This window comes from Streptomyces sp. NPDC006134 (assembly GCF_040628835.1).
Classification (GTDB): domain Bacteria; phylum Actinomycetota; class Actinomycetes; order Streptomycetales; family Streptomycetaceae; genus Streptomyces.
This window is the reverse complement of the sequence record NZ_JBEXTV010000006.1, coordinates 113788-171458: the sequence shown is the minus strand read 5'-3', so window position 1 is coordinate 171458 and position 57671 is coordinate 113788. Positions and strand designations below refer to the sequence as shown.

33 protein-coding genes and 7 pseudogenes (1 of these 40 running past the window's edge) are annotated in these 57671 nt (G+C 72.2%); 15 read left to right on the top strand and 25 right to left on the bottom strand.

Features of this window, described 5'->3' with window-relative positions; all coding sequences use genetic code 11:
- The 3 genes and pseudogenes from ABZ340_RS06195 to ABZ340_RS06185 all read left to right on the top strand — a co-directional run.
- Nucleotides 1–1038: the 3' portion of a restriction endonuclease gene (locus ABZ340_RS06195; RefSeq protein WP_358780550.1), read on the top strand. 84 nt of this gene lie to the left of the window's left edge; 1038 of the gene's 1122 nt are visible here — the last part of the coding sequence; the start codon falls outside the window, past its left edge; the stop codon is at nt 1036–1038.
- A 267-nt stretch (nt 1039–1305) separates the two neighbouring features.
- Nucleotides 1306–2463: pseudogene (locus tag ABZ340_RS06190) on the top strand (family 43 glycosylhydrolase); the annotation flags it as partial.
- A 515-nt stretch (nt 2464–2978) separates the two neighbouring features.
- Nucleotides 2979–4214: an epoxide hydrolase gene (locus tag ABZ340_RS06185; RefSeq protein ID WP_358780549.1), complete on the top strand. Its 1236-nt coding sequence runs from the start codon at nt 2979–2981 to the stop codon at nt 4212–4214.
- A gap of 192 nt (nt 4215–4406) precedes the next feature.
- On the opposite strand, the gene ABZ340_RS06180 is transcribed toward ABZ340_RS06185, so the two are convergent.
- From ABZ340_RS06180 to ABZ340_RS06170, 3 genes are all read right to left on the bottom strand, one after another.
- Nucleotides 4407–6041, bottom strand: a complete 1635-nt coding sequence (locus ABZ340_RS06180) for a hypothetical protein (protein WP_358780548.1) — start codon at nt 6039–6041, stop codon at nt 4407–4409.
- Nucleotides 6042–6052: 11 nt separating this feature from the next.
- Nucleotides 6053–8086 carry a hypothetical protein gene (locus ABZ340_RS06175; RefSeq protein WP_358780547.1) on the bottom strand — a complete coding sequence of 678 codons (2034 nt, stop codon included), beginning with the start codon at nt 8084–8086 and terminating at the stop codon, nt 6053–6055.
- Nucleotides 8087–8323: 237 nt separating this feature from the next.
- Entirely contained in the window at nt 8324–8644 is a 321-nt protein-coding gene (locus ABZ340_RS06170) for an antibiotic biosynthesis monooxygenase (protein WP_358780546.1), read from the bottom strand.
- A 309-nt stretch (nt 8645–8953) separates the two neighbouring features.
- Here ABZ340_RS06170 and ABZ340_RS06165 point away from each other — a divergent pair, with 309 nt between their 5' ends.
- From ABZ340_RS06165 to ABZ340_RS06150, 4 genes and pseudogenes are all read left to right on the top strand, one after another.
- Nucleotides 8954–10114: an SDR family oxidoreductase gene (locus tag ABZ340_RS06165; protein WP_358780545.1), complete on the top strand. Its 1161-nt coding sequence runs from the start codon at nt 8954–8956 to the stop codon at nt 10112–10114.
- Between the two features lie 153 nt (nt 10115–10267).
- The gene (locus ABZ340_RS06160) at nt 10268–17707 is read left to right on the top strand and encodes an SDR family NAD(P)-dependent oxidoreductase (protein ID WP_358780544.1); all 7440 of its coding nucleotides are present in this window, start codon (nt 10268–10270) and stop codon (nt 17705–17707) included.
- A gap of 230 nt (nt 17708–17937) precedes the next feature.
- Nucleotides 17938–19527, top strand: a complete 1590-nt coding sequence (locus ABZ340_RS06155) for a pectate lyase (RefSeq protein WP_358780543.1) — start codon at nt 17938–17940, stop codon at nt 19525–19527.
- A gap of 151 nt (nt 19528–19678) precedes the next feature.
- Nucleotides 19679–19981, top strand: a pseudogene (locus ABZ340_RS06150) (transposase); the annotation flags it as partial.
- Nucleotides 19982–20054: 73 nt separating this feature from the next.
- On the opposite strand, the pseudogene ABZ340_RS06145 reads toward ABZ340_RS06150, so the two are convergent.
- The 11 genes and pseudogenes from ABZ340_RS06145 to ABZ340_RS06095 form a co-directional block, all read right to left on the bottom strand.
- Nucleotides 20055–20876: pseudogene (locus ABZ340_RS06145) on the bottom strand (APH(3'') family aminoglycoside O-phosphotransferase).
- Nucleotides 20877–21040: 164 nt separating this feature from the next.
- Nucleotides 21041–21241: pseudogene (locus tag ABZ340_RS06140) on the bottom strand (IS701 family transposase); the annotation flags it as partial.
- A 281-nt stretch (nt 21242–21522) separates the two neighbouring features.
- Nucleotides 21523–22095, bottom strand: a complete 573-nt coding sequence (locus ABZ340_RS06135) for a TetR family transcriptional regulator (protein WP_358780542.1) — start codon at nt 22093–22095, stop codon at nt 21523–21525.
- Nucleotides 22096–22104: 9 nt separating this feature from the next.
- A complete protein-coding gene (locus ABZ340_RS06130) occupies nt 22105–22686 on the bottom strand; it encodes a sugar O-acetyltransferase (protein ID WP_358780541.1) in 582 nt (193 codons plus the stop codon).
- 100 nt (nt 22687–22786) lie between these two features.
- The gene (locus tag ABZ340_RS06125; RefSeq protein ID WP_358780540.1) at nt 22787–24103 is read right to left on the bottom strand and encodes an MFS transporter; all 1317 of its coding nucleotides are present in this window, start codon (nt 24101–24103) and stop codon (nt 22787–22789) included.
- Between the two features lie 248 nt (nt 24104–24351).
- Entirely contained in the window at nt 24352–27216 is a 2865-nt protein-coding gene (locus tag ABZ340_RS06120) for a hypothetical protein (protein WP_358780539.1), read from the bottom strand.
- A gap of 98 nt (nt 27217–27314) precedes the next feature.
- Entirely contained in the window at nt 27315–28436 is a 1122-nt protein-coding gene (locus ABZ340_RS06115) for an AAA family ATPase (RefSeq protein ID WP_358780538.1), read from the bottom strand.
- A gap of 129 nt (nt 28437–28565) precedes the next feature.
- The gene (locus tag ABZ340_RS06110; protein WP_358780563.1) at nt 28566–30014 is read right to left on the bottom strand and encodes a VWA domain-containing protein; all 1449 of its coding nucleotides are present in this window, start codon (nt 30012–30014) and stop codon (nt 28566–28568) included.
- Between the two features lie 47 nt (nt 30015–30061).
- Nucleotides 30062–31480 carry a hypothetical protein gene (locus ABZ340_RS06105; protein WP_358780537.1) on the bottom strand — a complete coding sequence of 473 codons (1419 nt, stop codon included), beginning with the start codon at nt 31478–31480 and terminating at the stop codon, nt 30062–30064.
- Complete coding sequence (locus tag ABZ340_RS06100) at nt 31450–31920, bottom strand: hypothetical protein (RefSeq protein ID WP_358780562.1); 471 nt, start codon at nt 31918–31920, stop codon at nt 31450–31452. Before ABZ340_RS06100 ends, ABZ340_RS06105 begins: the two co-directional genes overlap by 31 nt.
- 426 nt (nt 31921–32346) lie before the next feature.
- Complete coding sequence (locus ABZ340_RS06095) at nt 32347–34242, bottom strand: ABC transporter ATP-binding protein (RefSeq protein ID WP_358780561.1); 1896 nt, start codon at nt 34240–34242, stop codon at nt 32347–32349.
- A gap of 344 nt (nt 34243–34586) precedes the next feature.
- On the opposite strand from ABZ340_RS06095, the gene ABZ340_RS06090 reads away from it, so the two are divergent.
- The 5 genes from ABZ340_RS06090 to ABZ340_RS06070 all read left to right on the top strand — a co-directional run bounded on the left by ABZ340_RS06090 (nt 34587) and on the right by ABZ340_RS06070 (nt 41923).
- Nucleotides 34587–35462, top strand: coding sequence for a lysylphosphatidylglycerol synthase domain-containing protein (locus ABZ340_RS06090; RefSeq protein WP_358780560.1), 876 nt, complete (start codon nt 34587–34589; stop codon nt 35460–35462).
- 513 nt (nt 35463–35975) lie between these two features.
- Nucleotides 35976–37130, top strand: coding sequence for a mechanosensitive ion channel family protein (locus ABZ340_RS06085; protein ID WP_358780536.1), 1155 nt, complete (start codon nt 35976–35978; stop codon nt 37128–37130).
- Between the two features lie 37 nt (nt 37131–37167).
- Nucleotides 37168–39387, top strand: a complete 2220-nt coding sequence (locus ABZ340_RS06080; RefSeq protein WP_358780535.1) for an NADP-dependent isocitrate dehydrogenase — start codon at nt 37168–37170, stop codon at nt 39385–39387.
- Between the two features lie 271 nt (nt 39388–39658).
- Nucleotides 39659–40456, top strand: coding sequence for an N-formylglutamate amidohydrolase (locus ABZ340_RS06075; protein WP_358780534.1), 798 nt, complete (start codon nt 39659–39661; stop codon nt 40454–40456).
- Nucleotides 40457–40693: 237 nt separating this feature from the next.
- The gene (locus tag ABZ340_RS06070) at nt 40694–41923 is read left to right on the top strand and encodes a cytochrome P450 (protein WP_358780533.1); all 1230 of its coding nucleotides are present in this window, start codon (nt 40694–40696) and stop codon (nt 41921–41923) included.
- A 32-nt stretch (nt 41924–41955) separates the two neighbouring features.
- Here the strand turns inward: ABZ340_RS06070 and ABZ340_RS06065 are convergent.
- The 3 genes and pseudogenes from ABZ340_RS06065 to ABZ340_RS06055 all read right to left on the bottom strand — a co-directional run bounded on the left by ABZ340_RS06065 (nt 41956) and on the right by ABZ340_RS06055 (nt 43743).
- Nucleotides 41956–42444 (bottom strand): annotated as a pseudogene (locus tag ABZ340_RS06065) (hypothetical protein).
- 98 nt (nt 42445–42542) lie between these two features.
- Nucleotides 42543–42845, bottom strand: a pseudogene (locus tag ABZ340_RS06060) (peptidase S8); the annotation flags it as partial.
- Between the two features lie 76 nt (nt 42846–42921).
- Nucleotides 42922–43743, bottom strand: coding sequence for a MerR family transcriptional regulator (locus tag ABZ340_RS06055; protein WP_358780532.1), 822 nt, complete (start codon nt 43741–43743; stop codon nt 42922–42924).
- A gap of 256 nt (nt 43744–43999) precedes the next feature.
- Between ABZ340_RS06055 and ABZ340_RS06050 the strand changes: the two genes are divergently transcribed.
- On the top strand, nt 44000–45511 hold the full coding sequence (locus ABZ340_RS06050; protein WP_358780531.1) for a carboxylesterase family protein: 1512 nt from the start codon (nt 44000–44002) through the stop codon (nt 45509–45511).
- Between the two features lie 325 nt (nt 45512–45836).
- Here the strand turns inward: ABZ340_RS06050 and ABZ340_RS06045 are convergent, their stop codons facing one another.
- The gene (locus tag ABZ340_RS06045) at nt 45837–46169 is read right to left on the bottom strand and encodes a glycosyltransferase (RefSeq protein ID WP_358780559.1); all 333 of its coding nucleotides are present in this window, start codon (nt 46167–46169) and stop codon (nt 45837–45839) included.
- A gap of 362 nt (nt 46170–46531) precedes the next feature.
- On the opposite strand from ABZ340_RS06045, the gene ABZ340_RS06040 reads away from it, so the two are divergent.
- Nucleotides 46532–46693 carry a hypothetical protein gene (locus ABZ340_RS06040; protein ID WP_358780530.1) on the top strand — a complete coding sequence of 54 codons (162 nt, stop codon included), beginning with the start codon at nt 46532–46534 and terminating at the stop codon, nt 46691–46693.
- 828 nt (nt 46694–47521) lie between these two features.
- Here the strand turns inward: ABZ340_RS06040 and ABZ340_RS06035 are convergent.
- The 7 genes and pseudogenes from ABZ340_RS06035 to panD form a co-directional block, all read right to left on the bottom strand.
- A pseudogene (locus tag ABZ340_RS06035) lies at nt 47522–47800 on the bottom strand (allantoinase); the annotation flags it as partial.
- Nucleotides 47801–48172: 372 nt separating this feature from the next.
- Complete coding sequence (locus tag ABZ340_RS06030; protein WP_358780529.1) at nt 48173–49654, bottom strand: MFS transporter; 1482 nt, start codon at nt 49652–49654, stop codon at nt 48173–48175.
- A gap of 20 nt (nt 49655–49674) precedes the next feature.
- Nucleotides 49675–51504 carry an asparagine synthase (glutamine-hydrolyzing) gene (gene asnB / locus ABZ340_RS06025; protein ID WP_358780528.1) on the bottom strand — a complete coding sequence of 610 codons (1830 nt, stop codon included), beginning with the start codon at nt 51502–51504 and terminating at the stop codon, nt 49675–49677.
- 1 nt (nt 51505) lies between these two features.
- Nucleotides 51506–52459 (bottom strand): LLM class flavin-dependent oxidoreductase, encoded by a 954-nt coding sequence (locus ABZ340_RS06020; protein ID WP_358780527.1) that lies wholly within the window; start codon nt 52457–52459, stop codon nt 51506–51508.
- A 43-nt stretch (nt 52460–52502) separates the two neighbouring features.
- The gene (locus ABZ340_RS06015; RefSeq protein WP_358780526.1) at nt 52503–53498 is read right to left on the bottom strand and encodes a GNAT family N-acetyltransferase; all 996 of its coding nucleotides are present in this window, start codon (nt 53496–53498) and stop codon (nt 52503–52505) included.
- A gap of 113 nt (nt 53499–53611) precedes the next feature.
- Nucleotides 53612–54994: a DUF6002 family protein gene (locus ABZ340_RS06010; RefSeq protein ID WP_358780525.1), complete on the bottom strand. Its 1383-nt coding sequence runs from the start codon at nt 54992–54994 to the stop codon at nt 53612–53614.
- Nucleotides 54995–55078: 84 nt separating this feature from the next.
- Entirely contained in the window at nt 55079–55483 is a 405-nt protein-coding gene (panD, locus tag ABZ340_RS06005) for an aspartate 1-decarboxylase (protein WP_358780558.1), read from the bottom strand.
- Between the two features lie 457 nt (nt 55484–55940).
- On the opposite strand from panD, the gene ABZ340_RS06000 reads away from it, so the two are divergent.
- Nucleotides 55941–57269 carry an aspartate aminotransferase family protein gene (locus ABZ340_RS06000; protein WP_358780524.1) on the top strand — a complete coding sequence of 443 codons (1329 nt, stop codon included), beginning with the start codon at nt 55941–55943 and terminating at the stop codon, nt 57267–57269.
- Nucleotides 57270–57671 lie beyond the last annotated feature (402 nt).

Below are 57671 nucleotides of genomic sequence, written 5' to 3'. Positions count from 1 at the left end.
CCAGGCTGCGAGCCGGTCACCGTGCGGATCACTCCCAAGGTGCCCGTCGTCCGGCTCTTCTTCCTGCTCGGCTACAGCCCTGTGCACGACAGGAGTTGGCGAGAGGGAGAAGTGGAGGTCGCCGAGCACCACAATCTGGTGCCCGCACTTGCCCACGCGGTGGAGCGGCAGATGGACCGTGCGCTGCGGCGAGGACTGCTGCAGGGGTACAAGACAGCGGAGGAGAGCCTCCTCGTCCTCCGCGGACGGCTCCGGGAGGCGGAGCAGATGCGGCGTCGCTTCGGGGCGGTACTGCCGGTGGAGGCGGCGTACGACGAGTTCACCACCGACATCGCGGAGAACCGCATCCTGCGCACGGCCGTCGAGCGTCTCCTCCGGCTGCCCGGTGTGCCGCGCGACGTACGTCGCAGGCTGTTGTACCAGCGTGCCCGGCTGGCCGACGTGACCGCGATCGTGCGCGGGCAGCCGCTACCCGACTGGCTCCCCACCCGTCTCAATGCCCGGTACCACCACGCCCTGCGTCTCGCTCGCGCGGTCTTGGACGGCATCTCCGCCGAGCACGCGCCCGGCGGGTTGCGCATCGACGGGTTCCTGTTCGACATGAACAAGCTCTTCGAGGACTTCGTGTCGGCCGCCCTGCGTGAGGCCCTCCAGGCCATGGGGTCGGGTCACACCGTCCGGCTCCAGGCCCCGCACCACCTCGACGAGGCCGCCACGATCCGCATGAAGCCGGACTTCGTGCTGTACGGGCCCGACGGCAGCCCGTGCGCGGTCGTGGACGCCAAGTACAAGGCGGAGAAACGGGGCGGTTATCCGGACGCCGACCTGTACCAGATGCTGGCGTACTGCACCGCCCTCGGTCTGCGCGAGGGCCATCTCGTGTACGCCAAGGGCAATGCCCCGCACGCCGCCCATCGGGTGCGCCACGCGGGCATCATCATCCATCAGCACGCCCTCGACCTGGATCAGGATCCCGCCGGACTGCTCATGGAGGTCGAGGAACTGGCCCAGCAGTTGATGAACTCCCCGTCCGCGTGACCGACCGCGGAGTGTCCGTCCTCAAAGAGCCGGGGCCGTTGTCGCGTCGGCGGCCCGGCGGGCCCGGGGCCCGGTGATCCCGCACCTGAAGCCGTTCCAGCCGTTCCGCTCCAACGGCGGGATGAGCGCCGGGCCGTCTGGCGCGGCCGAGGTGGCGGGGCGAGAGGAGGCCATCGCGGGCAGGGCCCGGAATTTCGAATGCAATTCGGAAACGTGCGGCTCATGGATTGCCGGACAAGTGCGCGGACGCACCCGCAGCACCCGCCGAGCCGATCGACGATCGGCACGCCGTACTACGACGCGGGGCTGCTCGTCGACAGCGACGACTCCCTGTACGTGGCGTACGGAAACACCACCATCAGCGTGGCCCAGCTCTCGCCCGACGCCCGCACCCAGGTCCGCACCCAGCAGGTGTTCACGACACCGTCGAGTGTCGGCACCCTCGAGGGCGCCCGCTTCTACAAGATCAACGGGCAGTACTACATCTTCCTGACCCGCCCGGCGAACGGCCAGTACATCCTGAAGTCGTCGAGCGGTCCCTTCGGCCCGTACACGATGCGCCAGGTGCTCCTCGACCTGCCCGGGCCGATCCCCGGCGGCGGCGTCCCGCACCAGGGCGGGCTCGTGCAGACGCAGAGCGGCGCCTGGTACTGCCTGGCCTTCGTCGACGCCTACCCCGGCGGCCGGATGCCCGCCCTGGCCCCGGTCACCTGGACCGCGGACGGCTGGCCCGTGGTGCAGCTGGTCAACGGCGCGTGGGGCACCTCGTATCCCAGTCCGGTCGTGCCCCCTCCCCCGCGCCAGGTCACTCCCATGACCGGCGTCGACACCTTCGACGGCACCACCCTCAAGCCGAGATGGGAGTGGAACCACAACCCGGACAACAGCAAGTGGTCGGCCGGCAACGGCCTGACCCTGCGCACCGCGACCGTCACCAACGACCTCTGCTGGGCCCGCAACACCCTCACCCACCGCATCCAGGGGCCCACCTCCACCGCCACGGTCCAGCTCGACCATTCCGCGATGCGGGACGGCGACCGGGCCGGACTCGCGCTGCTGCGTGACTCCTCCGCCTGGATCGGCCTCAAACGCGAGGGCGGCCTGACGCGGGTGGTGATGGTCGCCGGACTGACCATGGACGGCAACTGGAACACCACCGGCACCGGCTACGAAGCCGCGAGCGTACCCGTCACCGGCAGCCGGATCTGGCTGCGCGCGAACGCGGGCATCCGCCCCGGCGCACCACGCCCCGGCACCTTCTCCTACAGCACCGACGGCGTCCGCTTCACCCGCCTCGGGCCCGCCTTCACCCTGGGCAACGACTGGTGCTTCTTCATGGGCTGCCGGTTCGCCCTCTTCAACCACGCCACACAAGCGCTCGGCGGCGCGGTCCGCTTCACCAGGTTCGAGCTGTCCACTCCCTGACCGACCGGAGGACCGCGCGCCCCCGCCACCCTCGGGGTGCCTGTGCCCTGTGCGTGCCGGCCGCCGGTGAGCTCTCCCTCGCCGCGGCCGTGTGAGTGATCGGGCGGCAGGCCCGTCGTGCCGAGTTCCCCGTTGACGTGGCCGGGAGCGGCAACACCGCGGTCCGGTGACGCCGAGCCGCTCGAGCGGGTCCATGGTCCTGCTCGTACGGTCGAGTGCGGGTGGAGGGTGGAGGCACGGCAGACGAACAGTGGTGCTCTCCACGGTGACCGCTCTTCCGGCGGCGCTTGTCCGCGCTCGGCGCCGCCGGAACGGCGCAGGCGGTCACCGTGGCTCCGAACGCGCGGTATGTGCTGGAGGACCGGGGCAGCGGCAAGGCACCCGACGTCTCGGGCGCGGCCACCGGCAGCCACGCGCCGCGGCGCTGCCCGCACTCCTTAGAATGACCCGGCTCGCTGCCCCTCCACTTCACAAGCCGACGGCACCGTTTCCCCTGTCCAGTAAGGAATCACGGCATGGCCATCCCGCGCGTCTTCCCCCTGGAGCCCACCCCGATCCATGTGCCCGACGAGGTCCTCGACGACCTGCGCGCCCGTCTCACGCTGACCCGTCCGCCGCTGGACGAGGGGAACGAGGACTGGTCCTACGGCGTCCCGGACGGCTATCTCCGTGAGCTGGTCGCCTACTGGCGGGACGGCTACGACTGGCGCAAGGCCGAGGCCGCCATCAACGTCCACGAGCACTACCAGGTGAGCGTCGCCGGTGTTCCGGTGCACTTCATGCGCAAGCCCGGCCGCGGCCCCCGCCCGGTCCCGCTGATCCTCACCCACGGCTGGCCGTGGACGTTCTGGCACTGGTCGAAGGTGATCGACCCGCTCGCCGACCCGGCCGCGTTCGGCGGTGACCCCGCCGACGCGTTCGACGTCATCGTGCCGTCCCTGCCCGGCTTCGGTTTCCCCGGCCCGCTCACCGGCTTTCCGGACGTCAACTTCTGGAAGGTCGCCGACCTGTGGCACACCCTGATGACCGAGACCCTGGGATACGAGAAGTACGCCGCCGGGGGCTGCGACATCGGCGGGCTCGTCTCCAGCCAGCTCGGCCACAAGTACGCCGACGAGCTGTACGGCATCCACATCGGCTCCGGGCTGCCGCTGGACTTCTTCACCGGCCCCCGCGCCTGGGACTTCGCACGGAACCAGCCCCTCACCGACGACCAGCCCGCCGACGTCCGCGCCCGCATCGTCGAGCTGGACCACCGCTGGGCGTCCCACCTCACCGTGCACATGCTCGACGGCGCCACCCTGGCCCACGGGCTGAGCGACTCGCCCGCCGGGCTGCTCGCCTGGCTGCTGGAGCGCTGGAACGCCTGGAGCGACAACGGCGGCGACCTCGAGTCCGTCTTCACCAAGGACGACCTGCTCACCCATGCCACGATCTACTGGGTGAACAACTCCATCGCCACGTCGATGCGTTACTACGCCAACGCCAACCGCTACCCCTGGGCCCCCGCCCACGACCGCACCCCGGTCGTGCAGGCCCCGGCCGGCCTCACCTTCGTCACGTACGAGAACCCGCCCGGCATCCACACCGCCGACGAGCGCGTCCGGGCGTTCGAAGCCGGCCCGCAGGCCGGTTGGTTCAACCACGTCAACGTCAACGCCCACGACCACGGCGGCCACTTCATCCCCTGGGAGAACCCCGACGCCTGGGTGAGCGACCTGCGCCGCACCTTCCACGGCCGCAGGCCCTGAGCGGCCCGGCGGGCTCGTCCGGCGACGGGCGGGCGCACATCGCCGGCGCCGGGCGCAGAGGCCCGGTCTCGCCGGATGGACGGCCGGGCCGTGCCGGTCGCCCGCTGCTGCCGGGGCGACGAGTTCCGACGAGGACCGAAGCGAGGTGCGCAGGGGGCCGGGCGACCGAGCCCGGCCCCCCTGTGTGTGGGCTCAGCCCCTGGTGTCCAGGCACCGCTTCGCGGTCAGGGGCTTCCCGGTCGGCCAGGCGATGCCCTGGAAGGCGAGGTGCCCGCCCCCGCTGTCGCCGCCCGAGGGCACCAGACGGACGATGGCCACGGCCTTGTCGTACGGGGTGCCGTTGTTGGTCAGGCAGATCCAGCCGGTGGCCCCTTTCACGCTGTTCCCCCCGCGCAGCCGCCGCCAGGTCTCCTCGATGCCGGACAGCGTCGGCACCTCGCCCGGGCGGGCCACTCGCTTGTTGATGCCGGTGATCGCGGTGAGTGCCGCGTCGTACATGGTGAGGGTGCGTCCGTCGGAGAGGTCGGTGGGACCGATCTGCGACGGCGGATTCTTGCGCAGCAGCGCGGTGAACGCCGCGAAGTCGTCGGTCGATCCACCGGTCGCGGGCGGCCGCGGTGAGCGGGGGCCCTCGGGGGCCGCCCAGGCGTCCGGGTGGGTGATCGTGGCGTACTCCACGGTCAGGCCCTTGCCCCGGGCGAGCGCGCCCCAGTCCAGGTCCGGTTCCAGCGCGATCGTCGAGGCCCCGGAGACGGTGACGACCCTGAAGTGCCGGTGCTGGCAGCCGCGTCTGCCGAGGGCGTTGACGAGCTGGGTGAGCTCGCGGGGCCGTCCGGCGAAGTACACGGTGGTGGCCTGGGAGTCGCAGAGGTTGCCGACCATCAGGGCGAAGTCGTTCTTCGTCACCTGGGAGGCGTCGTACTCCTCCGGGACGGAGGCCGATCCCTTGGTGACCGCGCCGAAGGCTTCGAGCAGGGACCGGGAGTAGAGGTCGCTGCCGCTGCGGTCCTGGATGAGGAAGGTCTTCTCGACGTCCTCGTCCAGGTAGGCGCGCAGGGCGTTGGCCTGGTCGAGGTTGGACGGCACCACCTTCACCAGCCCCGGGTACCGGCCGCTCGCGTCGTTGGCGAGATCGGTGGCGGTGATCGGCCCGCCCACCACGGGAATGTGCTGCTGCCGGGTGAGATAGCCGATGGTGTCGGCGTTCTCCCTGACGCTCAGGTTGAACCCGAACACCACCCGCAGCCGGTCCTTCGGGGAGCGGGCCATCTCCGCGAGCCAGCCGGCCACCCGGCGGCTGTGCTCCAGCTCGCGGCCGGGATTGGCGAGGACGAGACGGACGGGTACGTCCTCCTTGTCGACCACGTTGGCCCGGTACTGCGCGAGGTAGGCGCCCTGCACCTCCCGCAGGAGCTGCGCCCGGTCCGCTTCGCTCTCCTCGTCCGGGGTCATGGGGATCATCAGCGCGATCGTGGCGTACGGCTTGCCGCCCTCGACGACCTGGTCGTTGAGTTGCTCGATCTTGTGCGACACGGCGGATATGGAACTGTCGAACACATGGCTGCCGTCGCTGACGCCCACGCACTGGCCGTCCTCCTCGACCAGCCGCTCGTTGCCGCTCTGGCAGTAGTCGGGCAGGCCGGCCGCCCAGACGATCACGCCCACCGCGCCCGCCGCGCCCAGGAGGCACACGGCGGCGAGTGCGTTGCGGACGGCCGGGACCAGCCCCGCCCGCCACGCTCCCCAGACCGCGAGTCCCAGGACGACGACGACCGCGCTCGCGCCTCCGATCAGGACGAAGGCGGGCCAGAACCGGGGTTCCTCCATGGGGTCTCCCTTCAGACGATCGGAATCGGCAGTTCCGGCACCCGCCGGCCCCGGGAGAGCTGAGCCGGCCAGCGGCGGGCGGCTTCGGACATGACCCCCTCGTCGTCGGCGAGGTCGGAGCTGTTGAGCAGCGCCGTCAGCCGGTTGTTCGGGGCGTCGGGGTCGTCCGTGTACAGCGAGGCGAGCGTCGACAGGCCCCACAGCAGCGTCACCAGGCGGGAGATGGCCCGGTGCCGGCCGTCGGGCAGCGGGCCTGGGCAGGCCGGGCAGAGGTCCGGCGGCTCCGGGTGGTCTTCCGCGTAGCCGTCCGGGGGGTGCGGGGCCGCGCAGACGGTCTGCACGGCGGCCAGCCAGGCGGGCCGGGACATCCGGTCGAACAGCGTGTGCAGCTCGGAGACGACCCGCTCCCGGCGGCCGAGTGCCAGGGCGTGGTGCAGCCGGACGGCGGGCGGGCTGTGGGGGTCCTCCGCGGCGGCGGAGTGCGACCGCGTCCAGCGTCCGTGGGCGTCCGGTCCGCCGCGTGCGGGGGTGCACTCGGCGCGCAGCCGGTACAGGAGCAGTTCCCGCAGCGCCCGGTCGGAGACGGGAGGAATCGTTCCGCCGTCGCCCGCCCACGGGGTCCGCTCCCAGTGCTCCGCACGCAGGAAGGCCGACACCTGGTCCTGTTCGGCGTCCTGTTCGGCACCGGCGGCGGGCACCGGGATCTCGTTCCGGGTCACCGCCACGGCCCGCCGCAGCAGCGGGCCGATCAGCTCCGGGTCGGGGACGAGGTAGCGCAGGAGCACGTCGGCGACGGCCGGTGGCCGGTCCGGGGCCGGCGGGCCCGCGGGAGGCAGCGCCAGCAGCGCGGGGCCCAGCTCGGCGGGTCCGCGGCGGCGCAGGGCGCTGTGCGCTCCGGCGGCCAGGTCCCGCTCGGCGGCCTCGACGAGCGGCCAGGCCAGGCCCGCGCGGCCCGCGCTGATCTGCTCGATCAGATTGGGCAGCCCCCGCGGGCAGTCGGCGCCGAGAGCGGGGGCGATGCCGTCGGCGCGCAGCGCGGGAGCGGCGAGCCGCACCTGCCAGTCGCCGGCCGCGTCGCTGTCCGGGCTCCGCCAGACCAGCGTGTCGATCTGCGACACCTCGACCGGGTGGTGGCGGTCCCCGGGCGCCGCCGGCCGGGTGCCCGGGCCGAGCCGGGTGGCCACGATCACCGGCCGGCTGATCCGGGCGCCCTGGGCGTTGCCGTGGCCGCCGGCCGCGGCGTACGCGTTCAGCAGCAGGTCCAGTACGCGTGCGGGGGTGCCCGTGTGCGTGTCGTCCAGGAGGATCAGCGGCAGGGGCCGGCTGAGCAGATGCACACGCCGGTAGTAGGCGTCGATGTCCGCGAGGAAGGCCGCGGTCAGCCGGCGCTCCAGCTCGCCACGGCCGTCCGCCGCCACCCGGTAGCCCAGGGCCTGCGCGTAGCGCAGCACCTTCTCGATGCCGGTGCCGGGGACGCCGAGGCGCTGGCCGTCCCACCAGCGCAGGGCGGCCGTGTGCAGCTTCGTGCCGTCGGCCGCCTGACGGGCGAACTGCCGCAGCAGTTCCTCCAGCGGTGCCAGCGCGGGCGCGAGCCAGCTCACCAGCGGGATCACCGCTTCGGCGAAGGCCCCGAACCGCCGGCCCACGGGGGTGTGGCCGGGGGCGGACGCGAGCGCCGCCAGCAGGGCGTTCTTGTGCTCCTGGAAGTCCGCCAGCGCCTGCACCGACGGCCCGGCACCGACTTGCGTGGCGGGGTCCGGCGACGCCTCCACCACGGTGGCCGCGACCAGGCCGTAGGTGAAGCGGGGGAAGGCGATCCGGCCGAACCTGGGCACCTCGGCGTTCAGCTCGTGCACGAGCCAGGCGAGGGCGGCCAGGGGACGGGAGGCCAACAGGCCCGACGCGTCGCCCCGGGCGTCCGGGGACGAGGCGGGCCGGCCGGTCATGGGCCACATGGCGACGTGCAGCCGGTTGACGTAGGTGTCGTGCAGCCGACGGCACACGGCGGTCTTCCCGGTCCCACGGCCCCCGTACACGATGATCACCGGGGCTCCTCCCGGATGAGCGGGCCGTACGCCCTGCCCCCGGGCGTTCAGTCCCACCGCCCGGGGCACGAAGGAGTCGATCAGTGGCCCGTATCCATGGAGTTCACGGTCCGCCATCTCGCCCCCCGTGGGTGATCAGACGTCAGGAGTGTTCGCGAACGTAGCACGCGTGTACCCACACCCCCATGAATTCACGGAAGTTGGGATCGCCTTGAGACGTGCCACCCGGCCCGGCCGTCACAGCACCTCGGCGAAGACCACCGGCCGGTCCGCCGGCAGCGGCCCCACCGTCTCCGCGATCCGCTCCTCGAAGTGCGGGGCCGCCGCCTCACGCGCCTCGAAGCCCGCCACTCCCTCGTAGTACTCGTAGTACTCGTAGTACTCGTAGCGCTCGTACAGCAGGAAACCGCCGGGCTCGTCGGCCACGGAGTGCACCTCGTGCATCAGGTACGCCGGTTCGGCATGGGTCGCCCGCCGCGCCTTCGGCAGCGCTTCGCGCACCGCAGCGCCCTCGTGCTCGGGGGCGCTGCGGTGGTGGGCGACGACTGCGCAGGCCATGGTCTTCTCTCTTGCGCGCGTCTCACCCGGCTCCCGGCGACGTGGTGCGCACCGTCCGGCCGGCCGGTTCCGGCGCGGACCGGGCCCCGCCCGGCCCGCGCGCGATGAGCACCGCCACGGTGGCGGTCGCCGGCCCGGACTCCGTGTGGGCCCGGCCCGCGCGCGATGAGCGCCGTCGGCCGACCGCAGAGGGGCGGCCGACGGCTTTCGCGTGCCCGGGCCCGCCCCCCGGAACGATAGAATGCTCTTTGCGTTCGAATGATTACCCTCTGTTTTGATCAGCGGGATGGCGTGGTCCATGCTGGTGCCGTGTCGATCCTGCTCACCGGAGCCACCGGCTTCCTCGGCTCCCGCATCGCTCATCTCCTCCTCACCACCCGCGCGCGGAGCGTGATCGCCCTCGGCCGAGGAGAGCCCTCCGCGCTGCGGGGCCGTGTGCTGCGCGCCCTCGGGGCGCACGGTGGCGGGATGCCGGGTGAGCAGGTGCGCGGCCGGCTGTGGTGCGTCAGCGGCGATGTCACCCAGCCCTGGCTGGGGCTTTCCCCGGCTCTGTACCGGCGTCTGGCGCAGGACGTGGACGCCGTGTGGCATTGCGCGGGTGACATCGCGCTGAGCGGTGAGCGGGAGCGGTTGCACCGGGTGAACGTGCACGGCACGGCCCAGGTCCTGGAGTTCGCCGCGACGACGGCACGGCAGTGCCGCATGGTGCACGTGAGCACCATGGCGGTGGCCGGCGCCCGGCCCGACGGCCACGTCCTCGAGGACGAACTCGACGACTCCTACGGTTTCGAGACCCACTACGACGCCTCCAAGTTCGCGGCGGAGCAGCTCGTGCGCCGGTGGGCACGGCAGCACGGGCGGCCCGTGGTGGTCCTCCGGCCGAGCATCGTCGCTTCCGCTTCCGCTTCCGTTTCCGTGTCGCCGGAAGAGGCAGCCGGACACCCCTTGTCGGTCCTGGGACAGATGATCGAGGCGGTGGCGCGGGGCGGGGCGCCCGGCATCCCCGCTCGGCGCCCGGACGGCACCCGGCTGCGTCTGCGCCTGCCGGCAGCGCCCCAGGCCACGTTCAACATCGTCCCCGACACCTACGCCACCGAGGCCATGGTCCGCATCGGCCACGACGGGTCCCACCGGGGTGCGACCGCGCACACCTACCACGTCGTCCATCCCGAGCCCACGCCGATCGCCCGTCTCATCGGCGCCATCGAGCAGCGGTATCCCGGCTTGCGCATCGAGTGCGCCGGCGGCCCGCTTCCGGATGCCACGGAGGCGGAGCGGTTCGTCGCCGCACACCTGACCGGGTTCCTGAGCTACAGCCGGCACACCCGCACCTACGACCGGACGCGCGCGCTCGCCGCCACGGCGGGCCTGCCCGGACCGGAACCGATCGGCACCGAGTTCCTGCAGCAGGCCCTGGGCCTCGGCGACTCCTCCGTCATGCCGTCCGGTGGCGCCCTCGCCCACGGGTAGACCGCGGGCCCTCACCTGCGCGGAGGTCCCCACCGTCCTCCGCTTCACGTTCCGGCTCTTCCTCCCTTTCCCTCCCTTTCCCTCCCTTTCCTTCCTCCTCCCTTCCTCCCCTTTCTCTCACGGAGTACAGCGTTGTCTTTGCGTGTGTCGTTCGTGCCCGATGACGCCGTGGCCATCGTCGGTGTCGCCTGCCGTCTGCCCGGCGCGGTCCGCAGTCTGGACGACCTGTGGGCCGTGCTGGCGGCCGGGCGGGACGTGATCGGCGAGGTGCCGGCCGACCGGTTCCCGGCCGGCGACTTCGTGGACCCGGCGCGCCGCCGCCCCGGTCAGTCCTACACGGCCGCCGGCGGCTTCCTGGACGACGTCTTCGGCTTCGACGCCTCCTGCTTCAGCGGCATCTCCCCGCGCGAGGCGTCCCGGATGGACCCGCAGCAGCGGCTGCTGCTGGAGATGGCGGTCGAGGCCCTGGACGACGCCGGTGTGGACGCGGCCGGCCTGGAGGGCTCGGACACCGCGGTGTTCATCGGCTGCTCCAGCCGGGACTACGGCGAGTTGCAGTCCTGTGTGCCGGAGTCCGGCAACGCCTACACCATGACCGGCATGGCGGGGGCCATCGTGGCCAACCGGCTGTCGCACTTCTTCGACTGGCGCGGCCAGTCGGTCATGGTCGACACGGCCTGTTCCTCGGCGCTCACCGCGGTCCATCAGGCGTGTGAGCACGTGCGGGCCGGGCGTTCCCGGGTGGCGGTCGCGGGCGGGATCAACGTCCTGCTCAACCCGCAGGGTTTCGCCGGCTTCTCCTCCGCCTCGATGCTGTCGCCGACGGGGCGCTGCGCCCCGTTCTCCGCGCGGGCCGACGGGTTCGTCCGAGCGGAGGGCGGCGGCCTGCTGCTGCTCAAGACGGTGGCGGACGCGCGGGCCGACGGCGACCGGATCCACGGCGTCATCCTGGCCGGCGGCACCAACAACGACGGCCGCACTCCCGGCCTGGCGCTTCCCGGCAGCAGTGCCCAGGCGGCGCTGCTGCGCGAGGTGTACGAGCGGGCCGGCGTGCTCCCGGACGACCTGGCCTACCTGGAGGCGCACGGCACCGGCACACCGGCGGGGGACCCGGTGGAGTGCGAGGCGATCGGCCGGGTGCTGGGGACCGGCCGCAGCACGGGGGCGTTGCCCATCGGTTCGGTCAAGTCCAACCTCGGACACCTGGAGGCGGCTTCCGGCATCGCCGGACTGCTCAAGGCGCTGCTGGTGCTCAAGCACCGGCAGGTACCGGCGACACTGCACGCCGACGAACCGAACCCGGCCATCGACTTCGCCGGGCTGAACCTCCACCCCGTCACCCGCCTCCAGCCGCTGCCGCCCCAGGCACTGCCTCTCGTCGGCGTCAACTCCTTCGGATTCGGCGGCGCCAACGCCCACCTGCTCCTGGCGGCCCCGGCCACCGTCCCGGGCGGGCACGGCACGACCGCCCCGGACGGGCACGGCACGGCAGCCGGCAGCGGTGGCCGGCCGGGCCAGGTGCTGCCGGTGGTCGTCTCGGCCCGGACCGGCCAGGCGCTGCGCGCCGCCTGCGAGCAAATGGCGCAGCACCTGCAGTTCACCTCGGACGCGGACTTCTACGACGCCGCCTACACGGCCACCGTCCGGCGCCGGCGCTACGAGCGGCGCGCCGCGGTGCTGGCGTCGACACCGGGAGAGGCCGCCGAGGCGCTTCTCGCCGCGGCCGGCGGTCAGGGCGACGACCGGGCGGTCACCGATGTGGCCGCCCGGGAGGGGAAGGTGGCGTTCGTCTTCAGCGGCAACGGTGCGCAGTGGCCGGGGATGGCCGTCGACCTTCTCGAGGCCGAGCCCGTCTTCCGGGCGGCCGTCGACGCCGTCGACGCCGAACTCTCCCCGCTGCTGGGCTGGTCGGTGACCGGGGAGCTGCTGGCCGGTGCGCCGCGGCTGCGGCTGACGGAGGTGGCGCAGCCGCTGCTGTTCGCGGTGCAGGCCGGCCTGGTCCGGTTGCTGGCTTCCTACGGTGTCGAGCCGGACGCGGTGACGGGGCACAGCGTCGGTGAGATCGCCGCGGCGTATGTGAGCGGCAGTCTGGACCTGGCGCAGGCGTGCCGGGTGGTCGTGGCGCGCAGCACGGCTCAGGCGGCCACCGCCGGCACCGGCAGGATGGCGGCCTGCGGTCTGGGTCCGCGGGAGGCCGAGAAGGAACTGGCCGCCCATCGGGGGCGGATCGAGCTGGCCGGCGTCAACAGTGACCACGACGTGACGCTGGCCGGTGACGCCGAGGCGCTGGCGGAGCTGGGCCGGGAGCTGTCCGCCCGGGAGGTGTTCTTCCGCGAACTCGACCTCGACCACGCCTTCCACAGCCGCGCCATGGACCCCATCCGGCACGATCTGGCCGAGGGGCTGCGCGGGCTTCGGCCCGGGGCGCACCGGCGTGTGTTCGCCTCCACTGTCACCGGCGGCCTGCTCGACGGGCCCCGGCTGGACGGCGAGTACTGGTGGCGCAACGTCCGCGAGCCCGTGCTCTTCTCCGATGCGGTGCGCTCCCTCGCCGAGTCCGGCTGCACCCAGTTCGTCGAGATCGGCCCGCACGCGGTGCTCTCCGGCTACCTGCGCCGCATGCTGGGCGCCGACGCCGTCCTCGCCGTCTGCCGCCGGGAGCAGGCCGCCCCGGCATCGGTGCGGCGCGCGGCCGCCCGGCTGATCGCCGCCGGCGCCCGGCCGCGGCGCAGCTTCCCGCACCCGGGCCGGGTGACGTCGCTGCCCTCCTACCCCTTCCAGCGGGAGCGCTGCCACAACGGGGAGCCCGACTGGTGGGTGAACGTCCCGCAGGACAAGACGCTGGTGCATCCGCTGCTCGGCCGCCGCGCCGCCGTCGCCGAACCGGCCTGGCACCAGCAGCTGTCCGGCAGCCGCCTCCCCTGGCTGGCCGACCACCGGGTCGACGGCAGCGTCGTCATGCCCGGAACCTGCTACCTGGAGGCCGCTCTCGCCGCCGGCCGCGCGGCCCTGGCCGCCACCTGCGAAGTCACCGATCTCGACATCGTCCGCCCGCTCGCCCTGCCCCGGGACGACGATCCGGCCCACCTGACGGTGCAGACCTCCCTGTCCCCGGCGGACGGCCTCGTCCGCTTCGCCTCACGCACCGGCACCACCGGCGACTGGCGCCTGCACGCCCGGGGACGCGTGCGGCGCTGCCTGGCCCCGGCCCCGGACGGCCTCGACCTCGCCGCACTGCGCGCCCGTCTGCGCGGACCGGTCGTCGACGGAGCCACCCACTACGACCGCGCCCGCGAGGCCGGACTGGCCTACGGCCCCGCCTTCCGGGTCCTGACCGGCCTCCGCCTCGGCGAGGACGACGTACTCGCCGACTACGAGCTGCCCGGCCACGACGCCACGGACGCCTTCGAGGCCCATCCGCTCGTCTGCGACGGTGCCCTGCAGGCCGCCGCACCGCTGCTGGCGGCCGTGGCCGGCCCGCGCGTGTTCCTGCCCATCGCGATCGGTACGGCACGCTGCTGGCAGCCCCTCCCCTCCCGCGGGCACGTGCACGTCCGGCTGCGGGAGCTGTCGGGGCCGCACGCCGTCGTCGACCTCACCATCGCCGCCCAGGACGGCACCGTCTGCGCCCAACTGACCGGCTGCCGCCTGCGCGGTGTGACCGGCCGGCGGGCGCGGACGCAGGAGCTGACGCAGGTACTGCGCGCCGCACCCCGCCCCGGGGACGCGGTGCCCGGCGCGTGCCCGTGGCCCGATCCGCAGGTGTCGGTCGCCGGCACCCGGGCGAGGCGGGCGCGGCTGGAGACGGAACACCCCGACGACTACGCGGCCTTCGCACCGCGGGTGAAGCTCACCGTCGGCCACTGGGCGGCAGCCGCCTTCGCCCGGCTGGTCCCGGGCCGCGACGCGTTCGGTGCCGCGGAGCTGCTGGCGGCCGGCGTCCAGCCGCACCACCTCCCCTACCTGAGGCTGCTGGCACGCCTGGCCGAGCACGCCGGCCTGCTGCGCCGCGTGGAAGCGGACGGCGATGAGCGATGGCGCCCGACCGGTACCGCGCAGCCGCACGAACAGGTGCGGCAACTGGCCGACCGCTTCCCCGAGTGGATCACCGCGATCGCCGTCTACACCCGCTGCGGCACCCATCTGACCGACCTCCTCACCGGCCGCACCGACCCGCGCGAGCTGCTGTTCACCGAGGCCGACCGGCACCTGGTCGAAGCCTTCTACGCCGACACCCCGCAGGTGCGGCTGCACGCGCAGTACGCGCGCGCCCTGCTGGAACGCATGCTGCGCGCGTGGCCGCAGGACCGGCCCCTGCGGATCCTGGAGGTCGGCGCCGGAACGGGCAGCCTCACCGGCCATCTGCTGCCCGTGCTGCCCGCCCACCTGACGGCGTACGTCTACAGCGACGTCTCGGCCGCGTTCTTCCCCCGCGCCCAGGCACGCTTCGCCGCCTACGACTTCCTCACCTACCGCACCCTCGACCTCGACGCCGACCCGGCCGAGCAGGGGTTCGCCCCCGGCGGTTTCGACCTGGTCGTCGCCTCCAACGTGCTGCACGCCACCCGCGACCTGCGGGCGACCTGCCGCCGCATCGCCGGCCTGCTGGCCCCCGGCGGGCAGCTGATGGCCGTCGAAAGCCACGACGAGGACATCCTCGGCCCCTGCTTCGGCCTGCTGAAGGAGTTCTGGTCCTTCACCGACACCGACCTGCGGAACGGCCCGCTTCTCCCCGGGGACGCCTGGGCGCCCCTGCTCGCCGCGTGCGGCTTCGACTCCGTCGCCCGCACCGGCAGCAGCCGGCCGGAAGCCGAAGGCGCCCACTCCCTGCTCCTGGCCCGGCGCCCCGCCCCCACCACAGGCGCACCGCGGCAGACCGTGCCGGACACGGACGCGCGCACCACCTGGGCGGTCGTCACGGACGCCCCCGGCCGGCCGCTCGCCGCCCGGCTGACGCACGCCCTCACCGGCGCCGGCCACACCGCGCACCTGGTCACGGACGATGACGAGGTGACCCCCGCGGCCGGCACCCGGCCGGGCCCCGTCCACGCCGTCTGCGTCCTGTCCGGCCCTGCCGCCGGCGACGAGGACGAGGACGCCGTCGAAGCGGTCGTCGAGGCAACGGAACTGATCAAGAAGGCGGCCAGGGCGTGCGTGCCGGCCGCCGACGGCACGGCCGCGATGTGGCTGGTCACCGGCCCCACCGGCCTGTTCCCGGCGCCGGAGGCCGCCCCGGCCGCCTCCCCGGTGCACGCCGCGGCCTGGGGCACCGCCCGGGTCCTGGCCAACGAACGGCCCCTGCTCACCGTCCGCCGTGTCTCCCTGCACCCCGGCGACAGCCCGGCGGAGGACGCGGCCCGCCTGCTGCCCGAGCTGCTCGACCCGGGCGCCGACGACGAGATCCTCCTCGGCCGTCACGGGCGCTTCACCGCACGGGTGACCGCCTGCCCGCCGGCCGTCCGCACGGCCCGCCCCGGCGAACACTACGCCTTGCGCCTGGAACGTCCCGGACGCGAACCCGGCCTGGCCTGGACGGCCGCCGACCCGCCGGCGCCGGGAGCCGGGGAGGTCACGGTACGCGTGCGTGCCGCCGCGCTGAACTACCGGGACGTGATGCTCGCCCAGGGGCTGCTGCCCCCCGGCGCCGAACCGGCCACCACCGGCGAGCCTCGGCTGGGCCTGGAATGCGCCGGTGACGTCGTCGCCGTCGGCCCCGGCGTCACCTCCCTGGCGGCCGGCGACCGGGTCTACGCCTTCGGCCACGGCACCCTCGCCTCCCACGTGACCGTCCGCGTCGAGCAGACCGGCCGCATCCCCGGCCACCTCACCTACGCCCAGGCCGCGACCCTGCCCGCCGTCCACCTCACCGTCCAGCACAGCCTGGAGCGGTGCGCACGGCTCAAGCCCGGGGAGACCGTGCTCGTGCACGGCGGTGCGGGCGGCATCGGGCTGGCCGCCCTGCGCCACGCGGCCCACATCGGGGCCCGCGTCATCGCCACCGCCGGCAGCCCCGCCAAACGCGACCTGCTGCGCACCCTCGGAGCCGAGCACGTACTGGACTCCCGCAGCCTGTCCTTCGCACACGACGTGCACCGGCTCACCGGCGGCCGCGGCGTCGACGTCGTCCTCAACTCCCTCGCGGGCGAGGCCATCGCCCGCGGCCTGGAATGCCTGCGCCCCGGCGGCCGGTTCGTCGAGCTGGGCAAGCGCGACATCTACGCCAACAGTCCGCTGCTCCTGCGGCCCTTCCGCGACAACCTCTCCTACCACGCCGTCGACATCACCCGGCTGATCTCCGACACCCCGGCCGAGGCCGCGGACGCCTTCACCGAGGTCACCCGCCGCGTCGCCGACGGCGTCCACCGGCCGCTGCCCCACCAGACCTACCCCGCCACCCGCGTCGACGAGGCCCTGGAGGCCCTGGCGCACTCCCGGCACCTGGGCAAAGTCGTCATCACCTTCACCGGCACCGACCCCGTCGAGGTCCGGCAACCGCACCAGGCGGCGCCGCTCGACCCCGCGGCCACCTACGTGGTCAGCGGCGGGCTCGGCGGCCTGGGCGCCGCCACCGCCCGTCACCTCGCCGACCGGGGCGCTCGCCATCTGGCCCTCATCGGCCGCCGCGGAGCCGCCACCCCCGAAGCCGCCGCCCTGCTCGCGCACCTGAAGGAACAGGGCGTCGACGCCGCCGCGTACGCGGCCGACATCACCGACCGTACGGCCGTCGGCCACGTCTTCCGGCACGCCGCCGGCAAGGGGAAGCCCGTACGCGGGATCATTCACGCCGCCATGCACCTGGACGACGCGCCCCTGGAGGAACTCACCCCGGACCGCGTCAGGAAGGTGCTGGCGGCCAAGATCCGCGGCGCTCGGGTCCTGGACGAACTCAGCAGGGAACACGGCACCGACTTCTTCGTCGTCTACTCCTCCGTCGCCGCCCTCGTCGGCAATCTCCACCAAGCCCCCTACGCGGCCGCCAACCTCCATCTGGAAGCCCTGATGCGCGCCCGGCGCGCCGACGGCAGGCCCGGCCTCGCGCTGGCCTGGGGCGGGATCAGCGACACCGGCTACGTCGCGCGCACCCTCATGACCGACACCATCGCCCGCTCCGGCATCGGCCTGATCAGCCCCGCCACCGCCATGGCCGTCCTCGACCGCCATCTCACCGCCGGCACCGAACCGTCCGTCGCCGCGGGCGTCATGGACTGGGAACGCCTCACCCACATCCTCCCCGCCGTCGCGAGCCCGCGGTTCGCCGCTCAGCTCCGGCACACCACCGGCACGTCCGCTCCGCAGGCCGCCGGCAACCTGCGGCAGCTCCTGGCGGACGCCGACAGCGACAGCGACCGCATCGCCCTGATCACCGACACGCTCACCACGGTGATCGCGGGCATCCTGCAGACGGCTCCCGAGCGCGTCAGCGCCACCGCCCCTCTCACCGACCTCGGCCTCGACTCGCTCATGGGGGCCGAACTCAGCGTCCGGCTGCAGCACGTCTTCGGCTGCGAACTCCCGTTGATGGAGCTCATGGCCGCCGCCACCCTCGACGGCGTGGCCGAACGCCTGCACCGAACCCTGTACCCCGGCCGATGATCCCACCGGCGTCAGGGCGGGCCCGGACCGTGCACCGGTCCGGGCCCGCGGCTTGAACGTGCACCGGTGAAGAACCCTTCCCGGGCCGGCCCGCGCTCGGCCGTGCGAGAGGGCGGCCACCTCTGCGGCCGGCAAGGGCGGCAACCTCTGCGGCCACGGAGGCAACCAGGAGACGCAACGGCAATGCCCGGCATTCGGCCCGGCATCCGACGACGAAAGGGCAGGCGAGGATGAGACGATCCGTCGCATTGCGACTCCACGCGGCGCTGGCCACCCTGGCACTGGCGGCCGGGACCGGCGCGTTCCTGTCGACACCCGACGCCTCGGCGGCGACCGGTGGCGCCACCGGCTACGCGACCCAGAACGGCGGGACCACCGGCGGCGCGGGCGGGCAGACGGTACGGGCCACCACGGGGACCGCGATCCACGCGGCCCTGTGCGGCCGGGCCAGCAGCAGCACTCCGATCACCATCGAGGTCGAGGGGACCATCAACCACGCCAACACCGCCAAGGTGTCCGGCGAGAGCTGCAGCACCGCCGCCGGTGTGATCGAGCTCAAGCAGATCAGCAACGTCACGATCGTCGGGGTCGGCAGCGGTGCCGTCTTCGACCAGCTGGGCATCCACATCCGGGACTCGAGCAACATCGTCATCCAGAACGTGACCGTCCGGAACGTCAAGAAGTCGGGCTCCCCCACGTCCAACGGCGGTGACGCCATCGGCATGGAGAGCAACGTCCGCAACGTCTGGGTCGATCACGTCACCCTGGAGGCGTCGGGCGGGGAGTCGGAGGGGTTCGACGGCCTCTTCGACATGAAGGACAACACCCAGTACGTGACCCTGTCCTACAGCATCCTGCGCAACTCCGGCCGGGGCGGCCTCATCGGCTCCAGCGAGAGCGACCTCTCGAACGGCTACGTCACGTTCCACCACAACAAGTACGAGAACATCGACTCCCGCGCTCCCCTGCTGCGCGGCGGCGTCGCCCACATCTACAACAACCACTACGTGAGCCTCAACGAGTCCGGCATCAACTCCCGGGCCGGCGCCCGCGCCAAGGTGGACAACAACTACTTCGAGGACTCCAAGGACGTCCTGGGCACGTTCTACACCGACGCGGCCGGTTACTGGCAGGTCGGCGGCAACATCTTCGACAACGTGACCTGGTCCGCCCCCGGCAGCGAGAACAACCCGGCCGGCCCCGACCCGAAGTCCAACACCACGGTCGCCATCCCGTACTCGTACCGCCTCGACGATGCCGGTTGTGTGCCGGACGTCGTGAGCCGGACGGCGGGCGCCGGCAAGGGCCTGCAGGTGTCGGACGGCAACTGCTCGCCGCAGACGCCGAGTCCGACGCCGACGCCGACACCGACACCGACACCGACCGAGACGCCCACCGCCACGCCCACGCCCACGCCGACCAGCTCCACGCCGACCCCGGCACCGACCCAGCCCGGCGGGACCAACCTCAGTATCGGAGCCGGTTCCGACGGTTCCGGCAAGGCCGACGGGACGAGCTACGGCAACGTGCGCGACGGTGACATGAGCACCTACTGGTCGCCGGTGGGCTCCACCGGGTCGGTCTCCATCAAGTGGGGATCCGCCACCACCGTGTCCAAGATCAACATTCGGGAGGCATCGGGCTCGGCCGGTGCCATCACGTCCTGGCGGGTCCTCAACGCCGACACCGGCGCCGTCCTCGCCTCCGGCAGCGGAGCGGGGGTCATCACCTTCCCCCAGACCTCGCTGCGCAAGATCACATTCGAGATCACCGGTTCGGCCGGCACGCCCCGGGTGGCCGAGTTCGAAACCTACGCCTGACGGCGGCCCCGCTTCCGCCGGCGGCGGGCGGTACGGCGATGACGGCCGGGGCGGGCCGGGTCGCCCGCCGTGCCCGTGCGGCGCAGGCCGGGTCTGCGCCGCACGAACGGCCAGGCGGTTTCGTTCGGATCAGTCGGCCATTGGTCCGGGTGTGCCGTCGGCTGACGCGCAGTGGGCGCGGACCGAGCCGTTGCTCCCGGGGCGGACGCCGAAGCGGGGTGGCCGCCGGCGGGACCACCGTGAGGTGATCGATGCGATCGCCGGCAGGTTCCGGAGCGGCACGCGGTGGGCGCACCCGCCGGAGAGGTACGGCAACCGGCTGCGACGCGGACAGGCCGGTGGCGGACCGCCGGCCTTCGACCGGGGAACGTACAGGCAGCGCAACACCGTCGATCGGTGCATCGACCGCTCGAAGCAGTGGCGCGGCAGCGCCATCCGCCACGAGAAGACCGCGACCGTTCACCTGGCCGGACTCCGCAGCGCCGGCATCTTCCCCCGGGTCCGCCCGATGTTTCCCAGGAAATCGGTCAGCCCCAGGTGAGCGGGGCGAGCTGGAGGTAAAAGCGCAGGCGATCGTGGTCGAGGGCGATGCCGTACCTCTCGGCGAAGGCCATGTCCGCGGCCCGGGCCCGCTCCTCGTCCGTCCATGTTTCTCACGCGTTGGCGAGCAGCAGTGCCAGGTCGGCGTAACGGTCGGCCAGTCCGAGGCGGCCCAGGTCGATGAAGCCCGACACGTCCAGGTTCTGCGGATCGAGAACGATGTTGGGCAGGCACAGGTCCCCGTGGCAGACGACCGTGTCGGCGGCTTCCTGCTCCCGTCGCCGTGCGACCTGCCGGGTGAGGCGGTCCAGCAGTTCCGCAGTGGGCGTCTGCTGCTGGTCGACGGGGAGGAACTCGGGGTCGACTGCGTCACGGGCCACGACGTCGCGTGCCACGGCGGCCATAGCGTCCAGCCCCCGGTGGAAGGGGCACTGGGACACGGGCACCTCGTGCAGTCGGCGGACCGCGTCCGCGATGCGTTCCCAGGCTCCCCGCAAGTCCTCAGCGGGTACCTGATCCGCAGGGATGCCGGAGACAGCACTCGTCACCAGACAGGCGCCTGCGTCACTCGCCTGCCAGTCGGGCACCCGGGGGCCGGGTACACCCTGACCGCTCAGCCATGCGACCCGGTCGCGCTCGGTTTTCAGGTCGGCTGCGTCTGCGGCGGGCACGCACTTGGCATACCGAGTGGTGTCTGCGCTGCGAAAGACAGCCGCTCCCGACTCGCCCGCGGTGACAGGCAACCAGCCGCCGCCATCCACGCCGAGCAGCACCGGAGATATGGTCTGGTTTCCGCGGTGACCGCTCATGGCGGCCACCCTGTCCAGCCCGGCACAGGGGATCACCCGTGCAGCGCGCCCGACGTGCAACAAGGCGTGATCCGGACGGAACAGCCCGGTAGGGCTTCGCCGGGTTCTGGTTCTGCTGGCCGGCAGGGGCGGGCCGCAGGTGGTGCAGGTGCCGGCCCAGCACCTCAGCAGGTTCCGGGGCTCGCCCAGTACCTGGCAGGGGGCCTGGCCGACATCCGGGCTTTGGGGTCGGACCGCCGGAGGGTGGGGGAGGCCTGGGCGGCGGTGACGAGGGTGACGTGGTGGTGCCGGCCGCGCCAGGTGCGGCCTTCGAAGTGGTCCAGGCCCAGGCCGTGTTCGAGTTCGCGGTAGTCGTACTCGACCCGCCGGCGCGTCTTCGCCCACCGCGCCGGGCCGGTGATCGGGTGGTGGCGGGCAGGTCGGTCATCCGGCAGCCGGTCGGCCCTCGGCCGGATCGACTCGCACCAGCCGTCTGGCATCAGGCCCCGCGGACATTACGCGCCCCGCCGCCGCGGATCCCGCCGCGGCAACGGCCCGAACACATCGGCAACGAACTCCGCCCACTCACCGCGGAGCCGTTCCACTTCCCCAGCCTCACCCCCGAAGATATTCACCACCAGGCGAGATCACTCGACGTGACGAAGCCTTACCGGGGCCCGTCGCCCGGTTCACGCCGACGGGGTGTGGTGATGCGGGTGATCGCCTCGAGGGTGAGGTCGCGGCCGTGGGGTTCGGTGGCCAGGGCGCGGTGGAGGGTCAGGCCCTCGATGAGGGCGTCGAGCTGGCGGGCGGTGTCCGGGTCGAAGTGCTTCTCCAGGTGGATCCGGCTGCGGCGCATCCAGGTCTGGGTGAGTTCCCGGTAGGCGGGCCGGCGGGCGGCGAGGGTGTACAGCTCCTGGGTGAGCACGAGGTCGCGCCGGCTTCCCTCGGACAGGGCGTGGACGAGGTCGGCCACGGCCGCGCGGGCCTCGTCGCGGCCGGCCGGTGCCGCCAGGTACGCGTCGAAGACGGCGACGAAATGGTCGGTGAAGCGGCCGAACGCCTCCCGGAGCAGGTCGTCGATGCCGCTGAAGTGGTAGGTCATCGACCCCAGGGGGACACCGGCGCGCGCGGCGATCTTCCGGTGGGAGACGCCCGCGACGCCCTCCTCGGCGATGAGGTCGAGGGTGGCGGCGATGATGCGTTCGCGGCGCTGGGGGTCGGTGTGTCCGGTGGCCATGGCGGAGGGTCAGAGGTCGCGGACCGGGCGGGCCGGGTTGCCGACGGCGACGACGTTCGCGGGGACGTCCTTGGTGACGACGGCGCCGGCGCCGATGACGGAGTTGTCCCCGATGGTGACGCCGGGCAGGACGATGGCGCCGCCGCCGAGCCACACGTTGTTGCCGATGGTGATCGGGCGGGCGGCTTCCAGCTTGTCGCGCCGGGGCTGCGGCTCCAGCGGGTGGGTCGGGGTGAGCAGCTGGACGTTCGGCCCGATCTGGCAGTCCTCACCGATGGTGATCGACGCGACGTCCAGGGCGGTCAGGTTGTGGTTGACGAAGGTGCGTGCCCCGATGGAGATGTTGCTGCCGTAGTCGACGTGGAGCGGCGGCCGTACGTGGACCTCGTCGCCCACGGAGCCGAGCAGCTGCGTGAGGATCGACTGGGCGGTGCCCGCGTCCTCGAGGTAGGCGGCCTGGAAGCGGGCGGCCAGCCGTACCGCCTGCTGGTGCCGGCGGGCGATCTCGGGGTCGTCGGCGATGTAGAGGTCACCCGCCTGCATGCGTTCCAGGTTCGTGCGCGGGTCCTGCGCGAAGTAGTCCGTCGGCATGCGGACGAGGGTACACGCGTGAGCGTACGATCGTACGCTCATGGGTGCGTGTCGTCCCGCGGCGCCGGGGCGCGCAGGGGCCGGGTTCGCCGGGCGGGGTTCACCGCCGTCGGGTCCGGAGTACTCCGGCGAGCAGGATCACGAGGGCGCCGGCCAGGGGGACCACCAGCAGGCCCAGCCGGAGGGTGGTCGCGTCGGCGACGAGCCCGACGGCCGGCGGGGAGAGCAGGAAGCCGAGGCGCATGAGCCAGGAGACGACGGTCAGTCCGGATCCGGGCTTGAGGCCGGGCAGTTCGTCGGCTTCGTGCATCGCCGCGGGAACCAGCGTCGCCACCCCCAGTCCGGCCGCGGCGAAACCGAGGATCGTCCCGGGGACCGTGGGCACGGCCAGCGCCAGGCCCATGCCGGCCGCGACGACGAGGCCGCCGGCGCGGGCCACCGCGCGCTGGCCGAACCGGTCGACGAGCCGGTCGCCGAGGAGACGGCCGACGAACTGGGCGCCCACGAGGGCGATGTAGCCGGAGGCCGCCAGCGTCACCGAGGCGTGCAGCGTGCCGGAGAGGTAGAGCGCGGCCCAGGAGTTCCCGGCGTCCTCGACGAGCGTGCCGGCGGTGGCGATGAGGACGAGCGCGGCCAGCAGGTATCCGGTGCGCCGAGGGGCCGCCGGGCGCTCCTCCCGCCGCGGTTCCCGGTCTTCGGCACCCGTTTCCCCCGAGGCCGGATCGCTGTCCCCCGCGACCGGTCCGCTTTCCCCCGTGACCGGATCGCTGTCCCCCGCGACCGGTCCGTTTTCCCCCGTGACCGGTCCGCTTTCCCCCGTGACCGGCTCGTCGTCGGGTCCGGGCAGGCAGAACCGCAGGGCTGCGCAGGCGGCGATCGAGAACACCACCGCCGAGGCCAGCAGGTGCTGCCCCCGGGAGAGGCCGAGCGCGATCGCGCCGGCGGCCATGGAGCCCCCGGTGACGGCGCCGATGGACCAGATGGCGTGGAAGGAGTTGATGATGGAGCGTCCGTAGCGGCGCTGCACCCGCAGGCCGTGGGCGTTCTGCGCGACATCGGTGATCGCGTCCATCGCCCCGGCCAGGAACAGTGCCGCCGCGAACACCACGACCGAGTCCGCCAGGCCCGCGACGAGGATCCCGGCGGCCGTGAGCAGCGTGCAGGCCACCGCCACGCGGGCCGAGCCCAGCCGGCGGATGAGGACACCTGCCGCCAGGCCGGCCACGAGGGCGCCCGTCGGGAACGCCGCGACGGCCAGCCCGTAGGCGGCGTTCCCGATGCCGAGGTCTTCCTTGATCTGCGGATATCTCGGCAGGAGGTTGGCGAACAGGGCCCCGTTCGTGAAGAACAGTACGGCGACGGCCGCGCGGGCCTGCCGCTCGGCCGTCGCCGGCCGGCGGAGAACGTCAACGGTCATGAGACGTGAGCCTATAGGTCGAGCGTACGAACGTACACTCTTGTGTGTCGTCCCGGGACCTCGCACGTCCTCCAGGGCTGCGCGTCCCGCGGCCCGGGGCGATGCCTGCGGTCCGGGGTGATGCCCGCGGTCCGGCCTGCGGCTCCGTCCGGCACGGCCCTGTGCCCCGGTCCCCACCCGCCCGGTGACGGGAGAGTGGAGGGCGCGGGCCCCGCCCGCCTGGCCGGGACCTGCCCCACACCGCCCGGTCAGGACCCGCTCCGCACCGTCCGGCCGGATTCCGCCCCGCCCGGACGGAGTGTGGCCAGCAGCGCCCCCAGTGCCGTCGCCGTGTCCGGGTGGCGGCCGAGCAGGGCCGCGCCCTGCGGGCCGGTGTCCACCGGCTCCCACGTTCCCTCGCAGCCCAGCAGTCCGGCCAGCGCGTCGCACGCCGTGGGATGCGCGGCGAGGAGCGCGGCGCCTCGGACGGCGGCGGGGCGTGGCACCGGCGGGGCGGCGTCCACGGGCTGCCGGTCCCGCCACGGCGGCACCCACGCGTCGAGCGCGGCGAGCCTGCCGGGGAAGATGCGGCCGGCCTCGCGGACGAGGAGCGGTGCCAGGTCCGCGGCGCCGGACCGCAGGGTGGTGATCAGCGTCGGCAGCCAGGGCAGCAGGACCTGGTCCGGCAGCCGGGCGAAGGCGTTCGACACGGCTGCCACCACGACGTCCGACAGGCCCGGCACCGGTTCCAGCGCGTGCACGAAGCCGCTGAGGTAGCGGGGGTAGGACGGCACGACGAGCGGGTTGGCCAGCAGGCCGTCGCACTTTCGGCGCAGGCCGGTCCGGGACAGGCGGCCGAGCTGGACCTGGGCCGCCCACAGCAGTGCCGTCTTCGCCGGGTCCGTCGGGTGCGACTGGGCGACCGCCAGCTCCAGCTGGTTGCGGTCGCAGCCCAGGGAGAGGGCCAGGCTCTCCATGCTGAACAGGAAGCCCAGCATCGCCGCGACCTGGCGCACGGTGGCGTCCTCGTCGGTGAACGCCGTCGGCAGCAGGGTGCAGTAGTGGGCGTATCCCGTCTTGGCGAAGGACTCGATCCACGCGGGCAGGCGGGGTTCGCTGGTGCGGTAGTACGCCAGCAGCCGGCGGACCCGGCGCAGTACCTCCGGCGCGCCGTCGACGCTGCGTTCGCCCGCCAGGACTTCCAGGGCCCGGGTGCCCAGTTCGTCGGCGAGGCGCCGGCTGCGCAGGTACAGCGTCGCGTCCTCGACGGCCGCCAGGACGGTCGCCGCCCTCGCCCGGGGGTCGTAGGCCGTGCGGCGCAGGCGCTGCTCCAGGACCTGCTCGATGCTGACGCCCTCGTAGCCGAGTTCGATGAGGGCCCGCTGGTGGGTGCCCAGGGCGAGGTCCCACGACTCCTGGATGGGCCGCTCCCCGAGCCGCCGCTCGCCCATGATCGGCCGGGCGGCGCCCTGCGGCAGCAGGTACCGCAGGATCCACAGCGTGTCCGAGCACCGCTCCAGTTCCGGCCGGGAGGCGATGTCGAGCAACGCCCGCCGGACGCCGCGCTGCTGGAGTTTCAGGTTCAGCGGCGCGAGCCGGTCGTACACGTCCCGGGCGAGCGGGGGCAGCGCGTCGTAGCCGACCCGGCCGATCCGGTCGCCGCCCATCATGATCTCCACGAGCCGCCGCACGTCGCGCCGGCCGGGCACGGTGTCCTTCTCGATGCAGGTGACGGCCGCGTCCTGGAAGTCGTACGGCGTCGGCTTGGCCCGGTCGCGCAGGCCGGCCAGCAGGATCGACGTCTCGAACACGGCGATGGCGTCGGCGGTGGAGGCGAGGTAGCCGTTGCGGCGCGCGGCGCGCACGATCTCCACCGACCAGCCGAGGAGTTCGGCCTCGTCGAGGCGGTCCAGGGCGGGCGGCTGCCGCAGGAAGCCGGTCAGCTTGTCGGCGGGCGGGGCGGCCGGCCGGGCCGGCGGCGGTGCTGCTCCTCCGCGGCCGGTCTTCTCGGTGCCCGCCTGGCCCGCAAGCCGGAACGGCCGGACTCCGCTGCGCCGGAGCTGCTTGGCCCAGGTGGTCGCGGCGATCGACACGGAGCCCGCGGCGAGGCCGAACTGCGCCTCGATCGCCGCGTGGCTGGAGGGGATCAGGCCGTGCTGCCAGGTGCTGCCGCTGGGCGGGCTGATCTCGAAGGTGTCGCAGCCGTGCACGCCGAACTCGGCGACGCGGCTGGCCGCGTGGAACGCGCCGCACACGTAGAGGCAGTCGGCGGGGTCGGTGCCGGTCGCGGCGAGGTGCTCGCGCATCCGGGTCCACATGTACCGCTCGCGGTCCTCGTCCACCCGCACCCGGTGCGGGTCGCCGGGTGCGAGGCGGCGGAACAGGCTGCCGATCAGGAACATGACCTGCCGGTAGGTGTCGTGGTCGCTGTCGCCGAGCGGCAGCTCCACGTACTGGTGCCACCACTCCGACCAGTGCCGCACCCGGCCGTGGCGCAGCAGGTGTTCCTCCAGTTCGGCGAAGCGGGGCCTCAGGTCGCCCAGGTCGACGCCGACCGCGTCGCCGTGCAGGGCGGCCTCCTCCTCGGCCGGCGGTGCGTCCGGGCCGGCGGGTTCCGCGGCTGCGGGGCCGGCCGCGTCCCACTGGAAGACGTGGTCGGAGGAGCGGTCGACGAGGACGAGGTCGACGCCGGGCGTCTCCAGGGCGTAGGCGATCGCCTGGTACTCGGCGGACGCCTCGGTGATCGGCGCGACCACCGACAGGGGCGACCAGTCGGCCGGGAAGCCCTTGACGTCGGTGGCGAACGCCTGGAGGGCCACGGGGAGCTTGCAGTTGCGCAGCTCGGTCAGGAGCGGTGCCATGTCCTCGCACAGCTCCAGGTACACCACCTTGGGCCGCTTCTCCCGCAGGCGCCGCGCCATGGCGAGCGCGGATGCCGGGGAGTGGTGGCAGACCGGGAAGATCTCCAGGGGTTCGCGCAGCGCGCGGTCGACGTCGTCGACGAGGCCGAGGAGGATGTCCTGGAGCGCGTCGGGCCCGCCGGCGAACGTCTCGGCGGCTTCCTGGAGCTGTGTGCGCAGCGCGGTGAACGTCCCTTCCCGCTCGTCCTCCTGCGTCACGACTTTCCGTGTCATTTCCTGTCGCTGTGACACTTCCTGTTGCCGTGTCTCTTCCGGTTGCTGTGTCACTTCCTGTTTCCGGGTCACTTCCTGCGCGTCTTCCTGTCGGGCGGTCACGACAGGGTGGCGATCGCGTCGCGGCCGCCCTCGAGGAACTCCGGCCAGGGCCCGCCCACGTCCTTGCTGCGCGGCTCGACGACGCCGTGCAGGTACTTGTTGAGGATGGCGAGGTCCTCCGGTGCGCGGCGGGCCAGCGAACCGACCAGCGAGGAGGCGAGGGTGCGGGCGGTCAGCGTGCGCTCGCCGAAGAAGTTGCTGTGCAGGATCGCGTCCTCCAGCACGCCGATCTGCTCGGCGGTGGACAGCGCGGACTCCAGCTTCTCGTCGTCGCTCGCGGCGGAGGCGGCCGAGGCGCGCAGGTCGGCGAAGCTCCGCAGCAGCACGTCCAGCAGCGTGGGCGGCACGTCGAGCTCTATCCGGTGCCGGCGCAGCAGTTCCTCGGTGCGGAAGCGGACGATCTCCGCCTCGCTCTTCTTGTTGCTCACGACCGGGATGCGGACGAAGTTGAAGCGGCGCTTGAGGGCCGAGGACAGGTCGTTGACGCCGCGGTCGCGGCTGTTGGCGGTGGCGATGATCGAGAAGCCGGGCTTGGCGAAGACGATGTTGTCGCTGTTGTCGCTGTCGAGTTCGGGGACGGAGATGTACTTCTCCGACAGGATCGAGATGAGCGCGTCCTGGACGTCGCTGGTGGAGCGGGTGAGTTCCTCGAAGCGGCCGATGGCGCCGGTCTCCATCGCGGTCATGATCGGGGAGGGGATCATCGACTCCCGCGACTGCCCCTTGGCGATCACCATGGACACGTTCCAGGAGTACTTGATGTGGTCCTCGGTCGTGCCGGCCGTGCCCTGCACGACGAGGGTGGAGTTGCGGCAGATGGCGGCGGCGAGCAGCTCGGCCAGCCAGCTCTTGCCGGTGCCCGGGTCGCCGATGAGCAGCAGGCCGCGGTCGGAGGCGAGGGTGACGATGGAGCGCTCGACGAAGCTCCGGTCGCCGAACCACTTCTGGGAGATCTCCCGGTCCAGGCCGTCGGCCCGCTCGGAGCCCAGGATGAACAGGCGGACCATCTTCGGCGACAGCCGCCAGGAGAACGGCTTGGGGCTGTCGTCGACGGACTCCAGCCAGTCCAGTTCCTCGGCGTACTTGATCTCGGCGGGGGCGCGCAGCAGGTCGGACATGAGAAGGGGCCTTTCTTGGACGTCTTGGGTGACTTGAGCGTCTTGGACGGCCTGACCGTCCGGACGGCTCGAGCGTGTGGGCGGCTCGAGCGTGTGGGCGGCTCGAGCGTCTTGGATGTCCTGGACGGCTCAGGCGAGGAACGTCTTGAGCTCGTGGACGAGCTTGCGGATGTGACCGGAGATCACCGGGGTGCCGAGGTCCTTGAAGCGCTCCCGGAACCACGGGTTGACGCTGCCGCGGCCGGCGCTGGTGACCGAGCCGACGGGGATGAACTTGACGCCGGAGCGGTGCAGGTTCGCCATCGACTCGAACAGCGGCTCGGTCTGCCACTCGTAGAAGTCGGAGATCCACACCACGACGGTGTTGCGGGGCTCGGCGATCTTCGGCCGGGCGAGCGCCATGGCGGCCGTGCCGTCGGTGCCGCCGCCCAGGTTGGTGCGCAGCAGCGTCTCGAAGGGGTCGTGCACCCATGGCGTCAGGTCCAGGGCCTGGGTGTCGTACGCGATGAGGTGGACGTCCACCTTCGGCAGCCCGGCGAAGATCGACGCCAGGATGGTGCAGTTCACCATGGAGTCGACCATCGAGCCGGACTGGTCGACGACGACGATCAGCCGCTGGGGCGTGGTCTTGCGGGCGGTGTGACGGTAGTAGAGCCGGTCGACGTAGAGCCGTTCCCCTTCCGGGTCCCAGTTGGTGAGGTTCTTCCAGATCGTGCGGTCCAGGTCGAGGTTGCGGAACACCCGCTTGGGCGGCACGGACCGGTCCAGGGCGCCGACCGTGCTCTTCTCCACCTGGGTGCGCAGCACCTGGGCGACCTCGTCGACGAAGCGGCGGATCAGGGCCTTGGCGTTGGCCAAGGCGACGCCGGACAGGTTGTTCTTGTCGCGCAGCAGCTGCTCGATCAGGGACATGCTCGGCGTCAGCCGCGCGGCGAGGTGGGGGTCGGCGAGGACCTCGCGCAGCCGCATCCGGCTGACGAGGCCGGCCTCGATGGCGCCCAGGTCGGGGCCGATGGCCGGGATCAGCGTGCCCAGGTCGGGCGTGGCGCCGCGGCCACCGGTGCCGGTCGGGCTGACGCCCCGGCCGGGCGATCCGGCCGCTCCTGTCCCACCTGTCCCTCCGGCCGCTCCTCCGGGCCGGCCGCCCCGCAGTTCACCCGGCGTGCAGCCGAGCGCCCGCTCCAGCCAGCCCGCGTCGGACTGCCAGCGGCTCAACTGCCCGGCGGTGACCCTGCCGGAGACCGGGCCGAAGACGTTGAGCAGCACCTTCGACACCAGGGCCGCGCGCCGCACCTCGGCCGCGCGGTCACGGCCGTCCTCGTCGGGCGCGGGGGTCATCAGACCGTCGAACTCGGCGGCCAGCTCCGGGTGGCGCTGCACGATCGCGTCGACGGATGCCTGCGGGTCCAGCAGCGCGGGCGGCAGGCCGATGTCCTCGACGACGGCCAGGCTCGCCGACTCCAGCGCCGCCTGCTCCTCGGGATCGAACAGGCGGGCCAGCAGCCGCCAGTACAGGACCTGCCTGCGATTGTCGTACGGGTCCGGCCCGGTGGGAGCTCCGGTCTCGCCCTCGGCCATGCCGTCGGCCCTGTGCTCGGCCATGTCCTCCCTTCCCGTGGTCTCCGTCATGCGCGCAACAGCCTTCCGGCTCGCTCGCGCAGCACCGTCACGGCGTCGGCGGCGGCCTTCTCGGCCTTGGCGCCGGCCTTGTCGGTGGTGCCGCCGGCCCAGGCCCCGGCGTGGAGGGCGACGGTCTTCTTCCGCACGGTCTTCTCGACGGCGAGCGGCTGGAGGCGGAACTCCCCCGCGTCCCAGCGGAGCAGGCCGAGGCAGGCGCCGGAGGCCGCGACCGCTTCCGGCGTGAGCGGTCCGGCCGCCGGGATGCGGTCGGTGTCCACGGCGATCCGGTGCCCGGTGACGGTGAACGCCAGTGCGCCGTCGTCCCGCTGGACTGCATAGCCCTCCAGGAACACCGGTACGGCGATGCGCGCGGGGTGCCGGTCCAGGGGTGCGGCCGCGCGGGCGGTGGCGGTGGGCAGGGCGACGCGGGCGGTGGCGAACGCGTCGGCGGGCTCGCCCGGGCGCGCGTGTGCGTCGTCCCAGAGCAGGTCGTCCTCGGCGGTGACCGGCATGTCGGTGAGCTCCATCGACAGGCCCTCCCCGGCCGCCGCCAGCAGTGACATGTGCGGACGCAGCAGCTGCCAGACGCCGGCTCCGACGACCGTGTCCGGCTTCGGGGCGGACACGGAGGCCCGCACCAGGCGGGGCGTGCCGCCGTCGGACGGTTCCAGGACGGCGTGGATCTGGGCCTGCGCGGCGGTGGCGTGTTCGTGCAGGTCGATGCCGAGGGGCAGCAGCCGACCGGTGACGGTGCCGGTCACGGGCGTGTCCGCGGCGCCGGGCACCGTCAGGACCAGGGCGCGCGACCACAGGTCGCCCCAGCGGCGGGCCGGGACGTGGTCCAGGGTGGCGCCGGGGCAGGAGGCGGCGAGTTCGGCGGCGAAGCCGTCCAGGAGCGTGGCCAGGCGGCGCAGTGCGGGGTCCGGGAGCATCGCGGAGACGACCGGGGCGGCCTGGGCGACCACGTCGTGGTCGATGCCCTGCCATCCGGCGCGGGCCAGGTCGGCCAGCCAGGAGCGGGCGGCGGCGAGCAGGTTGGCGCCCTGCGGCGCGCCGGGTTCCGCGGTCGTCGGCTCGGCGAAGGTGCGGCCGGTGGCTTCCTCGACGCGGGCCGTCAGCGCGTCGTGCGCGGCGCCGAGCAGGGCGGTGCGGGCGGCGGCGAGCGCGACGAAGTGGTCCTCGCCCGCCGCTCCGTCCGCCGCCTTCCGGGCCGCCTCGGCGACCTGGGCGGCGAGCGGCGTGCCCGTGACGGCGTGGGCGAGCTCCGTCAGGCCGGCCGCCTGCTCGGGCCGGGGGCGGAGCAGGCCGCCGACGAGGGCGCGGTCCAGGGCGTCGACGGCGGCGAGGGCCTCGTCGAGTCCGGCGACGGGTTCGGTGAGCAGGTCGGCGCGCATCAGGCCACCGCCCTGGCCGGGAGGAACCACTGCATCTCGGGCAACGGCACGTTCGTGGGGGCGAGTTCGAGGTAGGCCAGGTGGCGCAGGAACCGGCTGAAGACGGCGGCGGCCGCCGTGCCGTCCGCCTGCGGCGGCCGGGTGCCGGCCATGGCCTGGGTGAGGGACGGGGCGTCCTGCTGTCCGTCCGCGGTCTCGACCTTCAGGTAGCGGGCGACGCGTGCGGCTCCGTACTGCAGGACCGCCTCGGTGACCAGAGCCCGGATGTGGTTGCAGAATCCGCCGCGGGCGCCGCCGCAGGGGCGGTTGTTGTTGGTGCTGCACGCGAAGGCGTAGGTGCCGGCGGCGACGGACGAGACGTAGACCCGCTCGATGTCGGAGCCGCTGGAGACGACGCCCTGCAGGCGCCCCTCGGCCAGTTCGACGAACGGCACCTTGGCCAGCTTGCGGGGCCTGGCCGGCCGTATCACCCGCGCTGTGCTCGACTGCGCCCAGTCCTCCTGGGCCCGCCGGTTCTCAAGGCATGACAAGGCACCATCTCCTTTGCCGCATACGGGAATCCGCGCCACGTGGCGCAACACGACCGAACATAGCGGCGACCACTGACAACGCCGTGGGAGGAGACCTGGGCGACACGGCGTCAGGCGGTGCGCGTGCCGACGGGGGAGGCGTGCCGACGGTGCGCATACGGTGCGCATGCCGGCGGGGGGCGTGATCGTGCAGGACGGGGCACGGCGCGCAGGACGGGGCACGGCGCGCGGGGCGGGGCACGGCGCGCGAGGCGGGGCACGGCGCGCGGGATCACGGCCGGCCCCGCCGGGCAGCCGTACGGCATCCGCGACTGCCCCTTCCGCGCCCCGCGCCCCGTGGCCGCCCACCGGATCTTCGGGAATCCTCTAGGCCGCCGGCTCCGCCATCATGGGGGCCGTCCCGGACGGCTGCCGTTCGAACTGGGTGCGGTACAGGTCGGCGTACCGGCCGCCCGCCGCCAGGAGTTCGTCGTGCGTACCGCGCTCGACGACGCGTCCGGCCTCGACGACCAGGATCTGGTCGGCGGCGCGGACCGTGGACAGGCGGTGGGCGATGACGACGGCCGTCCTGCCCTCCAGGGCCTCGGTGAGGGCCTCCTGGACGGCGGCCTCCGAGGTGTTGTCGAGGTGGGCGGTGGCCTCGTCGAGGATGACGACCCGCTGGCGGGCCAGCAGCAGCCGGGCGATGGTCATGCGCTGGCGTTCGCCGCCGGACAGACGGTAGCCGCGCTCGCCGACCACCGTGTCCAGGCCGTCGGGCAGGGAGAGTACGAGCCCGTCGAGGCGGGCGCGGCGCAGGGCGTCCCACAGGTCGGCGTCGGTGGCATCGGGCCGGGCGAGCAGGAGGTTGGCGCGGACGGTGTCGTGGAAGAGGTGGCCGTCCTGGGTGACCATGCCGACGGTCTCGCGCAGGGAGCGGGCGCTCAGGTCGCGGACGTCGACGCCGCCGACGCGGACGGCGCCCGCGTCGACGTCGTACAGGCGCGGCAGCAGCTGGGCGATGGTCGACTTGCCGGCGCCGGAGGAGCCGACGAGGGCGATCGTCCGGCCGGGTTCGGCGCGGAAGGAGACGCCGTGCAGGACCTCGTCCCCGCCACGGGTGTCCAGGGAGGCGACCTCCTCCAGGGAGGCCAGGGAGACCTTGTCGGCGGACGGGTAGGCGAAGCGGACGTTCTCGAACTCGACCGCGACCGGCCCGTCGGGGACCTCGCGGGCGTCGGGCTTGTCCTCGATGAGCGGCTTGAGGTCCAGCACCTCGAAGACGCGCTCGAAGCTGACGAGGGCGCTCATTACCTCCACGCGCGCCCCTGCGAGCGCCGTGAGCGGCGCGTACATGCGGGTCAGGAGCAGCGCCAGCGACACGACGGCGCCCGGCTCCAGGGTGCCGCGCAGGGCGAACCAGCCGCCAAGGCCGTAGACGAGCGCGAGCGCGAGGGCGGAGACCAGGGTCAGGGCGGTGATGAACGTGGCCTGGGCGGTCGCCGTGCGCACGCCGATGTCGGCGACCCGGCGGGCCCGTACCGCGAACTGGGCCGACTCCTCCTCCGGCCGCCCGAAGAGTTTGACCAGCGTGGCGCCGGGCGCGGAGAACCGCTCGGTCATGCGCGTCCCCATGGCGGCGTTGAGCGTGGCGGCCTCCCGCTGCATGCGGGCCATACGGCTGCCCATCCGCCGGGCCGGGATCACGAACACCGGGAGCAGCACCAGCGCGAGCAGGGTGATCTGCCAGGACAGGGTGAGCATGACGGCGAGGGTGAGCAGCAGCGTGACCAGGTTGCTGACCACGCCGGACAGGGTGTTGCTGAAGGCTCGCTGGGCGCCGATGACGTCGTTGTTGAGCCGGGAGACGAGCGCGCCCGTACGGGTGCGGGTGAAGAAGGCGACCGGCATGCGCTGCACATGGTCGAACACGGCGGTGCGCAGATCGAGGATGAGCCCCTCCCCGAGCATGGCCGACAGGCGGCGGGCGAGGATGCCGAGCGCCGCCTCCACGATCGCGATGAGGGCGATCAGGAGGGCCAGGCGGACGACGGTGCCCTCGTCACCGCCCGTCACGATCGCGTCGACGACCTGCCCGGCCAGGACGGGAGTGGCGACGGCGAGCAGCGCGGTCGCCACCCCGAGCAGCACGAACACGGTGATGCGGCGGCGGTGCGGGCGGGCGAAGGCGCCGATGCGGCGCAGCGTCGCGCGGGCGAGGGGACGGCGTTCCTGCTCGGCGTTCATGACGCTGTGCAGCTGGGTCCAGGCTGTGGTCTCCATGCTCATGGCAGCAACTTAGAACCTCAAGCTTTGTTGAGGTCAAGGGTAGAGAGGCCGAAGGCCTGAAGGGTCGAGAGGGCGAGGGGGCGAGGAGGCGAGGAGGCGAGGAGGCGAGGAGGCGAGGAGGCGAGGAGGCGAGGGGGCGAGAGACCGAGAAGACCGAGGAGCGTCGGCTGTCCGGACGTAAGCCGCCGTCCCCGCCCGCGCCACCCGTCGTTGGCGCGGCGCGGGCACACTGCCGGGATGTGACAGCAGTCCAGTTTCCCGGCCTCACCCGGACACGCCTCCCCCGTCGCGTCCCGGTCCGCCTCGTCCTCTGCCTCCTGCCGCCGGTGCTCGTCGCCGTGGTCGCGGTGCGGCACCGGTCCGTGCTCACCGAGGGCGTGCGCCATCTCGGCACCACCGAGTGGCCCTGGCTGGCGGCCGCGGCCGGGGCCACCTGCCTGACCTGGGTCGCCGCCGCCTGCACCCGTCAGGGCGCCGTCGTCGAACGGCTGCCCCGGCGACGGCTGCTCGCCGCGCAGTTCGCGGCGGGCGCCGCCAACCACCTGCTGCCGACGGGCCTCGGCGCGAACGTGGTGAACCTGCGGTTCATGACGGTGTGCGGTCTGCCGCTCGCCCGCTCCTCGGCCGCTCTCGCGCTGTACCTGCTGGCCGGGAGCGCCGGCCGGCTGGCCCTGCTGGGCGCGCTGCTGGCCGCGTTCCCGGGTGCCCTGCGGCTCGGCACCCTGCTGCCCGAAGGAGCGCTCGGCCCCCTCGCCCTGGCCGCCGGAGCGGTACTGCTCGCCGCGGCGGGCGCCCTGGCCCTCGTACGGCGGCTGCGCACGGCCGCGCTCTCCTTCCTGCGGACGGCGCTCGGTGAAGCGCGCGCGGTCCACACACGCCCGGCGCGGGCGCTGGCGCTGTGGGGCGGGGCGCTCGCCTTCCCCGCGCTCCAGGCGGCCGGGCTGGTCCTGGTCGGACGGGCGCTGGGGCTGCCGGTGCCGGCCGCGCACATGGCACTGGCGTACCTGGCCGCGACGGCCGCGGCGGCCCTGGTGCCCACGCCGGGCGGCCTCGGCTCCGTCGAGGCGGCGCTGGTGCTGGCCCTGGTCGCGGTGGGCGGCCCGGCGGCCGTGGCGACGGCGGTGGTCCTCGCCTACCGGATCATCACGGTGTGGCTGCCGCTGGTGCCGGGGGCGCTGGCCCTGGGGGCACTGGTACGGCTGAAGGCGATCTGACGGCGCCGCCCGGGGGGGCGGGGACAAGGACCTCGGGCAGGGACAGGGACCCCGGGTAAGGACAGGGACCTCGGGCAAGGACAGGGGCCCCGACAGGAACAAGGACCCCGGCAGGAACAAGGTCCCCGGCAGAGACAAGGACCCCGGCAGGAACAAGGTCCCCGGCAGAGACAAGGACCCCGGCAGGAACAAGGTCCCCGGCAGAGACAAGGACCCCGGCCAGGAAAAGGGCCCCCACCGCAGGGACAGGATCCCAACAGTCACCCGGCCCCCACCAAGTCACCCCTCTCCCACCACCCGCCGGGTCCGGTACGGATCACCACCCCGCATACGGCAGGATGAGCGGTCGCGTCGGTCGAACTCCTTTACGGACCCCCTTGCGGCCCCCCTGACGGACCGACGCGATCGCACATCCCGGAATCGAGCAGGTGACGACGTGACGACACTTCACACCCGGCCGTCGGCGAACGCTTTCGCCACAGCTGTCCTCCTCACGGTCCCGGGAGGTGACCGGTGACGCGCGACCTCACCGTGGACGACCTGATCCTGGCCGGCGTCGCGCTGGCCGCGGGCCTGCTGGGGGCGTTCCTGCTGCGCATGCTGCTGCGCTGGCTCGGCAAGCACGCCGGACGCACCCGCTGGAGCGGCGACGACGTCATCGTGGACGCGCTGCGCTCGGTACTCCCATGGGCCGCGGTCGTGGGCGGCGCGGCGGGTTCCGCGGCGGCGCTGCCGCTGACGCGGACGGTGCAGCACAACGTCTACCAGGCGCTGACCGTGCTGCTGATCTTCGTGGTGACCCTGTCGGCGGCACGGGTGATCGCCGGTCTGGTCCGCACGGTGGCGCAGTCCCGTTCCGGGGTCGCGGCCTCGGCGACGATCTTCGTCAACATCACCCGGATCGTGGTGCTGGCGATCGGCTTCCTGATCGTACTGCAGACCCTCGGCATCTCCATCGCCCCGCTGCTCACCGCCCTGGGCGTGGGCGGCCTGGCCGTCGCCCTGGCCCTCCAGGACACGCTCGCCAACCTCTTCGCGGGCCTCCACATCCTGGCCTCGAAGACCGTGCAGCCCGGTGACTACATCCGGCTCAGCAGCGGCGAGGAGGGCTACGTCGAGGACATCAACTGGCGGCAGACCACCGTCCGCGACCTGTCCAACAACCTGGTCGTGATCCCGAACGGGCAGCTGGCGAAGACGAACATGACCAACTTCATGCGTCCCGAGCAGCAGCTGACCATCACGGTCCAGGTGGGGGTCGCCTACGACAGCGACCTGGAACAGGTGGAGCGGGTGACGGCCGAGGTCGTCGCCGAGGTGATGACCGAGATCACCGGCGCCGTCCCGGAGCACGAGCCGGCGATCCGCTTCCACACCTTCGGCGACTCCCGCATCGGGTTCACGGTGATCCTCGGCGTGGGCGAGTTCAGCGACCAGTACCGGATCAAGCACGAGTTCATCAAGCGCCTGCACCGGCGCTACCGCGAGGAGGGCATCCGCATCCCGGCGCCCGCCCGCACGGTGGCGCTGCAGCAGGGCGCGGTGGTGATCCCCCAGCAGCGCACCGGCGACGGCCTCGCCGAGGGCCTCGGCGCCGGTCCGGGCGGAATGGCCGCGAATCTCCCCGCGGACCCCTGTCGAGACGACGTCGATCACGAGATATCTTGATGTCGAGCAATGTTGCAGACGTGGAGCGGAGCACCCGGTGACTGACTCGACCATCATCTATACGCACACTGACGAGGCCCCGGCCCTGGCGACGTATTCCTTCCTGCCGGTGGTCCAGGCGTACGCCTCGCAGGCGGGCGTCGCGGTGGAGACCCGCGACATCTCGCTGGCCGGCCGCATCATCGCCGTGTTCCCGGAGTACCTCACCGAGGACCAGCGCATCCCGGACGCCCTCGCGGAGCTGGGCGAGCTCGCCAAGACGCCCGCCGCCAACATCATCAAGCTGCCGAACATCTCGGCGTCGATCCCGCAGCTCAAGGCCGCCATCGCCGAGCTGCAGGGCCAGGGCTACGCGCTGCCGGACTACCCGGACGACCCGAAGACCGACGAGGAGCGCGAGATCCGCGCCCGCTACGACAAGGTCAAGGGCTCCGCGGTCAACCCGGTCCTGCGCGAGGGCAACTCCGACCGCCGCGCCCCGGCCTCGGTGAAGAACTACGCCAAGACCCACCCGCACCGCATGGGCGCCTGGACCGCCGAGTCCAAGACCAACGTGGCGACCATGGGCGAGAACGACTTCCGCTCCACCGAGAAGTCCGTGATCATCGCCGAGGACGGCACGCTGCGCATCGAGCTGGTCGGTGACGACGGCTCCACCACCGTGCTGCGCGAGTCCGTGCCCGTCCAGAAGGGCGAGGTCGTCGACGCCTCCGTGATGCGCGTCGCCGCGCTGCGCGAGTTCCTCGCCGCGCAGGTCGCCCGCGCCAAGCAGGAGGGCGTGCTGTTCTCCGTGCACCTGAAGGCCACGATGATGAAGGTCTCCGACCCGATCATCTTCGGCCACGTGGTGCGCGCCTTCTTCCCGAAGACCTTCGCGAAGTACGGCGAGACGCTCGCCGCGGCCGGCCTTACCCCGAACGACGGCCTGGGCGGCATCTACAAGGGCCTGGAGTCCCTGCCCGAGGGCGCCGAGATCAAGGCGTCCTTCGACGCCGAGCTCGCCGAGGGTCCGGAGCTGGCGATGGTCGACTCCGACAAGGGCATCACCAACCTGCACGTGCCCTCGGACGTCATCATCGACGCCTCCATGCCGGCCATGATCCGCACCTCCGGCCACATGTGGGGCCCGGACGGCCAGGAGCACGACGCCCTCGCCGTCATCCCGGACTCCTCCTACGCGGGCGTGTACCAGGCCGTCATCGACGACTGCCGCGCCCACGGCGCCTACGACCCGTCGACCATGGGCTCGGTCCCGAACGTCGGCCTCATGGCGCAGAAGGCCGAGGAGTACGGCAGCCACGACAAGACCTTCGAGATCCCGGTCACGGGCACCGTCCGCCTGGTCGACCAGAACGGCACCGCCGTCATCGAGCAGACCGTCTCCGCCGGTGACATCTTCCGCGCCTGCCAGACCAAGGACGCCCCGATCAAGGACTGGGTGAAGCTGGCCGTCACCCGCGCCCGCGCCACCGGCGACCCGGCGGTGTTCTGGCTGGACGCCACCCGCGCCCACGACGCCAACCTGATCAAGAAGGTCGAGCAGTACCTGCCGGAGCACGACACCGAGGGCCTGGACATCAAGATCCTGTCCCCGGTCGAGGCGACCAAGCTGTCGGTGGAGCGCATCCGCCGCGGCGAGAACACCATCTCGGTCACCGGCAACGTGCTGCGCGACTACCTCACCGACCTCTTCCCCATCCTGGAGCTGGGCACCAGCGCCAAGATGCTGTCGGTGGTCCCGCTGATGGCGGGCGGCGGCCTGTTCGAGACCGGTGCCGGCGGCTCCGCGCCCAAGCACGTGCAGCAGCTGGTCAAGGAGAACTACCTGCGCTGGGACTCCCTCGGTGAGTTCTTCGCCCTGGTGCCGTCCCTGGAGCAGTACGCCGAGGCCACGGGCAACGCCCGCGCCAAGGTCCTCGCCGACGCCCTCGACCGCGCCACGGCGACCTTCCTCAACGAGGACAAGTCCCCGACCCGCCGCGTCGGCGGCATCGACAACCGCGGCAGCCACTTCTACCTGTCCCTGTACTGGGCGCAGGAGCTGGCCCGGCAGACCGACGACGCGGACCTGGCGAAGGCCTTCGCGCCGCTCGCCGAGACGCTCGCCGCCAACGAGCAGAAGATCGTCGACGAGCTGAACGCCGTCCAGGGCAAGCCGGTGGACATCGGCGGCTACTACCAGCCCGACCCGGCCAAGGCCGCCGAGGTCATGCGCCCGTCGGCCACCTGGAACGAGGCGCTGGCCTCGCTGAGCTGACGCTCACGTCGCCGAGCCGACATCCGCGTCCCTGAACTGATCGAGGACGCCCTCAGGCGCCCCGTCTCCGCCCCGGCGGAGGCGGGGCGTCCGTTCCTGACGAGGAACACGACGAGCACAAGGAACCCAAGGAAAACGAGGGACGCGAGGGACACGAGGAAGCCGTGCCCCGGACGACGGACCGCACGTTCGCCTCCCCGCCCGCCGACCTGTCCCCTCGGTCCTGCCGTACGCCGACGACGGCGCCTCGCCGATGCCCCCGGAGCAGCCCATGACCGACACGCCGCCCTCCTTCGAGCTCCTGCCCGGCGCCGCGGACTCCCCCGTGATCCTCCATGTTCCGCACTCCGCACGGGAGATACCGCCGGACGTCCGTGCCGGCATCGTCCTCGGCGACGACGCTCTGGAGCGGGAGCTGGACCACATCACCGACGCGCACACGGCCGAGCTCGCCGAGGTGGCGGCCGGGCTGGCCGGCACCACGCCCTGGCGGTTCGTGAACCGGCTGTCGCGGCTGGTCGTCGACCCGGAGCGGTTCCCGGACGAGCGGGAGGAGATGACGGCCGTCGGGATGGGCGCCGTCTACACCCGGACCACGCACCGCGGCGTCCTGCGGGACGCGGACACCGACCCGGAGCCGCTGATCGAGCGGTACTTCCACCCGTACGCGCGGGCGATGACCGAGGCGGTGGCGGACCGGCTCGCCGCCACGGGACGGGCCGTGATCGTCGACGTGCACTCCTACCCCACCGAGCGGCTGCCCTACGAGCTGCACGGCGAGGGCCCGCGCCCGCCCGTCTGCCTGGGCACCGACGCCTTCCACACGTCGGCCGAGCTGCTCGCCGCGGCGCGGGAGGCGTTCGCGCCGTGCGGGGAGACCGGGCTCGACAGCCCGTTCGCCGGGACGTACGTGCCGTTGGACTTCTACGGCAAGCGCGCCGAGGTCGGCGCGCTGATGGTGGAGATCCGCCGGGACATGTACATGACCGAACCGGGCGGCCCCGCAGGGCCCGGCCTCACCCGCCTCGCCGAGGCCCTCGCGGCACTCGTCGACGCCGTCTCGGACTGACTGGCGCCGCCTCGGACTGTCGCCGTCTCGGACTGACTGGCCCCGTTTCGGGCCGAGACCGGCGCCGCCTCAGAACCGACCGGCGCCGACTCAAGCCGACCGTCGCCACCTTGGGCCGACCGGCACCACCTTGGGCCGGCCGTCGCCACCTTGGGCCGGCCGTCGCCGTCTCGGGCCGCCCACCGGCTGGAGCACTCCCGCGCGACAGACGGCCCGGGGCGCGGAGAGGCTGGGGGGATGACGGATCAGACCACCACGCCGACCGCCCGGACCCCGCCCCCGGTGCGGGACTGGCCCGCCCTCGATCTGGACGGCACGGAGTTCGACCCGTTCCTCGCCGAGCTGATGCGCGAGGGCCCGCTGACCCGCATCCGCCTGCCGCACGGCGAGGGCTGGGCGTGGCTGGCCACCCGCCACGACGACGTGAAGACGATCACCAACGATCCCCGCTTCAGCCGCGCGGAGGTGACGAAGCGTCAGGTGACCCGGATGGCCCCCCACTTCAAGCCGCGGCCGGGCTCGCTCGCCTTCGCCGACCAGCCCGGCCACAACCGGCTGCGGCGGGCGGTCGCCGGGGCGTTCACCGTGGGGGCGGCGAAGCGGCTGCGGCCCCGTGCGCAGGAGCTGCTCGACGACCTGGTGGACGGGGTCGTACGGGACGGGCCGCCGGCCGACCTGGTCGAGCGGGTCCTCGAACCCTTCCCGATCGCCGTGGTCAGCGAGGTGATGGGGGTGCCGGCCGCCGACCGGGAGCGGGTGCACTCCTGGACGCGGCAGATCATCTCCACCTCCGGCGGGTTCGAGGGCGCCGAGCGGGCCAAGAACAGCCTGTACGGATGGATCACGGACACCGTCCGGTCCCGGGCCCGCGCCGACGCCACCGGCGAGGACGTGTACTCCCTGCTCGGCGCCGCCGTGGCACGGGGCGAGGTCGCCGAGGCGGAGGCGATCGGCCTCGCCGGGCCGCTGCAGATCGGCGGGGAGGCCGTCACCCACAACTGCGGGCAGATGCTGTACCTGCTGCTCACCCGGCCGCAGCTGGCGGCACGGATGCGCGCTCGCCCCGAGGCGCGCGGCCCCGTCCTGGACGAGCTGCTGCGCTACATCCCGCACCGCTCCTCGGTGGGCCTGGCCCGCATCGCCCTGGAGGACGTCGACCTGCGCGGCCACCGCATCCGCGCGGGCGAGGCCGTGTACGTCTCCTACCTGGCCGCCAACCGGGACCCGGACGTCTTCCCCGACCCGGACCTCATCGACCCCGACCGCGACCCGAACCCGCACCTGGCCTTCGGCAACGGTCCGCACTACTGCACCGGCGCCGTGCTCGCCCGGATGCAGCTCGAACTCCTCGTCGGCACGCTGCTGGACCGGCTGCCGGGCCTGCGGCTGGCGGTCCCCGCCGAACAGGTGGCCTGGCGCCGCAAGACGATGATCCGGGGACCGCGCACGCTGCCCTGCACCTGGTGACCGGACCGTCGACCACCTCCCGCCCTCCCGGCTCAGGCCCGCAGCCACTCCGTCACGACCACCTCGCCGCCGGTCCGCAGCCGCAGCCGCAGCGCGAACGGCCCGGCCGGCGGGGCGTCGCCGGTGAAGCGGCCCAGGTCGCCGGCCGTGAGGTGGGCGGGCTCCCGCGGGCCGCTGAGCGCCTCGATCCGGACCGGCTGCGGCGGCAGCACCTGCCCGATCAGACCCTCGGCCGTCAGCTCCACGTCGACGGACACCCCGTCCGCGTCGAACGTCAGCATCCGCGGCGGGTCCGCTGCCCTCCGCACCGGGAGGGCGTCGACCAGTGAATCGAAGGTCAGCTCGGCGACGCGGGCGTCCACGTCGTGCAGGGCGTAGCTGATCCCCGAGTGGAACGACTACGCCTACCGCCGGGCATCCACGTCGTGCAGGGCGCAGGCCGCGACGGCGGTCCCCCGCAGCCCGGCCGGGACCGGGCCGAGGATCGCGGCGGCCTGCCGCAGCTCCTCCTCCGGCAGCACGTCCCCGGGTTCCCCCTCGCCGGACTCCCTCCCCCCGCGGCCCCTCCTCCCACGAAACCGGCGGTCCTCTCCCCCGGTTCGCCGGGGACACCTGGTTCCCCCGGTTCGCTCAGGACGCCGGTGTGCCGGGGGTACGCACAGGTGCAGGCGTAGGGGAAGCCGTACCGGCAGTCGTCGTACGTGGAGTGCTGGTACACGTACGGCACCGGCGTCCCGAAGCCGGTGAGGCGCTCGCCGGGGGTGTGGACGCGTACCCAGGGGCCGTGGTTGCCGAAGCAGGCGCCGGACTCGCCGTCGGCGCGCAGCGCGCCGACGGACAGGACGCAGTCCTCGTAACCGGGCAGGCCGGCGTAGGCGGCGGGCCGCCGTCTGCAGGAGCTGCCGCTCGGTCCGGCGGCGGACCGGCTGGGCTCCGGGCCGGTCGTCATCGTCCCGCCGGGGCGGCGTGACGCGGCCCGCCCGGCGCAGGGTGGCGGGTCAGGCCCGGATCACCGGTGCCTGGAGTTCCGTCACCCAGTCGTCGCGGTTCTCGGGGCACTCCAGGGTGACCTCGCGCGGGTATCCGGTCGACCGGTAGCCGTGGGCGTCGATCCAGTGGGCCAGGGTCTGGGCCGTGGGCAGTACGGCGTCCATCGAGCCGTGGTGCACGATGGTCGCCGCCCGGCCGAGGGCCGGCAGGTCGAGGACCCGGAAGGCGCCGTCCTGGAGCGGGGCGGAGACCTGGACGGTGGCGTGGACGGTGATCCTGCCCTCCCCCTCCGGGGCGTCCTCGTAGAAGGCGACACCGGGCCCGGTGGGGGTGACGTCCGCCTCCCTCAGGCGCCGGAACAGCTCGTCGTAGAGCGGGCCGATGACCGGGCCGATGTGCTCGGGGCCGAAACTCGCGGCGGTCGCGGTCAGCTCCGCCACCCGGACGGCGGGGACGCTCTTGACGACGACGTCGTTCGTGGGCATGTGCCCCTCACTCTCGATCGCTCGGAGCCTCGCCTCGACCTGGACCAGCCGGGCTCGCGCGGCGGCCACGGCGGCCTCCAGCTCGGCCCGCCGCAGCCGCAGCATTCCGCGCAGCTCCCCGGCGTCGATCTTCCCGTCCAGGATGTCCCGGACCTGCTGGAGGGTGAAGCCGAGGTCCTTCAGCGCGATGACCCGGTTGAGGCGGGCGAGCTGGGCGGCGGTGTAGTACCGGTAGCCGGTGGCGGGGTCGACGTGGGCCGGTCGCAGCAGGCCGGTCGCGTCGTAGTGACGCAGCATCCGGACCGAGACGCGGCCGTGCCGGGCGAAGTCTCCGATGGTGAACATAGTGTCTCCGAGCTGACCGCCTGACACGGTGTGAGGGTCAAGAAGGTACCCGGCGGCCGGTGGGCGGCGGGACCGGACCGGCCGGGTGCGCCCGGCCTTCGCACCGTCGAACTCACCTCCCCTTCTGCCCGATTCCGGGCAAATCGGTTGGACGGAAGCGCTCCGTCTCATAGCCTCAAGATCACGTGCCGCCGCCGGAACACCTCGTCTCCGGCAAGGTCTCGGCTCCCCTCCCCGCGTTGTGAAAGGCAGCATCATGAACGACGTCACCGTGTCGGTCTCCCACGGATCGCTTCGGGGACGGGAAGGCGACGGCGTCGTCGCGTTCCTGGGCGTCCCGTACGCGGCGCCGCCGTTCGGCAGACTGCGGATGCGGCCGCCGCAGCCGCCCATCCCCTGGTCCGGGCCGCGCGATGCCACGGTCCCCGGCGCGACCGCTCCGCAGCCCGGGTACGGCCCGGCCATGGCGGACCTGCTGGAGGCGGCCGGCCCGCAGGGCGAGGACTGCCTCAACCTCAACGTCTGGACGCCGGCTCCCGGCCGGGCCGGTGAGAGGCTGCCGGTCATGGTGTTCCTCCACGGAGGCGCCTTCCGCAACGGGGCGGGTTCCCTGGCCCTGTACGACGGCTCCCGGCTCGCCGCGGACGGGGTCGTCTGCGTCACGCTCAACTACCGGCTCGGGGCGGAGGGTTTCCTCCTGCTGCCCGACGGCACGGCCAACCTCGGACTGCTGGACCAGATCGCGGCCCTGCGATGGGTGCGGGACAACGTCGCCGCGTTCGGCGGCGATCCGGACAACGTCACCGTGTTCGGGCAGTCGGCCGGCGCGATCTCCGTCACCGCCCTCATGACGATGCCCGCCGCCCGCGGGCTCTTCCGCCGGGCCATCACCCAGAGCGGCGCCGGGCACCACGTCCACACGCCCGCCGTCGGCCGCCGGATCACCGAACGCATAGCCGCTCTCGCCGGTGTGCCGTGCACACGGGAAGCTCTGGCCGCGGTGCCCCCGGAGGCGCTCGTCGCCGCCGACGCCGAGCTCGGCCGGGAGATCGCTCTCTCGCCGCAGCCTTTCCAGTGGGGCGAGTCGGCGGGGGGCGGCACGACCGTCCTGCCCGTCGTCGACGGCGCGACGCTGCCCGCCCGCCCCGTCGACGCCATCGCGGCGGGCGCCGGTGCGGAGATCGGCCTCATGACCGGCACGACGAGCGACGAGTTCAGGCTCTTCGCCGTGCCCATGGGCATCACACGCCGTATCGACGACACCGCCCTCGGAGGTTTCCTCACCGGGCTCGGGCTTCCCCCGGAGGAGGCGCACGCGGTCTACACCGCCGCGGCGGGCGCCGGCGCCGGTCCCGGGGACGTCTTCAGTGACGTCATGACCGACCACGGCTACCGGATCCCCGCGCTCCGTGTCACCGAGCACCGCGCACGGCACGGCGCCGACACCTACGTCTACGAGTTCGCCCGCGCCTCCCGGGCCGCCGGCGGCGCACTGGGCGCCTGCCACATGGCGGAACTGCCGTTCGTCTTCGGCACCCTGGACGCCTCGCCGGAAGACCGGCAGCCCGGCGCTCAGGCCCTGTCCGAGCAGATGAGGGCCGCCTGGATCTCCTTCGCCCACCGGGGACGGCCCGCCCCGCCGCACGGTGCGCGGACATGGCGGCCGTACGCACCGGACCGGACGGTCCTGCGCATCGGCGAAGCCGCGGCCGAGGAGGTCCACGACCCCGCCTCCGCACGGCGGCGGCTGTGGGAGGGACGGCGGTGAACAGGGGCCGTTCCTGACCGAGTCCGTCAACGGCACCCTCATGGGACGGCTCGACCTCGAACGCCACGGGGCCAGGACCCCAGCCGGAGTCCTGGCCCGCGCCGGACAGTGCATCCTCACCCCGACCACGGTCATCCGGCACAACCGGCAGACAGGGACACCGACCACCCGCTCACCGACCGCTTACGACCACTGACCAACACTTCGGACTTACTCGTCCAGGACGGTCACCGTGCTGCCGGACGGCCGGATGCTCCCGGCGCGGTCGATCGCGAAGTTCGTCGCCGATGACCACCGATTCAGCGGTGTTTCCTGGGCACATCCCTCAGCAGCAGTTCGACCGGCCAAGACACGGCGTCCGGCTTACCCATCGCGCGTGCCGCCTGTGCCATCGCCTCCCGCTGCTGCGGGCCGGACAGTACGGGCCCCAGAGCGGCCCGGAGCGCACCGGCCTTCGCGCGGTCCCCGTGAGCGCGACCGCGGCCCCGGCCCGCTCCAGGTGGAGTGCGTTGTGCTCCTGGTCATTGCCGGCCGAGGAGGCAAGCGGCACGAGGACGGAGGGCTTGCCGAGGGCCGTCGGCTCCGAGACGGTGCCCGCGCCGCTGCGGGCGACGACGACGGAGGCCAGGGCGAGGACATCGGGCAGTTCCGGGCCCACGTATCCGTCGGCCCGGTACCGGGCACGCGGCTCGGATGGTAATGCCTCGGCGGCCTGCCTGAACTTCTGCACCCAGTTCGGCCGGTCCGCACTGGTGGATCACGTTGGCGACGGACGGCAGCCACGGCAGGTTCTCGCGGATCAAGCCGTTGATCTGCTCGCCGCCCTGCGCACCGCCGGTGACATACACGGTCGGCGGGCGGGGGTGTGGCCCTCCACGCCGAGGGCGGGGACGGCCTTGGCGGCGTTCCCGGTGAACACGACGGGGCGGATCGGGTTGCCGGTGACGAGCCACCCCCCTGCCCGGCGTCGCCTCCGCCACTTTCGGCATCCAGAACCGGGCCCGCGCCCTCGGCAACGCCATGTACGTCCTCGCCCCCAACCCGGCCTCCTCCACCGGCGCCGACGGGCAGCGCATCGACTTCTTCGGCGGCCGCTCCACCATCACCGACCACACCGGCCGTACCTCGGCCGCCTCGACCACGGCGGCGTCGCCACCTTTGTCACCGCCACCATCGGCCTGATACGCGCCCGCGGCATCTGGCGCCGACCGGTGGTTGCCATCCATGAGGCAGCCGTCTTGCCGCAAACGGTGGTTCAGCAGCCTTTCCGTCACCAGTGCCGAAGAACCGGGATTCCTGGAAGCCGAGGGGTTCCACCAGCCGTCCCGAGGGCCAAGTTTCCCAAGGCCGTCGGCTGCCGGAGGCCGAGTTCACCGATGATCGAGAACAAGACAGCCACCGGCAGGACGGGGGCCGTCGGAATCCTGCAGTCGATCAAGAGCCTTTCCTGCGCTGGGCAAGTGCCGCAGTAAAGCGGTCGCCGGCAAGGAGCAAGTGATCGACACGCCGGACTCGGTCACCCACAGAGGGGCATCCCCACCACCCGATGATGGCCTTCTGTATCGGATCCAGCGCTTTCAGTGACCACTTCCTTAGAGTCAAAGCGACACCAACGCCGTATCCCTGGAGGATTCGTGGCACGCTTCCGCACTCGTCCGGCCCTGCTCGGCTCGGCCGCAGCTCGCCGCCGGCGCTCTTGTCCCCGCGCAGCTCGCCAGGGCGCAACCCGCCGCCGCGGCGGACTACCAGTGGGTTGCCCTGGGTGACTCCTACACCGCCGGGGCCATCCGGGCCGCGGGCGACCCCATCGATTACCCGCGCGACGGCTGCGAGCGCACCGACCGGCCCTGCCCCCAGGTCATCGACCGCGACCTCTACGGTCTCTTCGACCTGACAAACGTCAGCTGCGGCGCCGCCACCATCGAGAACGTCACCGACCAAGCCCAGGAGCCGATCGGCCGCCACCTCCCGCCCACTTCCCGGACCCGGACCACCCGTTCCCCGCGGTGCCGGGAGCGCGTCGGAAGACGACAGGTGCAGGACGTGTACGCGAGCGTTCAGACGCTGGGCGACTTGTATCAGGTTGCTGATGGCCACGTCCTCGGAGTCGCGGGGCCGGGTCTGAAGGTGGTCGGCATACTTCGGGCCGGCGAGACGCGGAGCTTTTTCCAGCGCGTGTGGGTCCTCTGCATGGACGATCAGAAGGCCGCCGAGGCCCGCGGCTTCTTCCATGGACACAGCGAGTCGATCGGCAGTGAGGCGAGAGAAGTCGTCCACGCCGGACGGTGTTGGGAGAAGGGGCGGCCGATCCGTCTACACGGTCCGAGGCTGTATGTGGTTGAAGCCGACGCAACCCACGAGGCCGTGGGACAGAGCACCGACACAGGTGGCGCGGTGCGTAAGGCGGCGTCGATGCCGGAAAGCCTCTTGGCCGCCGTTTGCCGATCCTGCCGCATCCCGGGATACCGACGTTCTCGCCCGTCGCATCCGTGCCTTGGTACACGGAGCACAGCCATGCGGTGGCGCACGGTGCGGTCCGGCAGCAGCGCGACGGTGCTGCGCCGGGACATCGGATCGCAGCCGGGACATCGGATCGCACACGAGCACGGCAGGCCGGGCCACGGGGCGTCCTTTCGGGTTCGCTTCTTCCGGTCTTCTCGGTCAGGCACCTGGCTTGCCGGTACCGGCCGTGAGTGCCGCGTCGGCCGGCTCCGGCCGGGAGCCGGCCGCCGTGCGAGACGTACCGGCCCGCTGTCTCAAGGACAGGTACGCGGTGGTGGCGGCGAGGCACGCCGCCACCGAGCAGGCGAAGGTCGTGATGCCGAACGCCTGTTCCGCGTGCGTGGGAGGGTGTGAACCCGCTGCCATCAGGTAGACACCGCCGAAGAGAGCGACGCCGACGGCCCCGCCGATCTGGGTGGTCATGTTGACGAGACCGCTGATTTCCGGGGCGTACCTCTCGGGCAGGGCCGTGGTCAGGTTCCTCAGCAGTGCGCTGAATCCGATGCCGAGACCGAAGCCCCCGACCGCGACCGTGAGCATCAGGACCGCACCGCTGCTCAGACCACCGAGGGCGCACAGTCCCATGGCCGCGTAGGAGGCGGCGAGGATCGCGTACCCCACAGCGGCGGGGTGGGCCGAGAAGCGCCCTGGGAAGCGGCCCAGCAGGTGGCCGGCCAGGCCGAACGTCACAGGCCAGGCCATGACCGCCGCGCCCGAGTAGAGCGGGGAGAGCCCGAGGCCCTGTTGCAGGTAGAGAGCCATCACGAACAGGAGCGCGAAGTTCGTGCTCGCACCGAGGACATTGGCGGTGAGGCCCCAGCTCATCACCGGCCTGGCGAGAACCCCGAGATCGACCAGGGGCCTGCCCCCCTGCCGTTTCACCCGGCGTTCCACCAGGAGGAAGAGACCGCCGGCCACGACGCCGACGGCCATGCACCACCAGGACCAGGCCGGCCAGCCGTGCTCGCGGCCCACGATCAGGGGCACGGTCGTCAGCAGCAGAGCGGCCGACAGCGTGACCGTGCCCCTGACGTCGAGACGCGCCGCGGCCCGCGCGCCGGAATCGGGCGCGGGCAGCAGACGCCGGGCGAGGGGGAAGAGGGACACGCCCACCGGCACATTGATGAGGAAGATCAGCCTCCAGCTGTCCGCCGTGTGCAGGGAAGTGAGCAACCCGCCGAGCACCTGACCTCCTACGGCGGCCCCGCCGAGCGTCAGCGCGTAGGCGCCGAGGGCACGGGCCCGCAGGGCGCCCGAAAAGTGGCGCTGGATCCCTATGAGGACCTGGGGAACCATCAGTGCGGCACCCGCTCCCTGCAGAATGCGCGCGACGACAAGGAAGCCGGCTTCGGGAGCGATGCCGCACGCCAGCGACGTCGCGGTGAACAGAGCGAGGCCGGCCAGGAAGATCCGGCGATGGCCGTAAGAGTCTCCGAGCCGGGCGCCGGTGACCAGGAGCACCGCATAGGACAGAACGTAGCCCGACACCACCAGCTCCAGCTGGGCGCCCGAGGCGTGCAGCCCGGACTGGATGGACGGAGCGGCCACATAGATGATGGCGGTGTCCACATTGGCCATCAGCTGCCCCGTGAGCAGGACCGCCAGCAGTCCTCTTCCACCGGCCTTCTGGGCCTGGGACATGTCACTCCTTGTCGTGGATGTCAGCGAATGCCGATGCGGTAGTCACGCATCCATGCGTCGATCTCGATCAGGGGAAGCAGCAGGTGCGCCGAATTGAGGAGCGTCATGGTCTGCTGACCGCCGCTTCGCAGGGCGTCCACCCGGCCACGGTCGAGCAGGCCGTGCAGGGGGGAGGAGTGGTCACCGAGGATCCGGTCCACTTCGGAGTGGACCGCCGCCTCATAGGCTGGGTCATGCGTGCCTGGATAGCCGCTCTTCTTCCGCTGCAGGGTCTGTGGCGGCACCACGTCGCCCGCGGCCATCCGCAGCAGGCTCTTCTCGCGGCCGTCGGCGGTTTTCATCGTCCAGGGCACGTTCCACACGTACTCGATGAGCCGGTGGTCGCAGAACGGCACCCGCGTCTCCAGCCCCACCGCCATGCTCATGCGGTCGTTCTTGTCCAGCAGGGACTGCAGAGGTCCGGCGAGACTGAAGTGGAGGACCTCGCGCATGCGGGCGTTCAGGCCGGTCTCGCCGGGAAGCCGGGGCACCTGGGCGCGCAGGGTGTGATAGCGGTCCCGTTCGGCCTCCAGGGGACGAACCCTGCGCTGGACGTCGGGGGCGAGGCAGTCGGCCAGGCGCGGGGCGTCGCCCATCCAGGGGAAGGTGTCCTGCCAGACGGTCTTCTCGTCGTGGAACCACGGATAGCCGCCGAACACCTCGTCCGCGGCCTCAGCGGTCAGCGCCACGGTGGCGTGCTTGCGGACCTCCTTGAACAGCAGGTAGATCGACGTGTCGAACTGGCCCAGGCTCGGCAGGTCACGGGCGCGCCGCACGATCGGCAGGGTCTCGGCCATCCGGTCGGTCGGAAGGATGACGTCGCGGTGCCGGCTGCCCATGAACTCGGCCGCGATGCGCGCGTAGGGGGTGTCCGCCTCGGGCCGCAGCGCGGTGGGCCGGAAGTGTTCCTCATCGGTCTCGTATCCGACGCAGAACGTCTGCAACGGCGCGTCGGACCGGCGCGCGAGGGCACGTGCGGCGAGGGCCGAGACCGCGGTCGAGTCCAGGCCGCCGGAGAGCATGGAGGACACGGGTACGTCGGCGACCGTTTGCCGGGCGACGATGTCCTCCAGCAGTTCACGGACGGTCTTGACCGTGACATCCAGACTGTCCGTGTGCTCGCGGCTGACCAGCCGCCAGTAGGGGTACTCGTGGATCCCGCGCCGGTCCATCCGTACGACGTGCGCCGGCTTGACCTCGCGCACGCCGTGCAGCGGGGTCTCACCCGGCACCGCGAGACGCGGATTGAGCAGGATCGGAAGCTTGTCCTCGTCGACCTGGGCCTCGAACGTGGGGTGGGCGAAGATCCCCTTGGGTTCCGAGGCGAAGAGCAGTCCGCCCTCGTGCTCCGCGTAGTAGAGCGGCTTGATCCCCATACGGTCACGTGCCAGGAAGAGCTCCTCGCGCACCGCGTCCCATACCGCGAAGGCGAACATGCCGTTGAGGTGCTCGACGCACTGAGCGCCCCATTCCTGGTAGGCGCGCAGAACGACTTCGGTGTCGGAAGCCGACGCGAAGACGTGCCCCCGGCGCGCCAGGGCCTGCCGCAGCTCGCGGTAGTTGTAGATCTCGCCGTTGTACACGAGCACGAGGTTCTCCCCGCGTGACCCGGTTTCGGCGACCATGGGCTGCTGCCCGCCGTCGAGGTCGATGACGGCCAGGCGCCGGTGGCCGAGGGCGGCGTACGGACTCGTCCACGTCCCCGCCCCGTCGGGACCCCGGGACTCCAGGCTCCGCGTCATCGCTTCGATCGTGATGTGTTCCTTGCGCAGGTCCCGGTGGAAGTCCACCCATCCGACCACACCGCACATGTCAGTTCTCCCTTCCGCTGCACTTCTCTGTGTCCGCCGCCGTGCCACGAGGAGGCGCCGGTTGCATGCGCCGCACCACGGGCAGGGCATCGCGTGCAATGCGTTCGAAGACGCGGAGGTCACTGGCGAACGGGCCCTCGGGCCGCGGGTAGTGCACGGTGAGATCCGTGAAACCGGCCTGCGCGCACGAGCCGGCGAAGTCGACGAACCTTTCCACCGAGGCGAGTGGCTCCTCACCCACCACACTGCCGTTGACCATGGTCGCCACTTCGGCGACGTCCCGCCCGGCCTCCTCGCAGGCCAGACCGAACTGCCGCAGCTGGTCGCGGATGAGACGCAGGGATTCGGCCTCCGGGACGGCGGCGAACCTCTTCGGGTCGCCGTTGGTCACCCACATCTGCCCGAAGCGCGCGGCGAGCCGGAGCCCTCGCGGACCGGTGGCGGCGATGGCGAACGGCACTCTCGGGCGCTGAACGCAGCCGGGTGCCATCCGAGCACCCCTGGCGGTGTAGAAGCGCCCTTCGTAGTCGTGCGTCTCCCGCCTGAGCAGTCCGTCGGCGAGCTCGACGAACTCGTGGAACCGCAGCGCCTTCTCCCGCGCGCTGAGCTGCGCCTGCCCCAGCACCTCGGCATCGTATCCGCCGCCGCCTGCGCCGATGCCGGCGATGACCCGGCCACCGGAGATGTCGTCGATCGACATGATCTCCTTGGCCCAGGTCACCGGGTGCCGGAAGTTCGGAGAGGTGACGAGGGTGCCCAGGCGGATGCGTTCGGTCACCGTGGCCGCGGCGGTGAGTGTGGCGTAGGTGCCGAACCACGGGCCCTCGCGCAGGGAACGCCAGGACAGATGGTCGTAGGTCCAGGCGTGGTCGAAGCCCATGTCCTCGACGCCACGCCACACGGCTCTGGCCTGCTCCCATCGATGCTCGGGCAGTACGACGACGCCGACGCGCATGAGGCACCTTTCTGTTGACCGCTGATGGCGCTCGGGCGCCGTGTCACGTTCCCGGGGTGAACAGTTCGTCCAGGTCGAGGTGGCGGACGAATTCCACACCGAGCTTTGGGTGGGGCAGGTCGGTGCGCGGGGACCGGGTGGCGTCCTGGAAGTACCCCACGCCCACGGACGCTCCGTCTTCGCCGTGGATCAACAAGGGGTTGCGCACCAGGCTGGTGCGCACCGCGGGGGTGTCGCGGACGGGTTGCAGCCGTAGCGCCAGCCGCCCCAGGGGGATGTCGGGGATCACGGCGCGGGCGCCGAGCAGGCTCTTGGACTGCATGGTTCCCTTCGTCAGGAACGGCTCGCAGCCCTGAAGGTCCATCCAGTCGAAGTCGTTCTCCGCCGCCCACTGGATGAGGAAGCCGTAGGTCGCGCGGACGACGCCGAGCTTGAGCAGGCCGACGTCGCCACCTCGCACTCCCATGAGTCTCACGTGCAGGGTGCGCGCATCCCGGTCCACGCGGCAGGCGGCTCCTCCGACGGCCGTTCCGTCCCGGTCACTGACGAGCATCAGCAGTCCGCGTCGGAAGATGTCGTGCAGGGCGCGCTCACGCTCCACCGTGCGGGCCTGCTTCGAGTGCCGCACGTCCATGGTGGGCAGGTACATCTCGTCGTAGAAGGCGATGAAGGCGTCGTCCCCGGTGGCGAAGGTGTAGGTGTAGCCCTGCTGCCGCAGGCAGCGCCTGATGTTGCGCCGCTCCTTGGCCGCCACGCGGTTGAAGGCTTCCTCCGCGCCACCGCGCACATCGCAGATCATGTGGATCCGGAACGGGGCCACCACGGACCTGTCCGCGGGGAGGGCGCGGATCTGTTCCAGCGGCGCCCCGGACAGCAGGATGTCGGCGTCCTGCGGGTCCGTCAGCGCCTGCGGTGACCCCACACGCCGCTCTTCCGTCTCGGTGACTTCCGTGAAGAAGTGGTCCTTGACGTGGGGGAGCAGGTAGGTGAGCCCTTCGGGAGCGCCCGCATAGCGCACCACCAGCTCTTCCGTTTCCACCTGCCCCCGGATGGTCACGGCTGCCAGGACGGCGTCCTCTTCGGCGGACGCACCGCCTGCGGCACCCTGAGGCATGGTTCCCCTCTCCGGCGACCGGCTTGCCCGCTGCACGGTCAGGCCGATACTGCGGTACGGATGACGTCACACGCCGTCTCGACGTCGTAGACCTCGGTGAGTTCCGCACGGGACAGCGTTCGGTAGTCCTGCTGCGCGTAGCACCCGCTGCCGTGGACGAGGATGTCCTCGCCGGGGGCGACCAGGTCCCGGTCGATGGCGTTCAGTACGCCGGTGAGGGCCATGACCAGCGACCATTCGCGCAGTGCCCGCAGGTCTGCGGGCAGCTGGACGCCGGCGCGTGCCAGCATCGTCCGGATCTGCGGATACCGCGTGATGCATTCGTGGAGCGAGACGACGATCCCGTCTCCGCCGTTGGTACGGATGATCGACGTCATCTCGTCCGACGTCACGGGCGTGTGGGTGTAGAAGGTCGTCTCGAGCGTCTCGTCCGGGTCCGCCGTGGTGAACGGGAAGTGCGGGTCCGTTTCCTGGTGGTGCAGGCCGGTGACCGGGTCGTAGGTGTACGGCGGGATGTTGTCCCGGGAGAAGGAGCCGTTGCGCAGATGCAGCACCATGTCCGGGGTGTCCAGGTGCTGCACCAGGAGATAACGCGGAGCCTCGGTGGCGGGGCGTTCCCGGAGGTCGCCGAGGAGCCGGTGGCCGGCATGGTGACCGAGAAGCCCGTAGGCGCTGGACACCGAGTGCGCGTGGAGCCGGGACCCGCTGTCCGCGCCGGTGAAGAACTCGTCCTCCACGGCGGCGCGAACGGCGTCGGCCACCTTGTAGTTCGCGATGTTCAGCGTGTACCAGATCTTGAGGGTGCAGTCCTCCTCGATCACCGACGCGTACTTGTCCATGAAGGCGCGGGCGAGATCCTTGACGGATGCGCGCTCCGGGCCGTCGTACACCATGACCGGGTTCCGTCGGCGCAGGTCGGGATCCGTGCTGAGCGGTGAGGACCAGAGCTTGGGCTGGGAGGCGGTGGGCACGATGACCGCGATGCGCAGCTGGTCACGGGTGACGAGTCCCGCGTCGATGGCGCGCCAGACCGCGTCGCGCAGGGCGGTGGCCTTGTTCGCCGACGACGGGGTGAGGATGAGGATGCGTTCACCGGTGGTCTGGATGTGGTGCACGGCCCGGGCCACCATCACCAGGGAGGCGAAGGTCTTCGTCGTCCGGGTGTGGGGGTTGCGCATCATGTCGAGCAGCGTGAGACGGCGGCCCCGGTACTCGCCGAGCTCCCCCAGGGCCACGTCCGAGGCAGCGAAGTACTGCTCCATCTCCGTGCTCAGCTCGGGCAGTTCGAAGCCGGGCTCGAACTCCCCCTCGGGCACTGCCGACTGCCGCCCCATGATCCTGGCGGCCTCTGCGACCACGTCGTAGTGACGGGACAGGGCGTTGGTCACGACTGCTGTGCGCTCGACGCTGTTCGCGCTCATGAAGTACCTCTCAGTGTCACCGGAACTCCGGGTGGGGGGACGCGTTGCCGCGGGTATGAAGCGGTGGCGTTCGATCAGCGGTCTTCAGGAGGCCGCGAGGTCACCGCGGAGCAGGCCGGAGCCCTCCGGTGCCTCGGCCGGGTCGCTTCCCTCGCTGATCACCTGGTTCTTCTCGTTGACGAACACGATCCGGGGCTTGAGCCGGCGGGCTTCCTCGTCACTGACTGTCGTGTACGCGATGATGATGACGAGGTCGCCCGGCTGGATGAGGCGAGCCGCCGCACCGTTGATCCCGATGGTGCCTTCGCCCGCGGGGCCCTCGATCACATAGGTGCTCAGGCGTGCGCCGTTGTCGATGTCGACGATGTCGACCTTTTCGCCGGGCAGCAGGTCGGCGCTCTCCATGAGGTCCTTGCTGATGGTCAAGGACCCCACGTAGTGCAGGTCGGCCTGCGTGACGGTGGCTCGGTGGATCTTGGACTTCAGCATGGAACGCAAGTCAGGGCTCTCCTTCTCGAGGCGGTCTTGGACAGGACACGCGGCAGCGGTGGTCCCCAGGAGTGCGCAAGCCCCCGCACGTCCGCCCGGGCGGCTCTCGTGCTGGGACGGCAGTCAGCGGAGCTTCGTCATGTCTTCCGCAATGCGGAATATTTAATCCGTATAGCGATAATGCTTGCACGGGCTGACTGGACGGTGTCAAGGTGGCGTAGGTCATAACCGCCGGATGCCAGACGTGAACCACCGTGCCCCAAGCCCTTTTCGGCGCACGGTGGTTGACCACGCTTCGAGCCGACTCTCCAGAGCCGGATCGCAGCACCGACGCGCCCGCCTCCTCACCGGGCGGCACGCCTCATGCGTCGCGCACGATCGCCATGAGCCCGTCGGCCTGCTGTGCCTGCTGCGGCTCCTCTCGATGCGTACCTCGACAGGAAAGTGAGACCCCGCCGTGTCCGATCTGTTCACCAGGCATCAGGCCGTCATGCCGGCCTGGGTGTCCCCCTACTACGAGCAGCCTCTGGAGATCCTCAGCGGCAAGGGCTGCCGTGTTTTCGACGCCGACGGGAAGAGCTACCTGGACTTCTTCGGCGGCATCCTCACGAACATGCTGGGATACGACGTCCAAGAGGTCCGCGAAGCGGTGGAACGCCAGCTCAGCACCGGCATCGTCCATACATCCACCCTGTACCTGATCCGCTCGCAGGTGGAGCTGGCCGAGAAGATCACGAAGCTGTCCGGCCTGCCGGACGCCAAGGTCTTCTTCACCAACTCCGGTACCGAGGCCAACGAAACGGCGCTTCTCCTGGCCACCCACGCACGCGGCTCCGACCAAGTCCTGGCCCTGCGCAACAGCTATCACGGCCGGTCGTACGGAGCGTCCGCGGTCACCGGGAACCGCAGGTGGAAGAACTCCTCGCTCTCCCCCCTGAACGTGCACTACCTGCACGGCACGGACCGGGAGAGTTTCCCCTGGCTGACCGACGAGGCATACGCGAGGTTCTGCGTCGAGGACCTGCGCGACTGCCTCGACACCGCACTGGCGAGCGACGTCGCCTGCCTCATCGCCGAGCCCATACAAGGAGTCGGCGGCTTCACCGCCGTACCCGACGGCCTGTTCAAGGATTTCAAGGAAGTCCTGGACGACCGGGGCATCCTCCTCATCTCGGACGAGGTGCAGACGGGCTGGGGCCGGACCGGCGAGTCGTTCTGGGGTATCCAGGCCCATGGCGTCACCCCTGACGCCATGACGTTCGCCAAGGGGCTCGGCAACGGATTCGCGATCGGCGGCGTCGTCGCACGAGGGGAGTTGCTCGACTCCCTCCCCGCTCAGGGCATCTCGACCTTCGGTGGCAACCCCTTGTCGACCACGGCCGCAAACGCCACCCTCGACTACCTGCTCAGCCATCACCTGCAGGCCCACGTGCACCGATTGGGCACGAAGATGATCGCCGCCCTGCGCACGGCCGCCGAGCGACTGCCCATGGTCAGCGCCGTACGGGGCAAGGGCTTCATGTTCGCCATCGACCTGATCGAGCCGGCGACGGGGAAACACAGCCCGACGGCAGCGGCTACCGTGCTGGAGGAAACCAGGAGACGAGGCCTTCTTGTCGGCAAGGGGGGACTGCACGGCAGCACGCTGAGGATGGCTCCGCCGCTGACGTTGGACGACGAGGAAGCAGACGAAGGCATGACGATCCTCATCGATGCTCTCGACGCCGTCGAACGAGAACGGCTTGCTCCGAGCGACAGGACCGGCAGCCGACGGCATTCGGCATGACGTGGACCAGGCGCCGGGACGCACCGTGAATGACCGCTTGCCCACCAGCGCAACGTCCACCGCAGGCAGGCCGTGTACCCGGCCGGGGACGAGCTGCCGGATCCCGCTGCGGAGGACCAGGGCAGGGCCAGAGCGGAGGCGGCAGCGGCCCGGCAGCAGGCCGCAGAGGCTCGACGCCGGGGTGCGACCCACCGGGACGACGTCGTCACCAAGCCCGGCCACGGCTCCCTCACCACCCGGCGCCATCTCCACCCGGACGTCCACAAGATCACGACCGTCGGCGCAGCACTCTCCGCACACCTCGGCGCGGTCCGCGCCCCGCGCTCGCCCCGAGCCCGATCGCCCTCACCCGCTGACACCGGTCAAGCAGCGCCGGTCCCCCACTGGTCCCCAGACACGGTC

Coding starts and splice junctions, on each gene's coding strand:
- ABZ340_RS06185 (WP_358780549.1), top strand. CDS start 2,979: ATGGCCATCCCGCGCGTCTTCCCCCTGGAGCCCACCCCGATCCATGTG.
- ABZ340_RS06180 (WP_358780548.1), bottom strand. CDS start 6,041: ATGGAGGAACCCCGGTTCTGGCCCGCCTTCGTCCTGATCGGAGGCGCG.
- ABZ340_RS06170 (WP_358780546.1), bottom strand. CDS start 8,644: ATGGCCTGCGCAGTCGTCGCCCACCACCGCAGCGCCCCCGAGCACGAG.
- ABZ340_RS06155 (WP_358780543.1), top strand. CDS start 17,938: ATGAGACGATCCGTCGCATTGCGACTCCACGCGGCGCTGGCCACCCTG.
- ABZ340_RS06135 (WP_358780542.1), bottom strand. CDS start 22,095: ATGGCCACCGGACACACCGACCCCCAGCGCCGCGAACGCATCATCGCC.
- ABZ340_RS06130 (WP_358780541.1), bottom strand. CDS start 22,686: ATGCCGACGGACTACTTCGCGCAGGACCCGCGCACGAACCTGGAACGC.
- ABZ340_RS06125 (WP_358780540.1), bottom strand. CDS start 24,103: ATGACCGTTGACGTTCTCCGCCGGCCGGCGACGGCCGAGCGGCAGGCC.
- ABZ340_RS06120 (WP_358780539.1), bottom strand. CDS start 27,216: ATGACACGGAAAGTCGTGACGCAGGAGGACGAGCGGGAAGGGACGTTC.
- ABZ340_RS06115 (WP_358780538.1), bottom strand. CDS start 28,436: ATGTCCGACCTGCTGCGCGCCCCCGCCGAGATCAAGTACGCCGAGGAA.
- ABZ340_RS06110 (WP_358780563.1), bottom strand. CDS start 30,014: ATGGCCGAGGGCGAGACCGGAGCTCCCACCGGGCCGGACCCGTACGAC.
- ABZ340_RS06095 (WP_358780561.1), bottom strand. CDS start 34,242: ATGGAGACCACAGCCTGGACCCAGCTGCACAGCGTCATGAACGCCGAG.
- ABZ340_RS06075 (WP_358780534.1), top strand. CDS start 39,659: ATGACCGACACGCCGCCCTCCTTCGAGCTCCTGCCCGGCGCCGCGGAC.
- ABZ340_RS06070 (WP_358780533.1), top strand. CDS start 40,694: ATGACGGATCAGACCACCACGCCGACCGCCCGGACCCCGCCCCCGGTG.
- ABZ340_RS06055 (WP_358780532.1), bottom strand. CDS start 43,743: ATGTTCACCATCGGAGACTTCGCCCGGCACGGCCGCGTCTCGGTCCGG.
- ABZ340_RS06050 (WP_358780531.1), top strand. CDS start 44,000: ATGAACGACGTCACCGTGTCGGTCTCCCACGGATCGCTTCGGGGACGG.
- ABZ340_RS06040 (WP_358780530.1), top strand. CDS start 46,532: ATGTACGTCCTCGCCCCCAACCCGGCCTCCTCCACCGGCGCCGACGGG.
- ABZ340_RS06030 (WP_358780529.1), bottom strand. CDS start 49,654: ATGTCCCAGGCCCAGAAGGCCGGTGGAAGAGGACTGCTGGCGGTCCTG.
- asnB (WP_358780528.1), bottom strand. CDS start 51,504: ATGTGCGGTGTGGTCGGATGGGTGGACTTCCACCGGGACCTGCGCAAG.
- ABZ340_RS06020 (WP_358780527.1), bottom strand. CDS start 52,459: ATGCGCGTCGGCGTCGTCGTACTGCCCGAGCATCGATGGGAGCAGGCC.
- ABZ340_RS06010 (WP_358780525.1), bottom strand. CDS start 54,994: ATGAGCGCGAACAGCGTCGAGCGCACAGCAGTCGTGACCAACGCCCTG.
- panD (WP_358780558.1), bottom strand. CDS start 55,483: ATGCTGAAGTCCAAGATCCACCGAGCCACCGTCACGCAGGCCGACCTG.